Source organism: Nonomuraea sp. NPDC023979 (assembly GCF_040639085.1).
Classification (GTDB): domain Bacteria; phylum Actinomycetota; class Actinomycetes; order Streptosporangiales; family Streptosporangiaceae; genus Nonomuraea; species Nonomuraea ceibae.
Window position 1 is genome coordinate 1 of the sequence record NZ_JBEZZG010000031.1, and the last position, 54788, is coordinate 54788.

Below are 54788 nucleotides of genomic sequence, written 5' to 3' on the forward strand. Positions count from 1 at the left end.
AGGCGGCGGCGCTCCTCCTCGCGGGTGCTGAGGATCCGTTCGCGTGAGCGTTGCAGGTCGGCGGCCATGCGCACGGCGTGGGCCACGTCGGCGGCGTACGGGGCGAGCGTGGCCAGCACGCGCTCGTTGTGCGCGGCCGGGAAACGCCGCGGACCGGGCGCGCCCACCAGCAGACGGCCGACCTGCTCACCGTGCCAGACCAGCGGCACCCGCCGCGGCGCTGCGCCGACACGGCCGTTCTCGACGTAGCGCGGCTCGCCGTCGGCGACCTCGACGGCCACGCCCTCCACCGCCAGCCCGTCCTTCAGCACCGCCACGACCGACGTGAGCGCCTCGGCGGGATCACCACGCCGGATCGCCTGGGTCAGCCGCTCGGCCAGCAGGGCGGGGTCACCGACCCTGCCGTACAGCATCCGGTCCACCAGCCGCTGCAACCACCGCCGCAACGGCTGGAAGAACGCCCCCGCGAACAGGGCCGAGGCCAGACCGGCGATCTGGTCGTACCCGGAGACCAGCACGGAGGAGACGGCGCCCACGCCGAAGTACACGGCGCTCACCACGACCAGCAGCCCGGCCGCCACGAACGTGCGGCTGACCACGGTGTCGATCCCGTACAACCGGTAACGCATCACCGCGAACGCCATCGCGACCGGGATCAGCGCCGCCCAGGTGATCGACAGCCACATCAGCTCCGGCACGGCCCCGCCCACGACCAGGAACACGATGTAGCCCGCGAAGGCGTACATCGGCCAGCCGATCTGCCGCCTGCCGACCGGGTCGGCCCGCCGCATCCGCAACGCCATCGAGCACGCGGCCAGCGCCATCGAGGTGTAGATGAGCGTCCACCCGGCCACGGTCATCACCTGCAGGTACGGGCCGAGCGCGGGCACCGCCAGCGGGTTGGTGATGACGACCGGGTACGGGTAGTCGGCGAGGGACGGGTCGGGGCGCACGACGGCGCGCAGGATGTTCAGGCTGAGCCCGGCCACGCTGAGGACGATGACCCAGCGCCAGCGCGGCGACAGCAGCCGGCCATCGGGCGAGTAGAGCGGCAGCACGGCGGTGAGCGTCGCCCCGCAGATCCCCCACGGGATCAGCGTCGCGATCCGCAGCCAGCTCGACACCTCGTAGCGGCCGAGGTCGGCGTAGTGGAAGAGCAGCGCGTTGGTGATGTCACTGGCCGCGCCGGCGAGCCCGCCCAGGCACATGACCCACGCCATGCCGAGCTTGGGCCGGTGGAAGATCAGGACGGCGCCGACCACGGGGAACGCCAGGGCGGCGGCCGACTGCGGGGTCGCGGTCTGCGCCGGGGTCCACTCGGGCGGCAGCGACTGCCAGATCGCCAGCGCCGCGAGTTCGAGCAGCGGGGACAGCACCGCCAAGGTGACGGCCGCGGCCCGCGCTGCCACGATGGCGTTCCGAGCCATGCTGGTCCCTGCCTCTCCTGGAGCTGGACGCATTATGCACGGCTTCGTATTGATAAATCGTCATAAAAAGGTTGCTCACCTGCTGAACGACCTCATCGCCCCCCGCCCGTCCGACACCGCGACGCTCTTCTCCGACGCCAGCACCAGCTCGTCGTCCCCGTCACCGTCGTAGTCCCCGGCGGTTAGCGGCGACAGCCCGCGCCCCGCGCCGATCGGCCCCGCGTCCCGCAACCCCCCGGGACCGCCCCGGAACAGGCGCGGCCCCGACGGCGTGTCGGGCCAGAACCCGCCGAAGGCCACGTCGTCGTCGCCGTCGCCGTCGAAGTCGCCCGCCACCGCCCCGCCCTTGGCCCCGCGCAGGCTCTCGACGCGGCCGCCCGCGTAGTAGACGGTCAGGGTCCGGTCCACGCCCGGCGGCTCGGTCTCGAACCCGGGCTCGTTGTTGCGGCCGCCGTCGTCGCCGACCGCGACGTCCTCCCGGCCGTCGCCGTCGAAGTCGCCGAACGCCGACGCCATCCCCGCGTTCAGCCTGCGGACCGGCTCCCCCGGCCCCCGGACGAGCCGGCTCGCGACCTGCTCGCCGTCGTCGCCCTCGTACACGAGCAGCCCGGTACGGCGCCCTGCGCCGATCGGCCCGGCGGCCAGGCGCCAGAACTCCCCGCCTGACGGGGACGGCCGGGTCTCCTCGCGGGCCGGGACGCCCTCGCGCGTGAACGGGCCGTACAGCAGCACCAGGGCCGTGCGCCCCGAGGCCGGGGCCGCCACGTCGGCCACGCCGTCACCGTCGAAGTCGCCGGTCACCGCATGCAGCAGGCTCTTCCTGCCCACGCGCACGGGGACGAGGCCGACGCCCTGCGGGCCGCCCCAGAGGACGTGCGGGGCCATCTCCCCTTCGGGCGGGCCGCCGTGCACCACGACGTCGCCGTAGCCGTCGGCGTCGAGGTCGGCATGGACGCTCTGGCTGATCAGCCACACCCGGAACCGGTCGGCGGGCACGGACACGCGGGTGGCGGGGTCCAGGCCGGTACGGGAGCCGCGGACGACGTCGAGGCGGTCACCCGAGGCGAAGACCAGGTCGGCATAGCCGTCGCCGTCAAGGTCGCCGGGCCGGCCCCGGCCAACCGGCTTTCCCGCCGACGGGCCGGACGAGGTCGCGGGCGAACCGGACGTGGTGGGCGAGCCGGACGTCGCAGGCGGACCGGAGGCCACAGGCGGGCCGGACGTGGCGGGCGGGTTGCGGGTCTCGGGCGGGGGTGCGCAGGCGGCGAGCGTCACCAGCAGCAGCACCGCGCCGACGACTCGCCTCATACCCGCCCATCGTACGGCTCAGGCGCCGTCGAAGGCCTGCGCCACCGCCAGGCTGTCCTCGTACACGTGGTGCCGCGTCACCAGCCCGTCCTCCACCGTGAGGTGGAGCGCGAACCTGGACCGGTAGGCGCGGCCGGTCGGGCGGGCGGTCTGGCGGATCTCCCCCAGCACGACCGCGTGCTCCCCGTCGACGAGCACCCGCTCGACCACCGTGGCGACCTCCTCGGGCACGTGGTGCTCGGCGATCTCCCGGTAGTGCGCCTCGGCGTCGGCGCGGGTGACGCGGTGGCGGATCCACGGGGTCGCGGCGCGTCCGTGCTCGGCCTCCGGCCAGTCGAGCTTCCAGTCGGCGTCGTCGGCGTACAGCTCCGCGATGCGCCGGGGGTCGCCCTCGCCGATCCTGCGCAGCAGCTCCTGGACGACGTCACGTGTGGACATGCGGTGCTTCCTCCCCGTTTGGACGACCTGGAAAGCCTGGCAGGGGCGCGGCCCGGGGCGCCATTACGTCGCAGGTAAGCGCCTTGACAATTTTATTTGTCGGTGAGACGCTCAGGGCATGGAGAACACGGTCACTTCCCAGGACGGCACCACCATCGCCTACACCCGCGTCGGCCACGGGCCGGCGGTCATCCTCGTCGACGGGGCGATGTGCCACCGCGCCTCCGGCCCCAACCCCGCGCTGGCGGCCGAGCTCGCCGGCAGCCACACGGTCTACACCTACGACCGGCGCGGGCGCGGCGGCAGCGGCGACACCGCGCCGTTCGCGGTCGAGCGCGAGATCGACGACCTCGCCGCGCTGATCGAGGCGATCGGCGAGCCCGTCTTCCTGTACGGGATCTCGTCCGGCGCGGCGCTGGCCCTGGCCGCCACCGCCGCCGGGCTCCCGGTCACCAAGGTCGCCGTGTACGAGCCGCCGTTCGTGGTCGACGGCACCCGCGCTCCCATGCCCCACGACTACGAGGAGCGCATCCGCGACTTCATCGCCGCCGGCCGCCCGGCCGACGCCATCCGCTACTTCATGCGCACGGGCGTCGGGCTGCCGGGCATCATGGTGGCCATGATGCGGCTCATGCCCGGCTGGTCCGGCATGAAGGCGATCGCCCACACGCTGGCCTACGACGCGGCGTTCGTGGCGCGCTTCGGGCAGGGCAAGCCGCTTCCCGAGCACGAGTGGGACGCGGTGAAGGTGCCCGCGCTGGTGATCGACGGCGGCAAGAGCCCGGCCTGGATCCGCAACGGCGCCGCCGACCTGGCCCGCGTGCTGCCCGACGCCGCCGCGCGCACCCTCGACGGCCAGACGCACCTGGTCAAGGCGCGGGTGCTGGCCCCAGTCCTGAAGGGCTTCTTCGCATGAGCTTCCGCACCACCGTCGAGCTGGCGGGCAGGACCGCGACCGGGTTCGAGGTGCCCGCCGGCATCGTGGAGGCGCTCGGCTCCGGCAGGCGGCCCGCCGTGACGGTCACGGTCAACGGCTACAGCTACCGCAGCACGGTCGCCGTCATGGGCGGGCGCTACCTGCTGCCGCTCAGCGCCGAGCACCGGCAGGGCGCCGGGGTGGCGGCGGGCGACGAGGTCGAGGTGACGCTGGAGCTCGACACCGCGCCGCGCGAGGTGGCGGTCCCCGGCGACCTGGCCGAGGCGCTCGACCGGGCGCCGGAGGCGAAGGCGTTCTTCGACGGCCTGTCCTACTCCCGGCGGCGCCGGGTGGTCCTCCAGGTCGAGGGCGCCAAGAAGGCCGAGACCCGGCAGCGCCGCGTCGCCGACGCGATCACCAAGCTGGCCGCCGGCGAGGCGTGACCTCCCGGCCGGGCCGTGCCGGTGAGGCGGATCGGCCGTGCCGGTGAGGCCGCCTCGCTCTTGAGAGTGAGAGCCAGGATCGCCCCGGGCGGCGATCCTTTTCGCGGCGGGAAATCCGAGGATGGGGACGTCAACCAGCGACTCCACCAGGAGAAGATCATGCGGATCCGCCCCGCCTACCTCGCCGCGCCACTGCTCTCCACGGGCTACGGAATCCTGCGGCTCATCGACGGGATCGACGGCAGCCGAGGGCCGGGACCGGCCTGGACGGCCGGACATCTGGCGTTCATGGGCGCACTGGTGCTCTTTGTCTACATATTTCGGGAAATGTGGCTGATGCTCGGGCGCAGCCGGGCCGCCACCGCCGTGCTCGTCGCCGGAGCGGCCGGGGCCGGGCTGGCGTTCGTCCAGTTCGCGATCGACGTCGTCGTGGGGTTCATGGCGGCCGACCACGAGGCGATGGGGCCGCTGTTCGACCAGGTGCAGGCGGTGCCGGGGGTGTCGTTGCTGGTCTACCAGGCCGGGCCGGTCCTCTTCTACGTCGCGCAGGTCGTGCTCGTGGCCATGCTCGCGGTCCGGCGCCAGGTGCCGGTCTGGGTTCCGGCACTGGTGCTGGTCCAGGTGCTGCTGCCGTTCGTGTCGCTGGACCTGATCCCGCTGGGCGGGCTGCTCGCGCTGATCGCGTTCCTGCCGCTGGCGGTACGTGACCGGCGAGTCCCCGCACATGCCTGATCTTGCGCGAAACTGGGACATCGTGCCCGAACCTCCGCTCGTCACCGTGCTCCGCCGCCGCTATCGGGCGCTCCCCCAGCCGCTGCTGGACGTGGCCCTCACCGGCGCGATCACGCTCGCCCAGCTCTGGCCGCTGCTGTCGAGCACCAGCTACTTCGGGGTGCCGTGGTCCTGGTGGGGCTACGCGGTGGCGGTCGGCTCGTCGCTGCCGGTGCTGTGGCGCCGCCGCTTCCCGGTGACCGTGCTGGTGACGTCGCTGATCGTGAGCGGGCTGTACGACCTCGCCGACAGCGTGGCCGACCAGCCGATCTGGTACGGCTCCCTGGTCGCCCTCTACACCGTGGCCACGAGCTCGCCCCGCTGGGTCCGCGTCACCGCGCTCTGCCTCATGGCCGGTGGCATGTTCGCGCTGGTCGGCTCGTCGGAGACGGCCCTGCGCAGCACCGTGCTGTACGTGGCCGCGTACGCGATCGGCAGGGCGGCGGCCACGTCGCGCGCGCACGCGGCGGCGCTGGAGGAACGGGCCGCGAGGCTGGAAAGGGAGCGCGAGATGGAGGCCGAACGCGCGGCCGAACGCGAGCGGGCGCGGATCGCCCGCGACATGCACGACATCCTCGCCCACGCGGTCAGCCTCATGGTCGTGCAGGCGGAGGCGGGCCCGGTGGCGGTCAGGACCGACCCGGACCGCGCGGAGGCGGCGTTCGACGCGATCGCGGGGGCGGGCCGCGACGCGATGGTGCAGCTCAGGCGGATGCTCGGCGCGCTCAAGGAGGAGCAGGCGCCGCTCGCCCCCCAGCCCACACTCGACGAGCTGCCCGGCCTGGCGGACCAGGTGGCGGGCACGGGGCTGAAGGTCGCCTTCGAGACCACCGGTGAGCCGCGCCCGCTCCGGTCCGACTCGGCGGTCGCGGCGTACCGGATCACGCAGGAAGCGCTCACCAACATCGTCAAGCACGCCGGCGCGACCCGCGCGGACATCCGGCTCACCTGGGAGGACGACACCCTGATGATCGACATCAGCGACGACGGCCGGGGCTCGGGCCGGGCCCTGCCCTCGGGCGGCAACGGGCTGATCGGCGTCCGCGAGCGCGCCGCCTCCTGCGGCGGCTCGGCGACGGCCGGGCCGCGCACCGACGGTCCCGGCTTCCGCGTCACCGCCCGGCTGCCGGCATGACGGTCCGGGTGGTCGTGGCCGACGACCAGGAGCTGGTCAGGGGCGGGTTCGCGATGATCCTGGCCGCGCAGCCCGACATCGACGTGGTGGCCGAGGCCGGCGACGGCGTCGAGGCGGTGGCGGCGGTGCGCGAGCACGCGCCCGACGTGCTGCTGCTCGACATCCGCATGCCCCGGATGGACGGCATCGAGGCGGCCCGGATCGTGTGCGCCGAGACGGCCTGCCGGGTGCTCATGCTGACGACGTTCGACCTGGACGACTACGTGTTCGACGCGTTGCGGGCGGGGGCCAGCGGGTTCCTGCTCAAGGACGTGCGCCGCGACGACCTGGTGAACGCGGTGCGGGTGGTCGCCGGTGGCGAGTCGCTGCTCGCGCCGGCGGTCACCACGCGGCTGATCCACGAGTTCGCCTCGCGGCCGGCGGCCAGGCCGGGCGCCGCTCCCGGGGCGCTGGACGTGCTGACGGCCAGGGAGCGCGAGACGCTGCAGCTGATCGCGCGCGGCCTGTCCAACGCGGAGATCGCGCGGACGCTGGTGGTCAGCGAGCACACGGTGAAGACGCACGTCAGCAACCTGCTGACCAAGCTCGGGCTGCGTGACCGGGTGCAGGCGGTGATCGCCGCGTACGAGTCGGGGCTGGCCGTGCCGGGAGCGTAACGGACCCGCGGACGGGTAGGCGGGCTCGTATGAGTGAGGGCTTCGAGACGGACATGCTCTGGGACGAGTTCCATCGGGTGGTCAACATGAACTCCGAGGAGCTGCGTTCCTACCTGCTGGCCGACGCCTCGGGCGAGGACGGTTTCAGCGCCGATCCCGACCTGGGCATCGACGAGCTCGGCAGGGGCGTGCTGCACGTGCTGAGCAAGCGGAAGATGGACCTGACCGACGCCGACCGCGACGTGATGCGCCGGGTGGTCGAGCTGGTGGAGACGGTCGGCAACAAGAGCGACGACCAGGCGCGGCACATGCTGATGTCCGCGGGGCACGACCCGCTGCGGGCATAGGCGATGATCCAGCCGCAGGACTGGATCGCGGGCTACCTGCGGGCCTGGGAGTCCAACGATCCGGACGAGATCGCCGCCCTCTTCACCGAGGACGCGGTGTACTACAACGAGCCGTACAGCATGCCGGTGCGCGGCCGGGACGCGATCGTCTCCAACTGGCTGGCCAGGCAGGACAGGCCAGGTGAGACGACGTTCCAGTGGCATCCGGTGTGCGTGACGGCCGAGGTGAGCGTCATCCAAGGCGTCACGACATATCCGGACAAGACGTACAGCAACCTCTGGGTGATCCGGTTCGTTCCCGACGGCAGGTGCCGGGAATTCACCGAATGGTGGATGGAGCGTGACATCAGGTGATGCAATGAGCCGACGACCATCCGAGGAGGCCCGTTGAGAGACAACCTCGACCTCGCCGCGAGCGCCCAGCAGCTCGCCGACGCCGCGCCGGCCGGTTCGCTGGACCGGGCGGCGGCGAAGTCCGTGGCGATCACGCTGGCGACGACCCGCGACATCGCGCAGGCCAGGCAGACCCTGGACGGGGTCACGCCCGACGACGTGCGGCAGGCGGCGCTGGCCCTGTTCGAGCGCATCTCAGCGGACTGATCCCCCGAGCCGCGTCAGCCCGGGCCTGATCGGCGCCGGGCCTTCCGTCATGTCCCGGCCAGGTGCGCGACCAGGCGCCGGACCTGCTCGGCGTAGTGGCCGGCGAACTCCGGCGATTCCGGGTCGAGGCCGGTGGCGGCCCTGACGACCTGCGGGAACGTGATGCCGGCCGCCGCCATCGCGAACAGCGCCACCAGCACCGCCGCCGGGTCGAGGTCGGCGGGCAGCTCCCCCGCCTCCTGCCGCCGGCGCAGTTGCTCGACGTCGCGGCGCAGGTCGTCGGCGAAGCCCGGGTCGGGCGGGGCGTCGTCCGTGAGCCCCTGCCAGGCCATCAGCCTGCCGTAGTCGCGCCGCTCGGCGTTGGCCCGCACGTAGCCCGCCGCGAGCTCGCCCAGCGTGGCGCCCCGGTCGGCGAACGCGCTCTCCTCACGCAGCCAGCTCGCGCTGAGCGCCTGGTAAAGGCCCTCTTTTCCGCCGAAGTAGTAGGAGATGAGCTGCTTGTTCATCCCCGCTCTGGCGGCGATCTCGCCGACCCTCGCCCCGGCGAACCCCTTGGCCGCGAACTCCTCCAGCGCCGCCTGAAGGATGCGGGCCTTGGTCCGCTCGGGGTCGCGCTGCTTCTCCTCGGGTGCTCGCCTCATACCGGCCCACTTTATCATCCATCCGTTTGGTTGACAGTTTCATCCACACGGGTGATAGTTGCGGCATGACGAACGACATCGCGATCATCGGCGGCGGCATCGGCGGGCTCTGCCTGGCGCACGGACTGTGCAAGGCGGGCCTCGACGTGACGGTCTACGAGCGGGACCGCACCCCGGCCGACCGGCTGCAGGGCTACCGGGTGCACATCGACCCCCACGGCGCGCGGGCGCTGCGCGACTGCCTGCCGCCCCACCTGTGGCAGGCGTTCCTGGACACGACCGGGCAGGGCGGCCAGGACTTCGGCTTCCTCACCGAACAGCTCGACCTGCTCGCGCTCATCGAGACCCCGCCCGCCGCCGACCCGGCCGACGACCACCACTCGGTCAGCCGCATCACGCTCAGGCAGGTGCTGCTGTCGGACCTGGACGACGTCGTACGGTTCGGCAGGGCGTACGAGAGGTACGAACGGCTGCCCGACGGACGGGTCAGGCTGTTCTTCGCCGACGGCGCCAGCGAGACGGCCGGGATCGTGGTGGCGGCCGACGGCGGCAACTCGCGGGTGCGCAGGCAGTATCTGCCGCACGCGCGGCGGGTCGACACCGGCATCACCACGGTCGCCGGCAAGTTCCCGCTCACCGAGCGGACGCGGCGGCTGCTGAGTCCCCGGCTGGTCGACGGGCCCAACAACGTGATCCCGCCGTCGGGCCTGGGCCTGTTCTGCGCCCCGCACGACCTGAGCGACGCGCCCGCCACCGGCATCGGGCGCACCGAGCAGGAGGGTGCGCTGATGGACAACGGCAGCAGCTACATCCTGTGGGCGGTCGGCGCGGCCCTCGACCGCTTCCCGGGCGACATTTCAGAAATGTCCGGCCAGCAGCTCCGCGACGCCGTCTCCGCCATGATCACCTCCTGGCACCCCGACCTGCGCCGCCTCGTCGCCGACTCGGACCCCGACACGGTCTCGCTGCTGCCGATCCGCACGTCGGTCCCCGTCGACGCCTGGGAGCCGTCCACCATCACCCTGCTCGGCGACGCCATCCACAGCATGACCCCGATGCGCGGCATCGGCGCCAACACCGCCCTGCGCGACGCCCGCCTCCTGGCCCAGGCACTCGCCGGTGGCGGCGACCCCGTCCAGGCCATCGGACGTTACGAGGCGGAGATGCGCGGGTACGGTTTCACCGCCGTGCGCGACTCGCTGCGCGCGGCCGAGCAGTTCGTCGGCGGCGGCCGGCTGGCCCGCCTCGGCTTCAAGACCTTCCTGCGCACGGTCCAGCGGGTTCCGTCGCTCAAGGCCAAGGTCTTCGCCTGACTGCGGGGAGCGCACTGTAGCGGGTCGGGTACGCTCCGGGTGACGGGCGCCCGGCGCGACAGGCGATCTTCCGCAATGTCGGCGGATAAGCCAGTCTGGGGACAGCTACCGTCGCAACATGAGGAGACCAGTGGCCGATCCCGTCAAGCTAGAGACGCGGGGCAGCGATTTCGCCAGACTCGCCACCAAGATCACCGAAGCCGGGCTTCTGGACCGGCGTCCCGTCTATTACGCGGTCAGGATCAGCCTCGTCATGGGCGCCTATCTGGGCGGCTGGGGGCTGTTCGTCTGGGTCGGCGACTCCTGGCTGCAGCTTCTCGTCGCCGTCCTCATGGCCGTGGTCTTCACCCAGATCGGGTTCGTCGCCCACGACATCGGCCACCGGCAGGTGTTCCGCACCCGGCGGGCCAGTGACATGGCCGGGCTGCTGATCGGCAACCTCGCCATCGGCCTCGGCTGGGGGTGGTGGAACACCAAGCACAACCGCCACCACGCCAACCCCAACCACGAGGACCACGACCCCGACGTCTCCCCCGCGGTCATCGTCTGGTCGGAGGACCAGGTGGCCAGGAGTGTCGGGCTGCCCAAGTTCATCGCCAAGTGGCAGGCCTACTGGTTCTTCCCGCTGCTCACGCTGGAGGCCTGGCACCTGCACGTGGCCAGCGTGAAGGCCGTGTTCAAGCCGACGACCAAGCGCCGGGGCATGGAGGGCGCGCTGCTGCTGGCGCACTTCGCGCTCTACTTCGGCCTCGTCTTCGCCGTGCTGCCGTTCTGGATGGCGGTGGCCTTCCTGGTCGTGCACCAGGGCGTGTTCGGCGTCTACCTGGGCTGCTCGTTCGCGCCCAACCACAAGGGGATGCCGATCCTCACCGCCGAGGACAAGCTCGACTTCCTGCGCAAGCAGGTGCTCACCTCGCGCAACGTCAAGGGCGGGCTGCTCACCGACATCGGGCTGGGCCAGCTCAACTACCAGATCGAGCACCACCTGTTCCCCAACATGCCGGCCCCCAACCTGCGCAAGGCGCAGCCGATCGTCCAGCGCTACTGCGCGGAGATCGGGGTCAGCTATCTGGAGACGGGCCTGTTCAGGTCGTACGGCCAGGCTCTCCAGCACCTGCACGAGGTCGGCGCGGCGCTGAGGTGATCAGCCCTGCTCCAGGCGCCGGCGCAGGGCCTCCCTGCGCTGCTCCAGCTCGGCGATGATCTCGGCCTGCTCGTCCGCCTGGGCGATCTGGGCCGAGATCTCGAACTGGTCGGTGGCGCCCTGGTCGCGGATCTGGTCGCGCTGCTCCTGGTTGTCCCGCTTCAGCTTCGCCAGCTCCTCGTCGAGCCTGGCGAGCTCGTCCTCTGTGCTCATCTTCCGCACCTACCCAGCGACCGGCCCGGGTCACGTCCCGTACAGAATGGGAGACATGCGGAGGAGCACCATCGTCTCGGTGGCCGCGGTGGCGATCACGCTGCTCGGCGTCCTGGCCGCCTGGATCATCCGGGCCGACCAGCAGCCGAACGTGCTCGACGTGGTGCTGCCGCTGATCACGGCGGCCGGGGTGCTGCTGCGCAAGCGCTACCCGGTGCTGACGCTGATCGTGGTGTCGGCCGCCGTGGTGGCCTACTACCCGTTCGCCCGGCTGGACGGGCCGCTCATCTTCGTGCCGTTCCTGATGCTCTACACCGCGGCCGACCACGGGCACCTCACGGCGGCCATCACCACCGGGTCGGCGTCGCTGCTGCTCATGGGGCTCGGCGAGACCGGTGACGTGCGGCACGTCGACGACAGCGCGCTGGCGATGATCGCGGGCTGGGTGGTGGCGGCCATCGCGGCGGGCAGCGTGAGCCGCAACCGCCGCGCCTACCTCGCGGAGGCCGACCGCCGGGTGCGCGAGGCCGAGCACGGGCGTGAGGAGGAGGCCAGGCGGCGGGCCGGCGAGGAGCGGCTGCGCATCGCCAGGGAGCTGCACGACGTGCTCGGGCACAACGTATCGATGATCAACGTGCAGGCGTCGGCTGCGCTGCACGGGCTGAAGAAGCGGCCGGAGGACGCCGAGGCGGCGCTGCGCGCGATCAAGGACACCAGCAAGGAGACGCTGCGCGAGCTGCGCACCACGCTGGGAGTGCTGCGCCAGGTGGACGAGGACGCGCCGACCGCGCCCGCCGACAGCCTGGGCCGCATCGACGCGCTGGTGGCGGCGTCGGGGCTGGAGGTGCGGACCGAGCTGTCGGGGCCGCTGGACGAGGTGCCGGTCGAGGTGGACCTCGCGGCGACGCGGATCATCCGCGAGGCGCTGACGAACGTGTCACGGCACTCCGGGACGAAGGCGGCGACACTCTCCGTCAGCAACACGTCCGGAAATATCCTGATCCGCGTGGAGGATGATGGACCGGGGGCCGTGTTCACCGAGGGCAGCGGCTACGGGCTGCAGGGCATGCGCGAGCGCGCCACGGCCCTGGGCGGCAGGCTCGACGCCGGCCCCCGCCCCGAGGGCGGCTTCCGGGTCGTCGCCGAACTACCCCTGAACGGAGCCACATGATCCGCACGCTGCTGGCCGACGACCAGACCCTGGTACGGGCCGGCTTCCGGTCCATCCTCAGCGACGAGGACGACATCGAGGTCGTCGCCGAGGCCGCCAACGGCACGCAGGCCGTGACCCTGGCCCGCGAGACCCGGCCGGACGTGGTGCTCATGGACATCCGCATGCCCGAGCTCGACGGCCTGGAGGCCACCCGGCAGATCGTCACCGACCCCCGGCTTGACGAGGTCAAGGTCATCATCCTGACCACGTTCGACCTCGACGACTACGTCTACGGCGCGCTGCGCTCCGGGGCCAGCGGCTTCCTGGTCAAGGACACCGAGCCGGCCGAGCTGATCCACGCCGTCCGGGTCGTGGCCAGGGGCGACGCGCTGATCGCGCCGTCGATCACCCGGCGGCTGATCGCCGAGTTCGCCGGCCGCGTCAAGCGCCCCGAGCCCGGCCCCGAGCTCAACTCCCTCACCGAGCGCGAGCGCGAGGTCATGAGCCTGGTCGCGGGCGGCCTGTCGAACGACGAGATCGCCGCCCGGCTCGTGCTGAGCCCCGCGACGGCCAAGACGCACGTCAGCCGCATCATGACCAAGCTCGGCGTGCGCGACCGGGCCCAGCTCGTGGTCCTCGCCTACGAGGCCGGCATGATCACCCCGGGCTGGCTTACAACCTGAGGTGTACGCCGCGGCCCGCCGTGTCACCCCAGGGGTACGGCGGGTGCCCGCCTGAGGTGGACGACCCGGGCGTAACCGTCATCGGATCCTGCTACGCATGGACACCGTTGAACTGGCCCGCCTGCAGTTCGCGCTCACCGCGGGCGCGCACTTCCTGTTCGTGGCGCTGACACTCGGCCTGGCGACGCTCGTGGCCGTCATCCAGACCCGGGCCACCTTCGGCGGCAACCCCGTCCACCAGGGGATGACGCGCTTCTGGGGGCAGCTCTACATCATCAACTACGCGATGGGCATCGTCACCGGGCTCGTCATGGAGTTCCAGCTCGGGCTGTCGTGGAGCGGGCTCACGGAGTTCGCGGGCAACGCGTTCGGCTCGGCGCTGGCCCTGGAGACGATGGTCGCCTTCTTCGTCGAGGCCACGTTCCTGGGCCTGTGGATCTTCGGCTGGAACAAGCTGAACCGGTGGGCGCACCTGGCGCTGATCTGGGTGGTCACGCTCACCGCGTACGCGTCCGCGTTCTGGATCATGGTGTCGAACGGCTTCCTGCAGAACCCGGTCGGCTACCGGCTCGACGGCGGCGTGCTGCACCTGGCGGACTTCGGCGCGATGGTCGCCAACCCGGCGGCGCTGGTGGCGTTCGCGCACATCCTGAGCGGCGCGATGGTCGTCGGCGGGTTCTTCATGGCCGGGGTGAGCGCCTACCACCTGAGCAAGCGGACCTCCGAGCAGGACTTCTTCCGCAAGTCGCTGCGGCTCGGGCTGGGCGTGGCCGCGCCCGCGCTGATGGTCACGGCGACGTTCGGCGGCATGGGGTTCGGCACGATGCAGGTGACCAAGCTCGCCGCCTGGTCGGGCGACCTGGCGGCGGCCCAGGCCGAGATGGTGGCCCGGCACGGGCCGGGCGACTGGCTGCCCCCGGTGGGCTGGGTGCAGGCAGGCGGCACCTGGATGATGGGGCTGTTCGCGCTCATGCTGTTCGTGGCCGCGCCGAGCACGCTGCTCATGCTGTTCAGGCCGGTGGTGCGCGGGCTGCGGGTGTGGCACTGGCTGCTGGTGGCGATGATCCCGGTGCCGTTCGCCACGATGCTGGCCGGGTGGATCTTCCGGGAGATGGGCCGCCAGCCGTGGGCCGTCTACGGGCTGCTGACCACCTCCGAGGCGATGTCGCCGGTGTCGGCCGGGCAGATGCGGTTCTCGGTCATCGCCTTCACCTCGGTGTTCGCCGTACTGGTCCTGATCAACTACTGGCTGCTGGCCAGGGCCGCCAAGGCGGGGCCGGCGGCCGTGGCCCTGGGCGACCGGCCCATCGACGCCCCCCAGCCCGTCCTGACCTTCTGAGGAGCCGACATGGAGATCTTCGTTCTGGCCTTCTTCGCGCTCGGCTACCTGGTGCTGGCCGGGGCCGACATCGGGGTCGGCATGGTGCTGCCGTACCTGGGGCGGACGCCGGGAGAGCGGCGGGAGACGATCGCCGCGATCGCGCCGTTCTTCCTCGGCAACGAGGTGTGGCTGGTGGTGACCGCGGGCGTGCTGGCCGGGCTGTTCCCGGCGCTGGAGGCGGAGCTGCTGCACGAGAACTACCCGCTGGTCGTGGTGCTGCTGCTGGCGTGGGTGATCCGCGACATGGGGCTGTGGCTGCGCGGCCGGGTGCCGGGGCGCGGCTGGCAGGCGGTGTGGGACGGCGCGATCGTCGCCGGGAGCTGGGGGCTGGCGCTGTGCTGGGGGGCGCTGCTCAGCGTCGTGGCGCTGGGCATCCAGGGGCCGCTCCTGGCGCTGCCGGCGCTGGCTCTGGCCGCGCTGTTCGGCACGCACGGGCTGGCGTTCGCCGCGCTGCGGCTGCGCGGGGTGCTGCGCGAGCGGGCGGCGGTGCTGTCGGGCGGCGCGGGCGAGCTGCGCACGTTCGCGCTGACGGCGGTGGCGCTGGCCGCGGTCGGCGTGCTGGCGGGGGTGCGGCTGGAGCCGGTGGCCGGAACGTCCGGGGCGCTGCTGGTGCCGGTGACCCTGGTGATGATCCCGTTGCTGGTCGCGGCCCAGGCGTGGGTGTGGTGGACGTTCCGCCACCGCGTGACCGGCCCGTCGTACCTCTAGAGCCTTCAGAGGTTGCCGCCGCCGGTGGCGTCGAGCGTGGTGCCGGTCATGAAGCTCGCCTCGGGCGACGCGGCGAAGGCCACCACGTCGGCGATCTCCTCCGGGCGGCCGACCCGGCCCACCGCGTGATAGCCCGCCGCGTTCGCCCGGCCCTCCGGGTTGTCGCGCAGGAAGCCCGCGTTCATGTCGGTGTCGATGATGCCGGGGGCGACGTTGTTGACCGTGATCCCGCGCGGGCCGAGCTGCTTGGCCAGCGCCAGCGTGAACGTCTGGACGGCGCCCTTGGTCATCGAGTACGCGATCGCGCCGGGGAAGGCGATGCGCGTGACGCCGGAGGTGACGTTGACGATGCGGCCGCCGTCGGGGATGAGCGGCAGCAGCCGCTGGGTCAGGAAGAACAGGCCCTTGACGTTGACCGCGAAGTGCCGGTCGAACGACTCGGGCGTCTCCTCCTCGATGGGCCGGTGCACGGCGACGCCGGCGTTGTTGACCAGCACGTCCAGCACGCCGCTCTCCAGCTTGACCCGTTCGGCCAGCGCCTCCACCTGGGCCGGGTCGCCCAGGTCGGCCTGGACGGCGAGCGCGCTGCCGCCCTGTTCCTCCACGAGCCGGACGACTTCCTTGGCTGCGGCCTCGTCGGCGGCGTAGTTGACGATGACGCGGAAGCCGTCACGCGCCAGGCGCAGCGCGATGGCACGGCCGATTCCCCTGCTGGAACCGGTGACGAGGGCAGTCTTCATGACGAGCTCTTTCTGTAGTGATCGATACAGAAGAACCATAACATAGCGATCGCTACACAAACGACGCCCCGTACCGAGGCGCTCGTTTTATAGCGATCGCTCTAGAATGGGGGGATGGCGAGACAACGGGCGTTCGACCGGGACACGGCACTGCACAGCGCGGTGCTGGCGTTCTGGCGGCACGGCTACGAGGCCACCTCCGTCGCCGAGCTGACCGCCGCCATGGGCATCAGGCCCCCCAGCCTGTACGCGGCGTTCGGCGACAAGCGGCGGCTGTTCGAGGAGGCGCTGGGCCTCTACCAGGAGACCTACGGGGCGTTCACCGCCCGGGCGCTGGCCGAGGAGCCGACCGGCCGCCAGGCGATCGAACGGGTGCTGCGCGAGGCGGCCACCGAGTTCTCCGCCCCGGAGCACCCGCCCGGCTGCATGGTCGTCTCCGCCGGGGTCAACTGCGGGCCGGAGTCGGCCGAGGTGCAGGAGCTGCTGCGGCGGCAGCGCGAGCGGACGAAGGCGGCGATCCAGGCACGGTTCGACGACGACGCGGCGGCCGGGCGGCTGCCCCCGGGCACCGACACGGCCGCGCTGGCGACCTACTACGCGGCGGTGTTGCAGGGCATGTCCAACCAGGCGCGCGACGGGGCCTCCCCCGCGGCGCTCACCGAGCTGGCCGCGCTCGCCATGCGCGCCTGGCCCGCCACCGCGGCAGCCTGACGTCACGGGGCCCTGACGTCACTGGGCTTGACGTCACTGGGCCTTGACGGAGGCGTCCTCCGGGGAGACCTCGGGGGCCGACACCCGGAGCCAGCGGCAGCCGTACGGGTCCAGCGGAAGCCGCACCCGGCCCGAGCCGGGCACCTTCACCGTGCCGTCGACCAGGAGGTCGGTGAGCACGCAGCGTTCCAGGCCGGTCAGGTCGAGCTCGGCCTCGCACTCCCGGTCGTCCAGGTTGTGCACGGCCACGATGGTCGCCCCGTCGGCGTCGCAGCGGTGGGCCAGCACGGCCGGGTCGCCCGCGTCCAGCACCGTGTGGTCGCCCCAGGCCAGCTCCAGCGACTCCCGGTAGCGCTCGATGAGCAGCTGGATCCAGCGCAGCAGCGAGTCGTTGTCGCGCCTCTGGTCGGCGACGTTCGGCCCGTCGGGCATGGCGCGCACGGGCCGCTCGGCCTGGGTGAAGCCGCCCTCGGCCGACCAGCGCATGGGGGTTCGCACAGCCATCCGGCCCTCCGCCGACAGGTCCTCACCCAGCCCGATCTCCTCGCCGTAGAAGAGCACCGGCGTGCCCGGCAGCGAGAACAGCAGGCTGTAGGCCATCTTGATCCGCCTCTCGTCCCCGCCGAACATGGGCGGCAGCCGCCTGCGCAGGCCCCGGCCGAAGATCTGCATGTCCTTGTCCGGCCCGAACGCGGCGAAGATCTCCTGCCGCTCGTCCTCGGTGAGCTTGTCCAGCGTCAGCTCGTCGTGGTTGCGCAGGAACATCGCCCACTGGCAGTCCTTGGGCGGCTCGGGCCGCTCGCGCAGCGCCGAGGCGAGCGGCCCGGCGTCGCGTCTGGCCAGCGACAGCCAGGCGCGCTGCATGGCGACGAAGTCGAAGCACATCGTGAGCTGGTCCCCCAGCCCGTCGCCGAAGTACTCGAGAAGCTGGTCGTACTCCAGGTTGACCTCGCCGAGCAGGACCGAGCCGCCCTTGCGGCGGGTCATGAACGCGCGCAGCTCGGCCAGGAAGTCGTGCGGGTCGGCGAGCTCCGGCGAGACGTTCTCGATGAGGAACGGCACCGCGTCCACCCGGAACCCCGACAGCCCCAGCTCCATCCAGAAGCCGAGCACCCGGGCGATCTCGTCGCGCACCTCGGGGTTGGCGACGTTGAGGTCGGGCTGGTGGCGGTAGAAGGTATGCAGGTAGTACTGGCCGGTGTGCGGGTCGTGCTCCCAGACGCTGTCCTCCTTGTCGGGGAAGACGACCTCCTTCGGGTTCGGCTCGGGCGTGTCGGACCAGACGTACCAGTCGCGTCTGGGCGAGTCGCGGCCGGACCTGGACTCCACGAACCACGGGTGCTGGTCGGAGGTGTGGTTGACGACGAGGTCGGCGATGACCCGCAGGCCGCGGTCGTGGGCGGTGCGCATGAACTCCACGAAGTCGCCCAGCGTGCCGAGCCTGGGGTCGACGCTGTAGAAGTCGGTGACGTCGTAGCCGTCGTCCTTGTTGGGCGTCGGGTAGAACGGCATCAGCCACAGGCAGGTGATGCCGAGGCCGGCGAGGTAGTCGATCTCCTGCGTGAGCCCGCGGAAGTCGCCGATGCCGTCGCCGTTGCCGTCCTTGAACGTCTCGACGTCGAGGCAGTAGACGACGGCGTTCTTCCACCACAGGTCGCTGGTGTACGTCATTCGCATGGGGGCCCAGCTACCCCCAAATGCGGTTAAAGAAGCGTCCCGCCCGTCACCTCGAACCGGCCGAGCGCTTCGTCGATGGTCGCGAGCGTGTCGGCGTGCAGCGTGATGCCGGCCGCTTCCACGTTCTCCCTGATGTGCGCGGGGGTGCGGCTGCCGGGGATGGCCACGACGTGGTCGTCCTGGTGGAGCAGCCAGGCCAGGGCGAGCTGGGCCGGGGTGATGCCGAGCCGGTCGGCCAGGCCGCGGATCGGCGCGTAGCGGTCGTTGTTGGCGGCCAGGTTCTCGGCGGAGAAGCGCGGCGCGTTGTGCCGGAAGTCGTTCTCGCCGAGCTGCTGGACGGTGCCGGTGAGGAAGCCGTTGCCGAGCGGGCTCCACGCCACGATGCCCACCCCGAGCTCGCCGGCCGTGCGCAGCAGGAGCGGGTCGATCGGCCGCCACATGGACCACTCGTTCTGCACGGCCGCCACCGGGTGCACGGCGTGCGCCCGGCGCAGTTGCGCGGCCGTCACATTGGACAGGCCCAGGTGCCTGACCAGCCCGGCCTTGACCAGCTCGGCCATCGCCCCGACGGTGTCCTCGACGGGCACGCCCGGGTCGGCGTAGTGCAGGTAGTACAGGTCGATCACGTCGGTGTCCAGGTTGCGCAGGCTCGCCTCGGCGTAGCGCCGCACCAGCCGGGGCTCGGCGTTCACGCGCAGCTCGCCGAAGGCGTAGCCGACCGGCTGCGCCCTGCTGTCCTCGCCTTCGGGCACGGCCAGGCCGAACTTGGTGGCCACGACCACCTCGTCCCTGCGGCCCTTGATCGCCCGGCCGACCAGGCGCTCGTTCTGCCCGTCGGGCCCGTAGGCGTCGCTGGTGTCCACATGGGTGGCGCCCGCGTCCAGCGCGGCCCGGATCGCCGCCTCACCCCGTTCCTCGTCGATGTCGCCGTAGATGCCGGGCGACAGCACCATCGCGCCGTAGCCGAGTGCCGGGACCGTCAAACCGCCGAGTTCACGTGTCTTCATGCCGCCGATCCTGCTGCCGGGGGCCGGGTCCCGTCCAAGACCCTTTGCTATAACCATCAGCTATGGACGTGCATTTGCGGGATCTGCGGTACTTCGTAGCGGTCGCCGAGGAGCTGAACGTGACCCGGGCCGCCGAACGGCTGTTCGTCTCGCAGCCCGCGCTGTCCAAGCAGCTCAGGGCGCTCGAACGGCAGCTCGGCTGCCCGCTGTTCGACCGCGTGCCCGGCGGCGTCACGCTCACCCGGCAGGGCGCGGCGCTGCTGCCCGTGGCCGCCGACCTGCTCGACCGGTGGAACACCGGCTACGAGACCGCCAGGGCCGCCGCACCCACCGGCACGCTGGTCATCGGCCTGCAGACCGCCGTCGGCCGGGGCCTGCAGCAGGAGGCGCTGCGCGGCTTCCGCGCCGCCATGCCCGGCTGGGAGGTCGCGCTGCGGCTGGTGAGCTGGGAGGACCCCAGCGGCGGCCTGGCGGACGGCAGCTCCGACGTGGCCTTCCTCTGGCTGCCCGCCCCGCCCGGCCTGGAGACGCACGTGCTCGTCACCGAGCGCCGATGCGTCGTCATGCCCGCCGACCATCCGCTCGCCGGTCTGGACGAGATCCCGTTCGACCGGCTGCGTGACGAGCCGTTCATCGCCCTGCCGGCCGCCGCCGGGCCGATGCGCGACTTCTGGCTGGGCCGCGACGCCTCCCCCGGCGCGGGGCCCGTCGTCGGCGTCACCGCGAGCACCCCCGAGGAGGTCTTCGAGGCCGTCACCGGCGGCCTCGGCGTCGTGCTCGTCGCCGAGGGCAACGCCAAACTGTACAAGCGGCCCGGCCTGCTCCACCGCCCGGTCACCGGCCTGCCGCCCGCCCGGCTGGCCATCGCCTGGCGGGCCGGCAACCGCAGCCCGCAAGTGACCGGGTTCGTGGACGCGCTCCGCCGGATCGCCACTAAGGTCTGACCCATGAGCGACTACGCGATCACCTTCGACCTGATCGACTCCGACGACGACGGCCGCATCTCGGCCGAGGAGCTGGTGCGGCTGATGGAGGTGCTGGGTCAGCCCATCACCCTCGAAGCCGCCCAGGCAGGCGTCCGGCGCCTCGACAAGGACGGCGACGGGCTCATCGACGTCGAGGAGTTCGGCAGCTTCCTCAAGCCTTGACCGTGCGCCGGAGCAGGCAGAACTCGTTGCCCTCCGGGTCCTGCAGCACGATCCACGTCTCCTCGCCGGTCTGGCCCACGTCGGCGTGCCGGGCGCCGATCGCCAGCAGCCTGGCCAGCTCCGCGTCCTGATCGCGGTCGGTGGCGTTGACGTCGATGTGCAGCGGCAGCTTGCCCGTCTTCGGGTCGTCGGAGAGGCTGAGCACGAGCGCCGGCAGGTGCCCCGGCCGCTCCGGCCCGATCCCCACGCTGCCCTCATCGCGGTCGAGCACGACATAGCCCAGCACGTCGCACCAGAACGCCGCCAGGCGCTCGGGGTCACGGCAGTCGAGCACGAGCTCGGTGATGCGGCACGCCATGCGCTGATCATATGCTCACGGACGCTCGTGCGCGGGCGGGCTCAGCGGGGTGCCGGAGTAAGCCTCCGGGGCCTCCTCCAGGTAGTCGGACAGGTTGCCGAGGAAGTCGCGCAGCGGCGGATACTGGTTGTGCAGCTCCAGGTCCTCCCGGGAGCGCCAGACCTCGTAGAGGAAGAACCGGCCGTCCTCCTGCTCGTGCAGGTCGTAGTGCAGGTTGCCGGGCTCGGCGCGGCTGGGCTCGACGAGCGACGTGAGGATGCGCCGGACCTCGTCCATGCGCTCGGGCCGGGGACGAAGGAAGCCGTAGAGGGAAATCTGTGTCATGCCGCCCACGTTAGGATCTCCAACGGTGTGAGGTTCAAGGTGAGGTGGGTCACGTGAAGATCGGCGATCTGGCGCGCGTCACCGGCGTCAACGTACGCCTGCTGCGCTACTACGAGGATCAGGGGCTGCTGGAGTCCGTCAGGACGAGCGGCGGTCACCGCACCTACGCGCCCGACGCCCCGGCCAGGGTGGGGCAGATCCGGGCGCTGCTGGGAGCCGGGCTGCCGACGAAGGTCATCCGGGAGGTCATGCCGTGCTTCCTGGACGACGGCGTGGGCCTCCAGGCGTGCGTGCTCGATCACGTACGGAGTCATCTGACGGACCTCGACCAGCGGATCGACGAGCTGCAGGAGGCGCGCGGGGCGCTCAGCGAGCTGCTGGACCGGTCGCTGGCGGCGGCTCACTAGCGAACCAGTCGAGCGACTGACCGTGCGGACCGGCGAACGCCAGCGGCCTGCCGTCGAGGGCGAGCACGAACACCGCGCGGCCGGCGGGCGGCTCGGGAGTGCCCGGGAGCGGCAGCACGCCGGGGGCCTCGTTGGAGATCCAGTGGCCGGGCAGGGCGCGCACGGTCCCGGCGAACGCCGCCCGCGCCTCCGGCGGCAGGTAGGCGAGCACCGCGCTGTGGAAGACGACCGGGGTGGCCCCGGCGGGCGCCTGGGCGATCAGGCCGGCGAGCGCCTCGTTGAGGTCGCCGCGCACGAGGCGGGGCGGGTCCGCGCCGGCCACGCGGACGGCGGCCCGCAGGCGGCGCAGGCGTTCGTGCCGCTCGGGCCAGATCAGCGACTCCAGCCAGCGCACGTCGCCGGGGTCGCGCACGTCGAGCGGGTTGAGGTCGAGTCCGGCCCGCCAGGCGACGGCGGGCACCTCCCGCGGGAGCGGGGCCCGGCCGCCGGTGCGGCAGTCGAGGACGACCTCGGCGGAGCCGAGCACCGGGCGGTCGTCGTAGCGGTAGGCGTACCGGTCCGGGTAGAGGCACAGGCCGGCCGACGCGCCCACCTCGATCAGGGCCAGCGGCTGGGGCAGGGCGGCGAGGACCGGCAGGAGGGTGGCGCACCGGCCCGGCTCGTTCGTCTGGGTGCTGCGGGCGCGCATGGTGGCGCTGACCAGGTCCCAGTGGGCGGTCGTCCAGGCGCGGAAGGTCGCGTAGTCGTCGTGCGGGCCGCCGTGGTGGCGTACGGCTCCCAGCAGCAGGTTCGGCTGCCGTTTGGCCTCGGGGAGCCGGTCGATCAGGGCGAGCAGGCCGTCGTCGTCGGCGATCCTGCTCGCCAGGAGCTCGTAGGCGGGCGAGTGGCCGCGGGCTTCCAGGGCGAAGCCTCGGTAGCGCCCGGCGGTGTCCATGTCCGCCGGGTGGCTCAGAGGCCGCTGTGGAGGTACACCTGGCCGAAGACCTGCGCGAGGTTCTTCAGGTCCGTCGCCGCGTCCACCTCGGGAGCGGCCGGGTTGTACAGCGTGGCCAGGCGGGGCCGCACCGAGGTGAGCTTCTTGAGCTCGTCCCAGGTGGCGTTCGCCGCCCACTTCTCGCCGTAGGCCCGGTTGACCTGGCCCTGGTCGTTCTGCCAGCGGGTCCAGAGGGTGACGGTCTCGGCGGCGTCGGCCTGGAGCGGGGCGGCGACGCGGTCGGTGATCGACTGGGTGGCCTGCTCGGCGGTGAGCTGCGGGCCGCCGGGGGCGGCGAAGCCGGCGTCCTCGGCGGCGATCTGGCCGTAGGCGTCCCAGGCGCGGGCGCGGACCTGGATCCACTGGTTGCGCTGGGCGTCGGCGGCGGAGATCTGCCAGGTGGCGTACTCGGTGGCCAGGTGGCCGCCGTCGAGGGCGAGCTGGTCGACGAGGCCCTTGGCGAGCCAGCCGCCGACGCGCTCGGGGTCGAGGAGCGGGTGCTTCTTGGTCAGCTCGGCCTTGCAGGCGTCGTCGGCGCCGCAGCCGAGGACCGGCACGACGGTGTGGACGGCGAGCTTCTTGCCGGGGGCGGAGTTGCGCAGGGCGGTGGACGCCTCGGTCAGGAAGGCGTCGATCTCGTCGGCGCTCTCGAAGGTGCTGTTGGCTCCGAGCTGGGAGCTGAACCGGACGCCGACGACGCCGGGCTGCACGGCGAGCGCGGCGACCTGCTTGGCGGCCTCGGCGAGCTTGCCGGCCTTGTAGTCGTCGGCCAGCTCGGCGTCGATCCAGATGCGCATGCCGGTTGCGGCGGCGGTCTTGACGCTCTGGCCGGTGGGGCTCTCGGCGGCCTGCTTGGCCTGGGCGGGCGTGACGTTGTCGGGGTCGACGTAGCAGGGCTCGGCGCCCTCGCACTCGGGGGTGCCGCCCTCTTCGGCGTCCTCGGGGAGCGGGTCGCCGATCTCGTGCATCTCGCCGTCACCCTCGCCGCCGCCGGGGCAGACGTTGCCCGGCTGGGTGCAGTCGACGGTGCCCTTGTCCATGGGACCGGAGTCCTTCATGTTCTGGCCGTCGTTGCCGGCCCAGAACCTGGCGATGTCGGCCGCCTCCTCGGGCGTGGCGAGCCAGGTGCAGACGACATAGGCGGGGGCGTCCGCGTCCATCAGGTCGTTGCAGCTGCGCGGGTCGTCCTGCGACCAGGCGGGGACGCCGATGCCGAGCAGCGACAGGGTCAGGCCGATGACGAAGATCTGCCTCAGTCTCATGGCGCCTTCCGAGGGGGGTGATCGCCGGGCATATCGCACACTATCGGCCGAATCAGTATCGTTCAATCACATCAACGGGGTTGCTTTACGACTGTCCTCCACGGCGAGTGCGGGGCTCAGCAAGGGGGAAGAGGCGTGCTCGGGGATCTCGCGCTGCTCCGGGACCGCCGGTTCGCGTTGCTGCTGTCCGCCCGGACGCTCTCGGTGCTGGGCAGCACGTTCGCGCCCGTCGCCCTGGCGTTCGGGGTGCTGCGCCTGCCCGGCGCGACCGCCACCACGCTGTCGGTGGTGCTCACCGCGCAGTCGCTGCCGACCGTGCTGTTACTGCTGTTCGGCGGGGTGATCGCGGACCGGCTGCCGCGCAACCGGGTGATGATGGCCGGCGAGTGGGTGAACGCCGCCGGGTTCGCCGCGCTGGCGGCCATGATGCTGACCGGCTGGACGCCGATGCCCCTCATGGCGGCGGCAGCGGCGGTGACCGGCATGGGGATCGCGGTGATCTTCCCCGCGCTGACCGGCATCATCCCCGAGGTGGTGCCGCCGGAGCGGCTGCAGGCCGGCAACGCGCTGCTGGGCCTGGGCGCGAACGTCTCCCGCGTGGGCGGCGCGGTCCTCGGCGGCGGCACGGTGGTGCTGGTCGGCGGCGGCTGGGCGCTGGCGGTCAGCTCCGGGCTGTACGCGCTGGCGGGCGTGCTCGTCGCGGGCCTGCGGATGACCCGGTCGGAACGTGCCAAGCCCGGCGACTCCGTGCTGGCCGATCTGCAGGAAGGATGGCGCGAGTTCAGGTCCCGGCAGTGGATCTGGGTGGTGGTGGCGCAGTTCTCCGTGCTGGTGATGGCGATCCAGGCCGGTCACGGGGTGCTCGGGCCGCTGCTGGCCGAGCAGAGTCTCGGCGGGGCGGCGGCCTGGTCGGCGTTCCTGGCCGGGGAGGGCGTGGGCACGATCGCCGGGGTGGTGGTGTCGCTGCGGCTGCGCCCGCGCCGCCCGATCCTGGTCGGCACCCTGTGCTGCCTGCCGGTGGCGCTGCCGTACTTCCTGCTCGGCGGGCAGGCCCCGCTGTGGGCCAGCGTGGCGGGCGCGTTCCTGCTGGGCGTCTGCTTCGACGTGTTCGGGGTGCTGTGGCAGACGACGATGCAGCGGGAGATCCCGCCCGAGTCGCTGTCGCGGGTGAGCTCGTACGACGCGCTGGGCTCGCTGATGTTCGGCCCGGTCGGGCTCATGCTGGCGGGGCCGGTGGCGGAGCGGGTGGGCGCGCCGGCGGCGCTGGTCGGCTGCGGGGTCCTGGTGCTGCTCTCGACGTGCGCCGCGCTGCTGTCCCCCGGGGTGCGCAACCTGCGCGCGCCGGAGCACGCCTCACGTTGAGCCGCTGGTCCGCAGGCCGCGTGCCGGGACCCGCTCGCGCAGGGCGAAGCGGGGCTCCGGCGCGTGGTCGCCGTCCAGGACGCCCGCCACGTACTCGGCCAGCGCGGGGGCGTGCTTGAAGCCGTGGCCGGAGTCGCCGCCGAGCAGCCACACGCCGGGCGACGTCTCGGCGATGATCCACTCGGCGTCGGGCGTGAGCGCGTACTGGCAGACCTGGCTGAACAGCACCGGCGCCGACACCAGCGACGGGAAGCGGCGGCCCAGGTAGGCGCGGGCGTTCGCGACGCTGGCCTCGTCGACCACGCGCTCGCCGTGTTCGGGCTCGTACGGCCTGCCCTCGGCGTCGGAGGTGGCCTTCATGCCCACGCCGTCGACGTCGCCGTGGCCGTAGGCCGAGGCGCCGTGGTCCACCCAGGCGGGGGTGCCGGGCGTGGTCCAGGCGGTGGGCACGGCGAAGTGCAGCGTGTCCTGCTTGGTCACGGTCATCGGCACCTGGAACAGCTCGGGCAGCCAGGCGCCGCAGGCCCACACGATCCGGTCGGCGGTGAGCACGTCGCCGCCCACGCGGACGCCGTCCGGGGCGGGCACGGCGCGGGCGCGGACCAGGCGGACGCCGGCCGACACGGCGAGGGCGGCGGTGACCTGGGTGGCGCGGCGGGCGCGCAGCACGCCGGCGTGCGGCTCCCAGAGCAGGAAGCTGAGGTCGTCGCCGCGGAACTCGGGGAAGAACCTGGCGCCGTCGGCGGGGTCCAGCACCTCACACGGGATGTCGAGATTTTTCAGGACCTGGGCGCTGGTGTGCTCCCAGCCGTCCGGCGTCCCGGCGAACCACATCAGGCCCGCCTCGTGATAGAGCGGCTCGCCGGCCCGCTCCTCCAGCCGCCGCCAGCCCTCGCGCGCCCGCCAGGCCATCCGGGCGTACCACTCCTCGGAGCCGTGCGAGCAGCGCAGCAGCCTGGTCTCCCCCGCGCTCGCCTGGCGCACGTGCCCGGGGGTGTGCTGCTCGACCAGCGTCACCGCCCAGCCGGTCTCGGCCAGCCGCAAGGCCAGCGACGATCCCCAGATCCCTGCCCCGACCACAATGACCGATTTCATGGGATTCACGGTGACCGGAAAGCCGGTCCCGCCGCAAGGGTCAGACCACGATGAATGTGACCACGACGCCCGCGCAGTTGCCCGCCACGCAGATGCGCACCGGCACCCGCGTCACGCCCGCCGCCGTCGGCACGCCGCTGATGTTCCCGTCGGGGCCGATCGTGACGCCGTGTGGCAGCGCGTCGTGGTTCGTGACGCTGACGGTAGGCAGCACGCCCGACGGCCCGCCCTTGATCTGGATGCGCCCGGTCAGCGGCCGTCCGGCCGAGCCGGGGAAGGTGAGCACGCCCGGGTCCCACGGCACGTTGCGCAGCACGACGAACGTGATCCGCTCCTCGGTGCAGCTCTGGCCGGCGCAGACCTGGACGTGCCCCGCGTACGTGCCCGCCCGGTCGGGCGTGCCGTACAGCCTGCCCGCGGCGTCGACCCCGATGCCGGGCACGAGCTCCGCCGCGGCGCGGAAGGCGACGCCCTTCTCGACGGGCAGGAGCTGACGCGCCACCTCGATGCCCTCGGTGACGTAGAAGGTGTCCTCCACGAGCCGGTCGGACGGGGTCGCCACCGGCAGACCCCGGGCCATGTAGATCGCCTGCGCGCCGTCGGAGGGAAGGGCCGGAAGCAACCCGCACATGGCCAACCCGGCAACCAGGAGTATCCACGTTGACCGCATTTTTACCCCCCGGTGCTTCTGCTCCGTTACGTACCCCTTTCATCGCGTTACGTCACCCTCGGCTCACGCATAGATAATCGTTGTCATGGCCGCCGAATCCGCCCAGACCCTCGAACGCGGGCTGCGCCTGCTGCGCCTGCTCGCCGACGGCAAGGGCGGCCGCACGCCCACCGAGCTGAGCGCCGAGCTGTCGCTGAGCCGGCCCGTGGTCTACCGCCTGCTGACCACGCTGCTCAACGAAGGGTTCGTCCGCCGCGACGCCGAAGGGCGGGTGCACCTGGGGTTCGGCGTGCTCGTGCTGGCGCAGGCCGTGCAGCCGCTGTTGCGCGCGGCGGCGCTGCCCACGCTGCGGCGGCTGGCCGAGCAGGTGGGCGCGACCGCGCACCTGACCGTGGCCGAGGGCGACGACGGGCTCGCGGTCGCCGTGGTCGAGCCGTCGTGGACGGACATGCACGTGGCCTACCGCGAGGGCTCGCGCCATCCGCTGGCCAAAGGCGCGGCCGGGCAGGCGATTCTGGCGGCGCGCGAGGGCCGGGCCGATTATCTCGTCACCGAGGGGCAGTTGCAGGAGGGTGCAAGGGGGATGGCGGCGCCGGTGACGGGGCTGCCCTGGCTGGAGGCTTCCGTCGGGGTGGTGACGTTCGGGCCGCTGCCTCCCTCCACAGGCGCGCTGGTCGTCGAGGCGGCGGCCGGGCTCGCCGACGCGCTGGGTTGACATTGCGGAGGCTATGACGGACGGTTGTTACACATAAAGGACACATGCGTCCGATTAGCGGACAGTTGGTGGAGGAGCGGATGCCGTACTACCGCGTCGTGGGAGAGGTGCCTCGCAAGCGCCACGTCCAGTTCAGGCGGCCCGACGGCGGCCTGTACGCCGAGGAGCTGATGGGCGAGGAAGGCTTCTCGTCCGACTCCTCGCTGCTCTACCACCGCCACCTGCCGACCGCCATCCTCAAGGCCGAGGCCGTCACCCCCGAGATCAGCACGCGGCTCGAGCCCAACCTGCCGCTGTCGCCGCGCCACTTCCGCACCCAGCAGCTCACCAGCGCCGGCGACCTCGTGTCCGGGCGCGTCCTGCTGGCGGGCAACGGCGACGTCCGGTTGTCGTACGCCACCACCGACCGGCCCAGCGAGCTCTACCGCAACTCGATGGGCGACGAATGCGTGTACGTCCAGGCCGGCCGCGCCCGGTTCGAGTCCACGTACGGGGTGATCGAGGCCGGGCCCGGCGACTACGTCGTCATCCCGACCGGCACCATCCACCGCTGGGTGCCCGACGGACCCGTCAACGCGCTGGTCATCGCGGCGTCCGGGCACATCAGGCCGCCCAAGCGCTACCTGTCGCAGCACGGCCAGTTCCTGGAGCACGCCCCCTACTGCGAGCGCGACCTGCGCGCCCCCGCCGAGCCGCTGACCGTCGAGGGCGAGGAGGTGCCGGTGCTCGTCCGCACCCGCGGCGGGCTCACCCGGCTGGTCTACCGCAACCACCCGTTCGACGTGGTCGGCTGGGACGGCTGCCTCTACCCGTACGCGTTCAACATCAACGACTTCGAGCCCGTGGTGAAGAAGACGCACGCGCCGCCGCCGGTCCACCAGACCTTCGAGGGCCCCGGCTTCGTCGTGTGCTCGTTCTGCCCCCGGCCGCTCGACTTCCATCCCGAATCCGTGCCGATCCCCTACAACCACCACAACGTGGACTCCGACGAGTTCATGTTCTACGTGGGCGGCGACTACTCCGCACGCCAGGGATCCGGCATCGACGTCGGCTCGATCTCGCTGCACCCGGCCGGATTCACGCACGGGCCGCAGCCCGGCGCGGTCGAGGCGGTCATCGACGCCGTCGCCAAGGGCGTCACGACCACCAGCGAGATGGCCGTGATGGTCGACACCTTCCGCCCGCTCGATCTCGGGCAGGGCGCACTGTCCTGCGAGGACCCCGGATACGCCTGGACCTGGTCACGATGACGCTTTTCACCGCACTCGTCGACGACGCGGGCCTGTTCCCGCCGACGTCGCTGCACATGTCCGAAGCCCTGGCCCGCAACCGGCGCGGCGTCGAGGAGAACGTCGAGGTGCTCACGCACCGCTTCCTGTGCCCGGCCAGCCGGCTCGACCGGCTGCGCGCCGAGGACTGGCAGCCGCGCCGCATCGGGCTGATCAAGGACACGCCCGAGCTGCCGCCCTTCGACGACCTGCCCGTCGACTTCGTCGAGGCCAGGCTGCCCGCCGAGCGCACTGTCGAGGACGTGGCCCGCGAGCTGGACCTGCCCTCGGGGATACGGCTGTTCGTCGAGGTGCCGCCGGGCAAGTTCGTCCCGGACGTGCCCGCCGGGGTGGGGCTGAAGATCCGCTGCGGCGGCGAGGCGGCCGACGCCTTCCCGCCGGTCGAGCAGGTCGCCGCGTTCATCCGGTTCTGCGTCGAGAACGACATCCCGTTCAAGGCGACCGCCGGGCTGCACCACGCCGTACGGCACTTCGACCCCACGCTCGGCGTGGACCGCTACGGCTTCCTCAACCTGGTGCTGGCCGTGTGCGAGGCGGTCGCGGGCCGCGACCCGGCGCCCGTGCTGCGCTCCACCGACGTGGGCCAGCTCGTGCAGCTCGCGCGCAACGTACCGGAGGAGACCGCGAAGCGGGCCAGGCACCTGCTGGTGAGCTACGGCTCGTGCAGCACCGGCACGCCCGTCGACGACCTGCGGGCCCTGGGACTGATCGAGGAGGAAGCGTGAGCTGGGGAGTGGACAACCTGCCCTACGGGGTGTTCTCACGGCACGGTGAGGCGCCGAGGGTGGGGGTGCGATACGGCGACCGGGTGCTCGACCTGGCGGCCGCGCTGCACGACGAGGTGTTCGCGGCGCCCACGCTCAACCCGTTCATGGCCCGCGGGCGCAGCGCCTGGCACGACACCCGCACGCTCATCCGCAACAAGCTCACCGGCGACCTGGCCATCACCGAGCCGCACCTGGTGCCGCTCGACCAGGTGAAGCTGCACCTGCCGTTCGAGGTGGCCGACTACGTCGACTTCTACTGCTCGATGGAGCACGCGGGCAACCTGGGCCGCATCTTCCGGCCCGGCAGCGAGCCGCTGCTGCCCAACTGGCGACACCTGCCCGTCGGCTACCACGGCAGGGCGGGCACCGTCGTGGTGTCCGGCACCCCGATCAGGCGGCCGCACGGGCAGCTCGGCGCCGGCTCCTACGGGCCGACCGCCAAGCTCGACATCGAGGCCGAGCTGGGGTTCGTGGTCGGCGTGCCGGGGACCGGCGACTTCGAGGACCACGTGTTCGGGGTGACGCTGGTCAACGACTGGACCGCGCGTGACATCCAGGCGTGGGAGTACGTGCCGCTCGGGCCGTTCCTGGGCAAGTCGTTCGCCACGTCGATCTCGCCGTGGGTCACGCCGCTGGAGGCGCTGCCGCGCGTCCCCGGCCGCGAGCAGGACCCGCCGCCGCTCGACTACCTGCGCCGCAAGGGCGACTGGGGACTCGACCTGACCATGGAGATCCGGCTCAACGGCGAGGTCATCTCGCGCCCGCCGTACCGGGACATGTACTGGACGCCGGACCAGATGCTCGCGCATCTGACCTCTGGAGGCGCGCCGCTGCGCACCGGCGACCTGTTCGCCAGCGGCACCGTCTCCGGCGGCCAGGTGGACGAGCGCGGCTCGCTCATCGAGATCACCTGGAACGGCACCGACCCGCTCAAGCTCGCCGGCGGCGACACCAGGACGTTCCTCCAGGACGGCGACACGGTGACGATCAGCGCCAAGGCCGGCGACATCTCCTTGGGGGAGGTAACCGGAACTGTCGGATAAGTGACTCGGCGTGCTTGAGCCATGACTCCCCGCTACCCTTGAGGCTCCCCGGTCCCCGGAAAGCAGGAGTGTCATGCTGCGGCGTGCCGCGACGATCTGCGTGGCCGTGCTGCTCACGGCAGCCGGCTGCGCCTCGGCCGAGCCCCCGCCCCGCCCGCCCGTCGTCCACGTCTCCCCCGCCTTCGACACCAAGCGCGCCCGCCCCGACCAGGGCCTGGTGGTCAGCGCCAAGGGCGGCACACTCAGCCAGGTGCTCGCGTACGTGTCGGGCGTGCCCGTGCGCGGCACGCTCGACCCCACCCGCACCACCTGGCGCTCCTCCTGGACGCTGAAGCCCGGCGCCGAATACACCGTCACCGTCAAGGCCGCGGGCGCCGAAGGCCCCTCGACGGTGACGATGGGCCGCTTCCGCACCCGCCAGGCCGCCCGCTCCTTCGGCCTGGCCGCCACCACCCCGCAGCCCGGCGAGACCGTCGGCATCGGCATGCCGGTCATCCTCGACTTCGACACGCCCATCCGCGACAAGGCGGCCGTCGAGCGCGCCCTGGAGGTCCGGGCCGAGCCGCCCGCCGAAGGCGCCTGGCGGTGGATCGACGACACCCGGGCCGTCTACCGGCCCCGGCGGTTCTGGCGGCCCCGCCAGCAGGTCACGGTCACCGCCCACCTGGCCGGCATCCGCCTGGCCCCCGGCGTCTACGGCGTCAGCGACCAGACCTTCGCCTTCACCGTGGGCCGCGCGCAGACCAGCGCCATCGACACCCGCACTCACCAAATGACCGTCCGGCGCGACGGGCGGGTGGTGCAGCGCATGGCCATCAGCGCCGGCATGGCCACCACCCGCGAATACACCACGACCAGCGGCGTCCACCTGACGATGGACAAGGGCAACCCGGTCCGCATGATCTCCCCCGGCCGCTCCGAAGGCGACCCTGATTACTACGACGTCATGATCGACCATGCCGTCCGCATCTCCGACAGCGGCGAGTACGTGCACGCCAAGGACAACGTGTGGGCCCAGGGCCGCGCCAACGTCAGCCACGGCTGCGTCAACGCCCGCCCCGACCAGGCCGCCTGGTTCTACGACACCTCACTGCGCGGCGACCCCGTGACGATCACCGGCACCGATCGCCGGCTCGAATGGGACAACGGATGGGGCTTCTGGCAACTGTCGTGGGAGCAGTGGCTGCGCGGAAGCGCCCTGCGTTCGGCCCCGCCCCTGCCGTAGCGCCGCTTCCGGCATTACGGTGGAACAGGGGGGGAACTGGTGCCTGCGCAGGCCCGTTGTCCCTATAGGAGGCCGGAGCATGGATGAATGGATCATCTGGATTATCCTCGCAGTCGTCCTCGGGGTGGCCGAGATCTTCACGCTCACCGCGGCCCTCGGCCTGCTCGGCGTCGCCTCCCTCCTGACCGCGGCGGGCGCCGCGCTGGGCCTGCCCGTCCCGCTCCAACTGCTGCTGTTCGCCCTCTCGTCCGCGGCCGGCCTGGTCGTGATCCGGCCCATCGCCGCACGTCACATCCGCCAGCCGCAACTGCGCCGCTTCGGCGTCGAAGCCCTCGTCGGCAAGCCCGCCTACGTCCTGTCCGAGGTCACCGGGCGAGACGGCCGCATCCGCATCGGCGGCGAGGAATGGTCGGCTCGCGCCTACGACGAGACCCTCGTGATCCCCACCGGCGCCACCGTCGACGTCATCGAGATCGACGGTGCCACCGCCCTCGTATATCCCCGGGAGTGAGCCATGGATCCGCTGTTGCTCGTCGGCATCTTCGTCATACTCTTCGCGGTGTTCACCGTGCTCAAGGCCGTGCGGATCATCCCGCAGGCGCGGGCGCGCAACGTCGAACGCCTCGGCCGCTACCACCGCACGCTCAAGCCCGGGCTCAACTTCGTCATCCCGTACGTGGACCGCGTCTATCCGATGATCGACCTGCGCGAGCAGGTGGTGTCGTTCCGCCCCCAGCCGGTCATCACCGAGGACAACCTGGTCGTCGAGATCGACACCGTCCTCTACTTCCAGGTCACCGACCCGCGCGCCGCCGCCTACGAGATCGCCAACTACATCCAGGCCGTCGAGCAGCTCACGGTCACCACCCTGCGTAACGTCGTCGGCTCCATGGACCTGGAGAAGACGCTGACCTCCCGCGACACCATCAACAGCCAGTTGCGCGGCGTCCTCGACGAGGCCACCGGCAAGTGGGGCATCCGGGTCAACCGGGTCGAGATCAAGGCCATCGACCCGCCCAAGACCATCAAGGACGCGATGGAGAAGCAGATGCGCGCGGAGCGGGACAAGCGCGCCGCCATCCTCAACGCCGAGGGCCAGCGCCAGTCGCAGATCCTCACCGCCGAGGGTGACAAGCAGAGCAGCATCCTGCGCGCCGAGGGCCAGCGCGCCGCCGCGATCCTCGAAGCCGAGGGCCAGTCGCGCGCCATCGACCAGGTCTTCCAGGCCGTCCACCGCAACGACCCCGACCCCAAGCTGCTCGCCTACCAGTATCTGCAGGTGCTGCCGCAGCTCGCGCAGGGTGAGGGCAACACGTTCTGGGTCATCCCCAGCGAGGTCACCTCGGCCCTCCAGGGCGTCTCCAAGGCCTTCACCGAGGCGCTCCCCCGCTCGGCCGCCACGCGCGAGGAGGCCCCGGAGACGTCGGCCATGGACGAGGAGATCGCCAAGGCGTCCGAAGCCGCCGCCGAGGCCGTCGCCGACGCCCAGGACGCCGAGAACCCCAACGGCCCCCGCCAGCTCACCCAGGCCGCCCAGGAGCCGTCGCCCTTCCCGGGCGTCGACCGCGACGCCGCCCCCGCCGACCTGGACGAGCGCCACCGCGAATCCGGCCGCTGACCCGCCCGCCGCGGGCCTTTCGTCAGCGCTGGCCGCCGTCGAAGTAGGCGGCCAGCTCCGGGTCCAGGGGCGGCACGTCGTACGGGGCGCCGCCGTCGCGCAGGGACAGGGTGGCCATGTAGCCGGCGGCGACGCTCATGCGGGCCGCCACCGGGGAGGTGTCGGTGACGCCGCCCTCGCGCACGAACCGGCGGAACTCCGCGACGATGTCCAGGTCGGCGCCGCCGTGGCTGCCCTGCGCCTGCGGGACCCGGTAGGCGATGTCGCAGTCGTCGCGGTAGCCGGTGGGCCCGGTGTTCCACACCTTGACGGTGTCGCCGGGGCCGTCGCCGAAGTTCTCCAGGCGGCCTTCGGTGCCGATGACGGTGTAGTTGCGCCAGTAGTCGGGCGTGAAGTGGCACTGCTGGTAGGCGGCGACGACGCCGTTGTCGAGGCGCATGTTCATGACCGAGACGTCCTCGACGTCGACGACGTGGTGGAGGTCGCGGCGGCTGGTGGGCGGCCAGTCGAACTCGCGCAGCCAGCCGTCGGGGCGCGGCGTGCCGGGGGCGCGGCGCGGCAGGTCGCCGTAGAGGGCGAGGTCGCCGAGGGCGTTGACCCGGGTGGTGTAGCCGCCGGCCAGCCAGTGCAGGACGTCGAGGTCGTGGGCGGCCTTCTGCAGCAGCAGGCCGGTGGTGCGGGACCGGTCGGCGTGCCAGTCCTTGAAGTAGTAGTCGCCGCCGTAGGAGACGAAGTGGCGCACCCAGACGGTCTTCGGCTCGCCGATGTCGCCGCGGGCGATGATGTCGCGCATCAGCCGGACGACGCCCATGTGCCGCATGTTGTGGCCCACGTACAGGCGGGTGCCGGTGTCGCGGGCGGCGCGTAGGACGGCGTCGCAGCCCTCGACGGTGATGGCCAGCGGTTTCTCCAGGTAGACGGCCTTGCCCGCCTCCAGGCAGGCGATCGCGATCTCCTCGTGGGTGTCGTCGGGCGTCATCACGATGATCGCGTCGAGGTCGTCGCGGCGGAGCAGGTCGCGGTGGTCCGTGGTGGTCACCGGGTCGCCGAAGCGGGCGGCCTGCTCCTTGAGCGTCGCCGGGTCGGTGTCGCAGACCGCGGCCACCACCGAGCCCCGGCCGGGCTGGTGGGCGGCCACGGCGAGGCTCACGCGCAGGCCGAGGCCGATGACGCCGAATCGCAGGTCTTCCACGGATGCCCCTCTGGTCTTTTTATGCCTGTAAGTCGGCATTTTTGCACATCAATGCGCATCAGGGTTGATGATCTCCTGCTCAGACCGCGTACGCCCTTCAGCGTGAAGCAGAGCTTGGGGGGCAGTTAAGAATCCCTCGATGGACACGCGGGAGGGGAAGCGGCACAGTGCGTTAGGTTCGGATCGAGGGGGATGCACGCGATGAAAGCGCTGGTCAAGGAGAGGGCGGAGCCGGGGCTCTGGCTGGTCGACGTCCCGGAGCCCGAGGTGGGGCCGGGCGAGGTGAAGATCAGGGTCCTGCGGACCGGCATATGCGGCACAGACCTGCATATTCGGAAATTTGACGATTGGGCGCAGCAAACGCTGAAGCTTCCGCTCATCGTGGGACATGAGTTCTCCGGGCACGTGGTCGAGGTGGCGCCCGGCGTCGAGGACATCGCGGTCGGCGACCTCGTCAGCGGCGAGGGCCACATCGTCTGCGGCAAGTGCCGCAACTGCATGGCCGGCCGCCGCCACCTGTGCCGCAACACCATCGGCCTCGGCGTCAACCGCGACGGCGCGTTCGCCGAATACGTGACGCTGCCCGCCACGAACGTGTGGGTGCACCGCACCCCCGTCCACCCCGACGTGGCCGCCATCTTCGACCCGTTCGGCAACGCCGTGCACACCGCGCTCTCCTTCCCCCTCGTCGGCGAGGACGTGCTGATCACCGGGGCCGGCCCGATCGGGCTCATGGCCGCCGCCGTCGCCACCCACGTCGGCGCCCGCCACGTGGCCATCACCGACGTCAGCGACGAGCGGCTCAACCTGGCCGGCAAGCTCGGCGTCAACCTGGCGCTGAACGTCTCCCGCGACACCATCGCCGACGGCATGCGCCGCCTCGACATGCGCGAGGGCTTCGACGTCGGCCTGGAGATGTCCGGCAACCCGGCGGCGATGCGCGACATGATCGCGCACATGACCCACGGCGGCCGGATCGCCATGCTCGGCCTGCCCGCCGAGGAGTTCGCGATCGACTGGGCGACAGTCGTCACCTCGATGCTCACCATCAAGGGCGTCTACGGCCGCGAGATGTTCGAGACCTGGTACAACATGTCGGTCCTGCTGGAGAAGGGGCTCGACCTCACCCCGGTGATCACCGACCGCTTCCCGTACGACGAGTTCGACGCCGCCTTCGACACCGCCGCCAGTGGCCGCACGGGCAAAGTCATCCTGGATTGGAGCGCTTGATGTTCACGAACGTACGCGAGCAGCTGCGTGCGACGCTTGACGAGATCACCGAGGCCGGGCTGCTCAAGCCCGAGCGGGTGATCAGCACCCCGCAGAGCTCGGCGGTGAGCGTGGCCGGCCAGGAGGTGCTCAACTTCTGCGCCAACAACTACCTGGGCCTGGCCGACCACCCCGAGGTCGTCGAGGCCGCCAAGCAGGCGCTGGACCGGTGGGGGTTCGGCATGGCCTCGGTGCGGTTCATCTGCGGCACCCAGGAGGTGCACAAGGAGCTCGAAGCCCGGCTGTCCGACTTCCTCGGCCAGGAGGACACCGTCCTCTACAGCTCGTGCTTCGACGCCAACGGCGGCGTGTTCGAGACGCTGCTCGACGCGCAGGACGCGGTGATCTCCGACGCGCTCAACCACGCCAGCATCATCGACGGCATCCGGCTGTCGAAGGCCCGCCGCTACCGCTACGCCAACCGCGACATGGCCGAGCTGGAGTCCCGGCTGAAGGAGTCGGCCGACGCGCGGCGCAGGCTGATCGTCACCGACGGCGTCTTCTCCATGGACGGCTACCTGGCGCCGCTCGCCGACATCTGCGACCTGGCCGAGCGCTACGACGCCATGGTCATGGTCGACGACTCGCACGCCGTCGGCTTCGTCGGCCCCACCGGGCGCGGCACGCCCGAGCTGCACGGGGTGAGCGACCGGGTCGACATCATCACCGGCACGCTCGGCAAGGCGCTCGGCGGCGCCAGCGGCGGCTACGTCGCCGCCCGGCAGGAGATCTGCGACCTGCTCAGGCAGCGTTCGCGCCCGTACCTGTTCTCCAACTCGCTCGCCCCGGTGATCGCCGCGGCGTCGCTGCGCATCCTGGACCTGCTGGAGACCTCCAGCGACGCCCGCGAGCGGCTGCGCGCCAACACCGAGCGGTTCCGCAGCCGGATGGCGGCCGAGGGGTTCGACATCCTGCCGGGCGACCACCCGATCGTCCCCGTGATGATCGGCGACGCCGCCGAGGCCTCCGCCATGGCCGAGCGGCTGCTGGCACTGGGCGTCTACGTGATCGGCTTCTCCTACCCGGTGGTGCCGCACGGCCAGGCCAGGATCCGCGTCCAGCTCTCGGCCGCCCACTCCGCCGCCGACGTGGACCGGGCGGTGACCGCGTTCGTACGGGCGCGCGCCTGACCCGTATCCTCGCAGCGTGATAGACACGCGGCGGCTGCGCACGCTGCGCGCGGTGGCCGACCACGGCACGGTCACCGCCGCGGCGGCCACCCTCCACCTGACGCCGTCGGCCGTCTCCCAGCAGCTCGTCGCCCTGGAGCACGAGGTGGGGCACCGGCTGTTCGTGCGCGACGGGCGCGGCGTCCGGCTCAACGCCGTCGGCAAGATCATGCTGGCCCACGCGAACGAAGTGCTGGCCCAGCTCGAACGGGCCGAGGCCGAGGTCGCCGCCTACGCCACGGGCGCAGCGGGCGAGGTCACCGCGGCCTGCTTCGCCACCGCGATCAGCGCCGTGCTCTCCCCCGCGATCGTCGCGCTGCGCGCTACCACGCCCGGCATCCAGGTGCGGGTACGCGACGCCGAGGGCCACCAGAGCCTGGCGATGCTCCTCGACGGCGAGGCCGACGTGGCGATCGCCGTCGAGTACCGGGGCGGCCCCGACGCGGCCGACCGCCGCCTGTTCCGCGTCCCGCTGTACGCCGAGCCGTTCGACCTGGTGCTGCCGGAGGGCCACCCGCTGTCCGGCTCCGCCGTGGACCTCGCCGCCGCCTCCGGGGAGACGTGGATCGGCCCCTACCCCGGCAACCCCGTGCACGACGTGATCGCGTTCGCCTGCGAGCAGGCGGGCTTCTCGCCCCGGTTCGCGCACTGCTCGGACGACTTCCGCGCCGTGGTGGCGCTGGTCGGGGCCGGGGCGGGAATCGCCCTGGTGCCCCGGCTGGCGCTGCGCGACATGACGCTGCCCGGCGTCACGGTGCACCACACGCCGGGCCCGCTCGCGGCCGGCATGGAGCGCCGCGTGTTCGCCGCCGTCCGGCGCGGGGCCGAGTCGCACCCGCTGCTGCGCCCGCTGCTGGACAGCCTCCAGCAGATCTCCGGCTCTCTCGGGATCGGATGAGACACCGGCGCCGCCCTATTCGGCGCGAGCCCTCTCCACGGCCTCGGTGAAGCGAGCGTGACGGGCCAGCTCCTCCTCCACCGGCCCCAGCACGTACGCCTGACCCACCTCGCCGATCGCGGCCCGCAACGCCCGCGCGGCCTTACGGGCACGACGGCGCCCGCCCAGCCACGCGGCCAGCCTCGACAGCAGCGCCACCAGCACGCCCGCCAGCGCCCCGCCCACCAGCAGCGCCGTCGGCCACGGCACCTCCCACACCGTCGGCATCGGCGGCTCCGGCAACCGCAGGTAGTCCATCCCGAACAGCGCCGCCAGCCAGCCCGCGCCCGCCACCATGCCCGCGAACACCAGCCACTGCAGCACGTTCACCGCCCGCCACCAGCGCGGCCGCCGCGTCACCCCCAGCGACGTGCGCCCCACCGCCCGGTCCACCGCGTCGGCCAGCTCCGCCGACCGCGACCGGGCCGCCCGCCGCACCGCCGCCGCCCACGCCGCCGGCAGCCCCCGCGCGGCCTGCTCGCCGACATCCCGGATCGCCGTCTCCACCTGCGCCCGCTGCACCGCCGACGCCGCCGGCACCGACGTGCGGCTCACCGGCTCGACCCCCTGCCCCGTACGGGCCGCCGCGCGGTCCGCACGGTCGCCTCGGCCGCGCCCGGACGGGGCCGCCACCCCGATCCGCAGCCTGCGCAGCGGGTCCGGCCGGAACCTGCGCACCCACCGCGTCACCGGCCACCCGGTCGCCACGACCGCCCGATGCCGGTGCCCCTTCGCCACGGCCGCCACCACCAGCGGCACCCCGGCCGCCTTCGACAACGCCGCCGTCAACGCCCCCGCCAACCCCCCGACGCCCTGCTCCCCGGGCACGGTTGTCTCCCCCTGCTGAGGTCCCCCCTGAGCGAGCGCGGCCCGCCCCAACGCCAGAACCCCCGTCCCCTCCGCACCGAACGACCCCCCTGCGGACGCGGCGACCCGCCCCTGCGGGGAAGCGCCCGCGCCCTCCGCGCTGGGAGGCGGTGCCTCGGGGGTGGTGGTCTGTTCGGGCGGGGCGGCGCTCTTCTCGGGGTGGGGTGGGAGGGTGGAGGCGGTGGTGAGGAGGGTGGCGGCGTCGCGGACGTCGGCGGCGAGCCGGTCGGACCAGGCCTTGCGGCGGGCCACCCGGTCGGCCAGCAGCGCGCGGAGGTCGGCGACCCCGGCCCCCGTACGGGCCGAGACGCCGAGGACGGGCACGCCGGTGAGCCCGTCGTCGTCGAGGAGGCGGCGCAGGTCGCGCAGGCACCGCTCGACGGCCTCGGGCGGCAGCCGGTCGATCTGGTTGAGCACGACGACCATGACGTCCCGGTGCCCGGCGAGCGGCCGCAGGTAGCGTTCGTGCACGGCGGCGTCGGCGTACTTCTGCGGGTCGAGCACCCACACGAGCAGATCGACGAGCTCGACCAGCCGGTCGACCTCCAGCCGGTGGGTGAGCCGGATGGAGTCGTGGTCGGGCAGGTCGAGCAGGACGAGCCCGCCGAGCCCGCCACCGGACGCGGAGTGCCGGTGCGGCACCTCCAGCCAGTCGAGCAGCGGCCCGGCGCCTTCGCCGTCCCAGAGCGCGGCCTGGGCGGTGGCGGTGGTGGGCCGGGTGACGCCGACGCCGGCGAGTTCGGCCCCGGCCAGCGCGTTGTAGAGGGACGACTTGCCGCTGCCGGTGGCTCCGGCGAGCGCGGCCACGGTGTGGGCGACGGAGAGCCGCCGCCGGGTCCCGGCTCGTTCGGCGACTTCGCGGGCGGCCTGGACGGCGTCGTCGGCCAGCCGTTCTTCGCCGAGTGAGGCGGCTTCGAGGAGAGCGTCGAGCCGGGTTTCCAGGGTGGGCCGGTCCTTGCGGCGCAGCAGTTTCACGCCTGGTCACCGCCCGGCAGTTCGGCCCGGTGGCGGCGGACGGTGGCGGCGGCGTCGCGCAGGGCGGCGGCGGTGCCGGGCGGGGGTTCGACGGTGGCGAGCAGGTCCAGGTAGCGATCGGCTTCGTGGTCGAGGAGTTCGCGGACGCGTTCGCGCAGGTCGTCGCGGGCGCGGGCGGTGAGGGTGCGGACGGCCTGGTCGCCGAAGATCGCTTCGAGGAGTTTCTGGGACAGCACGCTGGTGCCGCCCGCGATGCCGACCTCGATGCCGGTCAGCCCGCCGGTGGAGGCGAACACGGCCAGCATCAGCAGCAGCCCCGCGCCGTTCACCCCGAACGACGCCATCCGTGCTGTGGTGCGCCGTTCGGCGCCTTCCTCCCGTACGAGGTCGAGGACGTACTCCTGCCAGCCGCGCACGGCAGTCTCGGCCTGCTCGCCGAGCGCGGCGGAGGCGCGGCCGAGGCGGGCGGACTCGACGGGGCCGGCGCGTTCGAGGAGGCCGGGCCCGCCGGGCGCGGCGGCCCAGCCGTCGAGGGCGCGTTCGGCGGCGCTGTCGGCGACGCCCTTGATCAGGGTCTCGACGCCGCTCTCCAGGGCGTCGCGGAGCTCGACCTCGGGGGCGCGCCCGGTGAAGAAGCCGACGATGCGGTCGCGCAGCCAGCCGACGCGGCTCTCCAGGGAGCGCATCAGGTCGCCGGTGCCGATGAAGTCCTGCCAGCGGGCCAGCACCTCGCCGCGCAGCAGCGACCCGTCGCGCATGCCCTCGTCGAAGTCGGCGAGCCCGCCCGCGTAGGCGGCGGTCACGATGGAGCGCAGCGCGTCGAAGCCGGCTTCCTGCCGTTCGACGGCGGTGGCCAGCGACGGCACGCGGGTGGCGAGGCTGTCGAGCGCGCCGGACAGCGTCTGGCGTACGACGCGGGAGCGTTCGGCGGCGTCGGCGGCGAGCCCGGCGAGCCAGCCGGCGATGGGCGCGACGGCGTCGGCGGGCAGCCGGGCCTTCTCGGTGGGCAGCGCGGCCTCGGGGACGGTGAACAGGCGGCTGCCGGCCAGGCCGTTCTCCTCCAGGAGGCGTTCGAGGTCGCGGGCGACGGGGCCGGCGGCCTCGGGCGGCACGCGGTCGAGCACGACGGCGAGGGCGGTGCTGCGTTCGCGGGCGGAGCGCAGGAAGCTCCACGGCACCTCGTCGGCGTAGCGGGCGGCGGTGGTGACGAACAGCCACAGGTCGGCGGCGGCCAGGAGTTGCGCGGCCAGCTCGCGGTTGGCGGTCACGACGGAGTCGATGTCGGGCGCGTCGAGCAGCGCCAGCCCGGCCCCCAGCGCGTCGGCGGTGACCACGCGCAGCGCGCCGGGCCCGACGCCGGTGGCGCGGGACAGGCCGGGCAGCACGTTCTGCGCCATGAACCAGTCGCGGTCGGCCGGGCTCACCACGAGCGTCGGCACGAGCGTGGTGGGCCGCAGCACTCCGGGCTCGGTCACGTCGACGCCGACCAGCGAGTTGACCAGCGTGGACTTGCCCGCGCCGGTGGAGCCGCCGACGACGGCGAGCAGGGGCGCGTCGATCGCCCGCAGCCGGGGCAGCAGGTAGTCGTCGAGCTGCCCGGTCAGCTCGCGCAGCGCGCGCCGATCGGTGGCGGCGTCGCCGATCTCGAGCGGGAACAGCTCCCGGTCGAGCGGCTGCCGCAGCTCCTCCAGCGCGCCGAGCAGGTCCATACGGACCACGCTAGCCCGCGGGTGGCTCTCTCAGCACGTAACCGACGCTGCGCAGCGTGTGAATGAGCCTCGGCTCCACGTCGTCGACCTTGCGCCGCAGGTAGGACACGTACGATTCGACCACGCCGGCGTCGCCGCCGAAGTCGTAGTTCCACACGTGGTCGAGGATCTGCGCCTTGGACAGCACCCGCCCGGCGTTGGCCATGAAATAGTGCAGCAGCTTGAACTCCGTCGGCGACAGCCGCACCTGACGGCCGCCGCGCCACACCTCGCGCGCGTCCTCGTCCAGCTCCAGGTCGGCCACCTTCAGGCGGGTGGCGGGCGCGCCCTCGCCCCGGGTGCGGCGCAGCACGGCGCGGATGCGGGCCTGGACCTCCTCCAGGCTGAACGGCTTGGTGACGTAGTCGTCGCCGACGCGCAGCCCGGCGATCTTGTCCTCGGTGGCGTCGCGGGCGGTGAGGAAGAGCACGGGCGCGTCGATCCGCCTGGCCACCTCGAACCCGTCCAGGTCGGGCAGCATGACGTCGAGCACCACCAGGTCGGGTGCGGCCCGCTGGGCCACCTCGACGGCCTCGTTGCCGTCGGCAGCGGTGAGCACCTCGAACCCGGAGAAACGCAGGCTGGCCGAGAGCAGGTCCCTGATGCTGGGCTCGTCGTCCACCACCATGATCAGCGCTTCGCTCTTGCTCACCCTTCCAGGGTGACCCAGCGACCTGAGGGAATGCTGAATGCTCACTCCAAGGCGAGTGGGAGTTCGACGCGGAAGGTCGATCCCTCGCCCGGTGTGCTGCGGACGACGACGGTGCCGCCGTGGGCGTGCGCCAGCGCCTGGACGATGGCCAGGCCGAGGCCGCTGCCCCGGTCCTCGCCGGACCGGCGTCTGGACCTGGCCGAGTCGGCCCGGTAGAAGCGTTCGAAGACCCGCTCGACCTGTTCGGGGGTGAGGCCGGGGCCCTGGTCGGCCACCTCCAGGAAGACCGTGCCGTCGCCCGCCCCGACCCGGATGGTGATGGGCGTGCCCGGGTCGGTGTGGATGAGCGCGTTGGACATCAGGTTGCCGACGACCTGGCGCAGCCGTACCTCGTCACCGGAGACGATGAGCGCGGCGCCGCCCACGACGTCCAGCCCGATCTCGCGGTCGGGGGCCAGGATGCGGGCGTCCTGGACGGCGTCGGCGGCCAGCGCCAGCATGTCGACGGGCCGCATCTTCAGCGGCCTCGACTGGTCCACCTGGGCGAGCAGCAGCAGGTCGTCCACGAGCAGGCTCATGCGCCCGGCCGCGTGCTCGACCCGTTTCATCAGCTCGGCGGGGTCGGCGCCGGGGTTCTGGCGGGCGTACTCGGCGAAGCCCCGGATGGAGGTCAGCGGGGTGCGCAGCTCGTGGGAGGCGTCGGCGACGAACTGGCGCATCCGGTCCTCCGACCGGCGCGCCGCCGCCTCGCCCTCCGACCGCGCGGTGAACGCGCTTTCGAGCTGTGCCAGCATCCCGTTGAGCGCGGCGGCCAGGCGGCCCACCTCGGTACGGGGGTCGCCGTCGGGCACCCGGCGGCCGAGCTCCCCGGCGGCGATGGTGCCCGCGGTGCGCTCGATTTCGGCCAGGGGTCGCATGCTGCGCCGCACGGTCGCCACGCCGACGATCGCGAGCAGGATGACGATGCCGCCGCCGCCCAGCAGCTCGATGAGGACGAGCCGCCGGGTGATCTCATTGACCTCGCCCAGGTCGGTGGCGACGACGAACGTGCCCTGCGGCGTCGTGCTCTGCCGCACCCGCCACTCGCCGTCGCCACCGGCGGCCGGGGCGGTGTAGATGTCGCGTCCGCGTGACGGGTCGAGCACCGGCTTGGGCTTGACGTCGACGTCGCGCTCGCTCTGCGTGGGCGTGAGCACCCCGGCGGCGTCCTTGACCAGGACGATCGTGTCGGACTCGATGAGCAGCGGCTTCTCGGTGTTCTGCTTGCCCGCCGCGCGCCGCTGCGCGTCGTTGACCAGCCGCTTGTGCACCCGTACGGAGACGAGGTTGACCTGGCTGTCGACCCGGTCGAGCAGGTAGCCGTGCAGGACCGACACGCTGACCACCCCGATGAACGTCATGCCGAGCCCCAGCAGGGCCAGCATGACGGCCATCAGCTTGATCCTGAGCGGCATCTACGGGCCCGAGGGCAGGCGCAGGACGTAACCGACGCCGCGCAGGGTGTGGATCAGCCGGGGGCTGCGGTTGTCGATCTTGCGGCGCAGCACCGACACGTACGACTCGACGATGCCGACCTCGCCGCGGAAGTCGTAGTCCCACACGTGGTCGAGGATCTGCGGCTTGGACAGCACCCGTCCGGCGTTCGTCATGAAGTAGCGCAGCAGCTTGAACTCGGTGGGCGACAGCGCGACCGCGTGGCCGCCGCGCCACACCTCGTGGCTCTCCTCGTCCAGCTCGATGTCGGCGAACGTCAGCCGGGGCGGCGGCGGCTGCGCCTCGCCGCTGGTGCGGCGGAGCACCGCGTGGATGCGGGCGACGACCTCCTCCAGGCTGAACGGCTTGGTCACGTAGTCGTCGCCGCCGATGGTCAGGCCGCGGATCTTGTCCTCGGTCTCGTCCCTGGCCGTGAGGAACACCACGGGCGTGTGGACGCCGCCGCCGCGCATGCGCCGGACGATCTCGAAGCCGTCCAGGTCGGGCAGCATGACGTCGAGCACGACCAGGTCGGGCCGCTGCCGCTGCACCGCCGCGACCGCGTCGTGGCCGCTCTTGGCGGTGCACACGTCGAATCCGGCGAACCGCAGGCTGGCGGCGAGGAGTTCGAGGATGTTCGGGTCGTCCTCGACGATCAGCAGGCGCGCTTCCATCATCGGCCGCCCGCCGGGTGCCGGCCCACCGGGCCTGACGTGCGGGAGCCGCGCGGGGACGCTCCGGATTGCCGGGGCGGACGAGCCGCGAACCTCAACCTGTCCTCCTGTCTGCACCTGTCGGCCTGGAAGGGGCCGGTGTCCTCTTCGTCCTCGAAGGGGATGATGTCCCCCTCAAGGATGCCCTCATCGGACAGGTGCTGGGACAATTCCGGCGATGTGCCGGGCGATGGCCAGGCTCGACGTGGCCGCGGGCGACGGGGCGTTGCGCACGAGCACCACGTCGCCGTGCACGTCCACGGCGAAGTCGTCGACCAGGCTGCCGTCGCGGGCGACGGCCTGCGCGCGCACGCCGCCCTCGGTCCGGTGCAGGTCGGCGGAGGTGAGCTCGGGCACGTAGCGGCGGGCGGCGCGGACGAAGGCGGCCTTGGCGAGCGAGCCGTAGACCTCCTTGACGCCGGTGCGCCAGTGGTGGCGGGCCATGCGGAGGGTGCCGGGCCAGCGCAGAATTTGCCCGACATTACGGAAATTCCGCCACCTGTAGCCCTCGTACGCCCCGGCCAGCACCGCGTTCGGCCCCACCAGCACCTCCCCGTCGATGTGCCGGGTCAGATGCACCCCCAGGAACGGATACCGCGGGTCGGGCACCGGATAGATCAGCCCCCGCACCAGCTCCCTGGCCGACTCCCCGAGCGCGTAGTACTCGCCCCGGAACGGCACGATCCGCACGTCACCCGGCTGCCCCGCCATCCGCGCCACCGCGTCGGTGCCCAGCCCCGCGCACACCACCAGCCGGTCGAAGACGAACCTGCGCCTCCCGGCCAGCACCTCCACACCCGAGGCGCCCTGCCTGATCCCCCTGACCGGATGCCCGAGCCGTACCGAACCGCCCAGCTCGGCCACGTCCACCGCGAGCCGGCGCGCGACGGCCGGGAAGTCGGCGATCGCCGTGTGCGGCGAGTGCACCGCGCCCACGCCCACCGCGTGCGGCTCGACCTCGCGCAGCGCCAGCGCGTCGAGCTCGGCGATCCCCGGCACGCCGTTGGCCCTGGCCCGCTCGGCCAGCGCCGCCAGCCTCGGCCGCTCCGCCCGGGTGCTCGCCACGACGAGCTTGCCCACCTCCCGGTACGGCAGCGCGTGCTCGGCGCAGTAGTCCTTGAGCATGGCCACGCCCTCGCGGCACAGCCTGGCCTTGAGCGAGCCCGGCGGGTAGTAGAGGCCGGCGTGCACGACGCCGCTGTTGTGGCCGGTCTGGTGGGCGCCGACGCGGCCCTCCTTCTCCAGCACGGTCACCTCGGCGCCCCGCGCGCCCGCGAGCTCGCGGGCCACCGCCAGGCCGACGATCCCGGCCCCCACGACTCCGATCTTCTCCGTCACGAGGCCAGTGTGCCTGCGTGGCAGCCGTTCGTCCGCTCTCGGGGGCAATGTATCCGAAACGGTAGGTGCTACTCGGCTCGACAATCGAACACGAGTACGATGGCGGCATGTACGTCCCGCCCGACTGGCCCGCGGAGGTCCGGCCGCCCAGCGTCCCCGACTGGGAGACCTCGGCCGTGGCGTGGCTGCTCGACGCCGTCCCGCCCGACTACCGCGCCTACGAGGTGCTCCGGCGCCACCCGGTCGCGCTGGCCCGCATGGCCGTCCACCACGTCCGCTCGGCCATCGAGGCGGCCCGCGCCGGCTATCGGGGCGCCGCCGTCGACCTCAAGGGCCACCTGCCGCCCCACGCCATCGAGGCCGTGCTCGACGCCTACCGCGAGGAGGGGCCCCGGCTGGTCCGGCTTTCGCGTTCGGTCGAGGCCGTCGAGCGGGCGCTGCGGGGCGACATGTTCACCGCCACCATGCGCGACACCTCGCGCTGAGCGGCGGCGTCAGCGGGTGCGGCGGGCCAGGAAGGTGATGAAGCCGATCGCGACCGCCGCCGCCGCGAGCCAGATGAGCACGTCGCGCACGGTCAGCCTCGGAGAGGCCGCCGGGGCGTCTGCCGCGGCCCGGGTGCCCTCGGCCTCCGGCCGCCCGGCGGAGGGCGACGGCGGTTCGGCGGTGGGCGAGGGCGCGCCGGCCGCCGGGATCGGCACCTTGTAGACGGGGCTGTTCTCGCCCTCCGACCCGGTCAGCAGCGCCTTGCCGTCACGCGTGTAGGCGATGGACTCGGCCTGCTCCAGGTCGGGCATCGACACCCGGGTCAACACCTCGCCCGAGGGCTTGTAGACGGTCGCCGAGAAGTAGGTACGGATCACGTACGAGGAGCCGTCGGGGGCGTAGGCGGCGTCGGTGGCCATGATGGGCGCGGCGGCGACCTTGCGCAGGATGTTGACCCGCCCGGTGCGCAGCTTCTTCGGCGCCTCGTAGACGGACCCGCTGAACTCCTTGGAGACGACGTAGAGCCGCCCGGTCACCGGGTTGACCATGATGCCCTCGGCGTTGCGCCCACCGCCCTCGTAGCGGAACCGGTAGCGGGTGGCGGGCAGGGTGGCGTCGGCCAGCGTGGCCGGCTCGGCGACCTTGTAGATCGAGACGTCGGGCCAGGCGCCGTCGAGGTTGTCGCCGATGTCGGCGAACCAGAGCACGCCGCGCCCGGTCTGCGGGTCGCGGGTGGCCGCCATGGCCTCCCAGTCGCGTGCCTCGGCGCCGCGCAGGCGGAAGGTGGCCCGGGTGCGGCCGTCGGGGCCGACGGCGTAGAACTCGGGCTGGGCGGCGCTGTCGTTGTGCGTGTAGTAGACGTCGTCGCGGGTGGGCGACAGGGCCAGCCCGCTGGACTCGGTGATCCGCGGGTCCTTGAACGTGAACAGCTTCTCCCCGTCGCGCGGCACGGGAGAGACGGCGGACACGTCGGACGCGGCGGCGGGGGCCGCGCAGGCGGCGAGCGCCGTCACCGCCACGGCGCAGGCTCGGATCAGGACCACGTCGCCATCATGCCGCAGCCCGGGCGGTGCCCACGCGAGCGCTGTGCCGGTGGAACCCCGCGCCCTGCAACGCCAGGAGAAGCGCGTTCCCGGCGGCCATCGCGACCCACAGCCCGGTGACGCCCCAGGTGGCGGCCACCGGCACCGCCGCCAGCGCGAGCAGCCCGTAGCCGGCGGCGAAGTAGATCAGGCTGGCCCCGGACCGCTTGAGCGCGGTCAGCCCGAAGCCCTGCACGGCCTGGGCGGCGTCGGCCATCGAGGAGACGAGCATCAGCGGCATCAGCCCGAGCACCCGCGCCCGTACGCCGGGGTCGTCGCTGAACAGGCCGAGCAGCGGATCGCCGAGCGCCAGCAGCGCGAGCGCGGCCAGGGTGGTGCCGGCGACGGCGAGCAGCGCGGCGGTGCGGTTGGCGCGGCGCGCGGCGGCGGGCGTGGCGGCGCGGGCCACGTCCGGCACCGACGCCTGCGCCACGGCCAGCGAGGCCAGCATGGTGAAGCCGGTGAGCGTCGTCAGCACGGCGTGCGCGGCGGTGTCGCGGGTGCTGGTGGTGCTCGCGGCGAACGTGACGACGCCGAGCGCGCCGAACTTGATCAGCACCGTGGCCGCCAGCGGGACGCTCACCCGGGCCAGCCTGGCGATCTCGCGCGGGCGCGGCCGTCCCCTGCCGATGCGGCGGCCGAGCGCGCGGCGCAGGCAGAGGTCGGCGACGGTGACGGAGGCGACGCCCGACAGCAGCCAGGCGACGCCGACGCCGGTGAGCCCGAGCCGGGGCACCAGCGTGAGGGCGAGGACGACCATCACCGACGTGCCCGCGAGGCCGGCCCAGAGCACCGGCCGGCTGCGCCCGATGGCGACGAGCACCGACGTGGCGCCGCCCCCGGCCGCGAACACCAGCAGGTAGAGGGCCAGCAGCCAGGGCAGCGCGCCGAGCTCGGCCACCACCTCGCCGGGCACCCCGCTCACGCCCGCCAGCGCCGGGACGCCGAGCACGGCCAGCGCCCCGGCCGCCCCGACGAGCAGGCTGAGCCAGCGGGCGTCACGCAGGATCGGCAGCACGGTGTCGGGGTCGTCTCGGTGCGGCGCGACGAACGGCGCCAGCCCGCGCAGCGCCCCCGCGACGGCGGTGGAGGCCGGGGTGAGCACGGCGGTCATGACGGCGAAGGCGGCCAGCGTGACGGTCGCGTGGCGGCCGAGCACAGCGGTGACCACGAGCGTCCCCACCAGCCCGGTCACCATGGACAGGAACAGCGGCGCGGCGGCCTTGAACAGGCCGGTCACCGAACTCACGCGATCACCCTATGGCCTGGAGTCCACTCCAGGTATTTAGGGTTGAATCCATGGACTACGTGAACCTCGGTCGCAGTGGCCTCAAGGTCAGCCCGCTCTGCCTCGGCACGATGAACTTCGGGCCCGAGACCTCGGAGGACGACTCCTTCGCGATCATGGACAAGGCGCACGAACTGGGCATCAACTTCTTCGACACGGCCAACGTCTACGGCTGGGTCAAGGGCGAGGGCATCACCGAGCAGATCGTCGGCCGGTGGTTCGCGCAGGGCGGCGGACGCCGGGAGAAGACGGTCATCGCGACCAAGCTCTACGGCGACATGGGCGACTGGCCCAACGAGCGGGGGCTGTCGGCGCTGAACATCCGCCGGGCCTGCGACGCCTCGCTGCGGCGCATGCAGACCGACTACATCGACGTCTACCAGGCCCACCACATCGACCGGAACACCCCGTTCGAGGAGTTCTGGGAGGCCATGGAGATCCTGCGCCAGCAGGGCAAGATCCTGTACGTGGGCTCGTCCAACTTCGCCGGCTGGCACATCGCCAAGGCGCAGGAGACGGCGGCGCGGCGCGGCTCGTTCGGCCTGACCAGCGAGCAGAGCCACTACAACCTGCTGACCAGGGCGGTCGAGCTGGAGGTGCTGCCCGCCTGCCTCGACTACGGGATCGGCGTGATCCCGTGGAGCCCGCTGGGCGGCGGCCTGCTCGGCGGCGTGCTGCGCAAGCTGGACAAGGGTCGCTCGGCGAGCGAGCACATGGCCAAGGAGCTCGACAAGCACCGCGACAAGATCGTGGCGTACGAGAAGCTCTGTGACGAGCTGGGCGAGGACCCGGCGTACGTGGCGCTGGCCTGGCTGCTCGCGCAGCCTGCGGTCACCGCGCCGATCATCGGCCCGCGCACGCTGGCGCAGCTCGAAGGCACCATGCGCACGCTGGAGATCACGCTGGACGAGCAGACGCTGGCCCGCCTGGACGAGATCTTCCCCGGTCACCGCACGGCTCCCGAGGACTACGCCTGGTAGGTCAGGTCACCAGTGCGCCGACGATCACGATCAGCATCAGAAGGCCCAGCACGACGGGCAGCAGCCAGGAACGGGGACGGTCCACGCCCTGGAGCCTAGCCGCGCGGCGCGGGTGCCAGGTCCCATTCGTCGAGTGACTCGTACCTCACCTGCGCGCCGAGCTCGCTCTTGACGAGCCGTACGGTCTCCGCCCGCCAGGGCGAGCCGCTGAACCCGGACAGCGACTCGGCCAGCGGGCGGAGGTCCGTCTCGGCCTTGGCGCGGGCGAGCGTGAGATGCGGGTGGAACCGCTTCTCGTCGGTCTGCGAGGCGCCGGCCCGGCGGGCGCCCGCCTTGACCGAGTCGGCCAGCCGGTTCATCAGGTCGCCGGACAGGCCGGCCCAGAAGACCCGGGCCCGGCGCAGCGACGAGAACGCCCCGAAGCCGGTGAAGGCCAGGCGGGCGGCGGGATGGCGGGCGACGGCGCGGGCCAGCCGGGTGCGCAGGTCGGGCAGCGCCCGCTCGGGCACGTCACCGAAGAACGCCAGCGTGACGTGCCACGTGGCCCGGTCGGGCCAGCGCAGCTCCGGCACCTGCCCGACGTGCGGCGCGATCGCCCGCTCCAGCTCGTCGAGCACCTCGGCGGGCGGCACCACGGCCGCGAACAGTCTCATGCCCTCCGATTGTGCCCCCGCCGCCCGTCCCGCGCGGTCAGGCGGTGACCGTCGCGCGGCGGGCCAGCCGGTTGCGGATCAGGCGCGTCGCCAGCACCGCCAGCCCGGTGCCGACCAGCACGAGCGCGCCGGACAGCATGACGCCCGCCCGCGGCCCGGCCAGGTCCGACAGCCACCCGATCAGCGGCGCCCCCAGCGGCGCGCCTCCGGTGAAGACCAGCATGTAGATGCCCATCACCCGGCCCCGCATCTCGGGCGAGGTGGCGAGCTGGACGCTGGCGTTGGCCGCCGTGTTGATGGTGATCAGCGCGATGCCGGTGGGCACCAGCAGCGCCAGGTAGGCCGGGTAGACCGGGGCCAGCCCGGTCGCGATCTGGAACAGCCCGAACCCGATCGCCCCGGCGAACAGCACCTTGCGTGACAACCTGACCCTGCGCGCGGCCAGCAGCGCCCCGCCGAGCGCCCCGACGGCGAACATGCTGGACGCCAGCCCGAACGAGGACGCCCCCGCGTCGAACACCTCGCGCGCCATGAGCGCTATCGACATGGAGAACGACTGCGAGAACATCGACACGAACGCGATCAGCAGGATCGGCATCAGCAGTTCCTCGCGCCGGATCACGTACTTCAGCCCCTCGCGGAGCTGCCCCTTGGCCCGGGGCACCGGGTCGGCCAGGTTCAGCTCCGACTTGCGCATGAAGGCCAGGCTGGAGATGACCGCGGCGAACGTGAGCGCGTTGATCAGGAAGATCGGGCCGGTACCGCCGAGCAGGTAGATGAGCACGCCGGCCAGCGCCGGGCCGAGCACGCGGGCCAGGTTGAAGCTGGAGCTGTTGAGCGCGATCGCGTTGGGCAGGTCGCGCCTGCCGACCATCTCGACGACGAACGCCTGTCGCGCCGGCACCTCGACACAGGCGATGAGGCCGAGCGCGAACGCCATCACGTACACGTGCCACACCTGCGCGGTGCCCGTCATCGTGAGCACACCGAGCGCGAGGGCGAGCACGGCCATCATGGACTGGGCGGTGATGAGGATGGGCCGCTTGGGGTAGCGGTCGGCGAGCACGCCGCCGAACATCCCGAACAGCAGCATCGGCAGGAACTGCAGGGCGGTGGCGGTGCCGAGCGCGGACGCACTGCCCCCGGTCAGTTCGAGGATCAGCCAGTCCTGGGCGGTGCGCTGCAGCCAGCCGCCCACGTTGGACACAGCGCCGCCGACCGCGAACATGCGGTAGTTGCGAATCTTGAGCGACCGGAACATCCCGGTCTTGGGTTGTTCAGGCTCTATATCCTGCTGAGCTTCTCCAGGATCGGCGCCGCCTGCCTGAGGATCGACCGCTCCTCGGGCGTGAGCTCCTTCAACTGCCTGGTCAGCCACGCCTCCTTGCGGCGGCGTTCCTCCTTCAGCAGCGTCTGGCCGGCCTCGGTCACGGTCACGGTCACCTGGCGCCGGTCGGTCGGATGCGGGGTGCGGTGCAGCAGGCCGCGTTCCTCGAGCGCGGCGATCACGCGCGTCATCGAGGGCGGTTGCACCTTCTCGAGCTCGGCCAATTCGCCGGGGGTTATCGCGGAATGCCGTTCCACGGCGGCGAGGGTCGCGAACTGCGTGGGCGTCAGCGGGTGCGCCGCTCCCTGTCGTCGGAGTCGCCTGTTCAGCCTTGCGAGGGAGACGCGCAAAGCCGTAGCCAGTCCTGCGTCGCTGCGCAGGTTGATCTTGGGCTGCTGGGGTCTGGTTAGCACGAGTCATTACCTTTGCTAACTATACAGGAAGACAAGATATTTCTCCCAAACGGTGCGTGTCTCACTCCTTGATACCCCGGGGCCGCCCCGCCGAGCATGGCGGCCCCTTCCTTCGTCAGAGCCCGAGCAGAACCTTGATCGGCCCGAGCGCGAAGTACACCACGAACAGCCCGGCGACCGCCCACATCAGCGGGTGCAGCTCCTTCGCCTTGCCCCGCACGACCTTGATCAGCACGTAGCTGATGAAGCCGGCGCCGATGCCGTTGGAGATCGAGTACGTGAACGGCATGATGACGATGGTCAGGAACGCCGGGATGGCGATCTCGTACTCGGTCCAGTCGATCTCGCGGATCGCGGTCATCATCAGGAAGCCCACGATGACCAGGGCCGGCGCGGCGGCCTCGTACGGGATGACCGTGACGAGCGGCGCAAAGAAGATCGCGACCAGGAACAGCAGGCCGGTGACGACGCTGGCCAGGCCGGTGCGCGCGCCCTCGCCGACGCCCGCGGCCGACTCGATGTAGGTGGTGTTGGACGACACCGAGCCGGCGCCGCCCGCGACCGCGCCGAGCGAGTCGACGAGCAGGATCTCGCGGGTGCGCGGCAGCGTGCCGTCCTCCTGGACCAGCCCGGCCTGGCGGCCGACGCCGACCATCGTGCCCATCGTGTCGAAGAAGTCCGTGATGAGCAGCGTGAACACCAGCAGGACGACCAGCAGCACCGAGACCCGGCTGAACGCGCCGAACGGGTCGAACTCGGTGAAGAGCGTGAACACGTTGTGCAGCCCGAAGACCTGCTCGGGCACGGACGGCACGTTGAGCTGCCAGCCGCCGGGGTTGTCGGGGCCGAACGCGCCGGACTCGGTGATCAGCTCGACCACGATGGCCAGCACGGTGGTGCCCACGATGCCGATCAGGATCGCGCCGCGCACCTTCCGCGCCACCAGCACCGCCGTGGTCAGCAACCCGACGATGAACACGAAGATCGGCCACGACGTCAGGCTGCCGGCGATGCCCATCTCCAGCGGCGTCCCGGCGGCGCGGCGCACGAAGCCCGCGTCGACGAAGCCGATCAGCGCGATGAACAGGCCGATGCCCACGCTGATGGCGGTCTTGAGCTGGCCCGGGATGGCCTTGAACACCGCCACCCGCAACCCGGTCAGCACCAGGAGGCCGATGATGATCCCTTCGAGGAACACCAGGCCCATGGCCTCTTCCCAGGTCATCTGGGTGGCGATGTTGAAGGTGACGAAGGCGTTGAGCCCGAGCCCGGCGGCCATGGCGAACGGCACCTTGCCGATGACGCCCATGAGGATGGTCAGCACGCCGGCCACGAACGCGGTGCCCGCGGCGACGAGCGCCGTGTTGGGCGTCGTGCCGTCCCCGATGACCTGGCCCTCGACGTCGGTGCCGTTGGCGATGATGATCGGGTTCAGCACGACGATGTACGCCATGGTGAAGAACGTGGCCAAGCCGCCACGGATCTCCCGGGACATGGTCGAACCACGTGCGGTGATTGCGAAGTATCGATCGATTGCGTTACGAGTGTCACTCACGCGCGAAGAGTGACAGTCAACGGGTTTTGTGACAAATGCCGGTAATCGTATCGAGACCCGATTGGAAGCTAGGCTGGATCCCGTGACGCAGCAGTGGCACCCCGACCCCGAGCCGATCGAGACCAACGACACCGCGGCGATCGCCGCCGGCACCGGCCTGTGGGCGCTCGCCCTGGTCGCTCTGCTGATCTTCCGCCCCGCCCCCGAGAACACCTGGTGGATCTGGACCTGCGCCACCGGCGTCGGCTTCGGCCTGCTCGGCATGTGGATGGTCCGCAAACGCTGACATCTGTCACATCCGGCAGGTCCCGGATGTCATCGGCAACTGCTGTTACACGGCACTACCTGGGCAAAAGTGGCCGTACCATGCTGGATGCCATGAAGAAGTCCATGATTGCCCTGCTCCTGTGCGCCACCGCCGCCACCGCCTGCGGCACCGGCACCGAGCCGGCCGCCAAGAAGGAGGCCGGCCGCGACACCGGCACCGTCGCGTGGAGCCCGTGCACCGACCTGACCGGCGCCGACGGCAAGCCCATGGCCCCCGATCCCGCCGTCGAATGCGGCAAGGTCCCGGTGCCGCTCGACTACACCAAGCCCAGCGGCGACACGATCGACCTGGCGCTGATCCGCGTCAAGGCCACCGGCGACAAGCTCGGCTCCCTCGTCTTCAACTTCGGCGGCCCCGGCGGGTCCGGCGTCGACACGCTCGCCCTCGCCCGCCAGGCGTTCGCCGGCCTCGGCTCCTCCTACGACCTGGTCAGCTTCGACCCCCGCGGCGTCGACCGCAGCTCCGGCGTCAAGTGCGGCGGCCAGATCGACAAGCTCCTCCAGATGACCGGCGACGGCTCCGACCAGCTCGCCAAGGAGTTCGCCGCCGCCTGCGAGAAGGACTCCGCCAAGGTGCTGCCGCACGTCGGCACCGTCAACGCCGCCCAGGACCTCGACCGCCTCCGCGTCGCGCTCGGCGACGACAAGCTCAACTACTTCGGCCTCTCGTACGGGA

General features: G+C 72.1%; 60 protein-coding genes (1 of these 60 running past the window's edge). 33 read left to right on the forward strand and 27 right to left on the reverse strand.

Annotation, left to right across the window (positions count from 1 at the left end; all coding sequences use genetic code 11):
- From AB0G11_RS37570 to AB0G11_RS37580, 3 genes are all read right to left on the reverse strand, one after another.
- Positions 1-1427, reverse strand: a 1427-nt coding sequence (locus tag AB0G11_RS37570; RefSeq protein ID WP_357591407.1) for a sensor histidine kinase, incomplete at its 3' end; no start/stop codon positions are given.
- A 75-nt stretch (positions 1428-1502) separates the two neighbouring features.
- Positions 1503-2735 carry a VCBS repeat-containing protein gene (locus tag AB0G11_RS37575; RefSeq protein WP_357591409.1) on the reverse strand — a complete coding sequence of 411 codons (1233 nt, stop codon included), beginning with the start codon at positions 2733-2735 and terminating at the stop codon, positions 1503-1505.
- Between the two features lie 18 nt (positions 2736-2753).
- Positions 2754-3173 (reverse strand): nuclear transport factor 2 family protein, encoded by a 420-nt coding sequence (locus AB0G11_RS37580; RefSeq protein WP_219506419.1) that lies wholly within the window; start codon positions 3171-3173, stop codon positions 2754-2756.
- 118 nt (positions 3174-3291) lie between these two features.
- On the opposite strand from AB0G11_RS37580, the gene AB0G11_RS37585 reads away from it, so the two are divergent.
- From AB0G11_RS37585 to AB0G11_RS37620, 8 genes are all read left to right on the forward strand, one after another.
- Complete coding sequence (locus tag AB0G11_RS37585; protein WP_357591411.1) at positions 3292-4089, forward strand: alpha/beta fold hydrolase; 798 nt, start codon at positions 3292-3294, stop codon at positions 4087-4089.
- Positions 4086-4532: a YdeI/OmpD-associated family protein gene (locus AB0G11_RS37590; RefSeq protein ID WP_219506407.1), complete on the forward strand. Its 447-nt coding sequence runs from the start codon at positions 4086-4088 to the stop codon at positions 4530-4532. Before AB0G11_RS37585 ends, AB0G11_RS37590 begins: the two co-directional genes overlap by 4 nt.
- 159 nt (positions 4533-4691) lie before the next feature.
- Positions 4692-5264: a hypothetical protein gene (locus AB0G11_RS37595; RefSeq protein WP_357591413.1), complete on the forward strand. Its 573-nt coding sequence runs from the start codon at positions 4692-4694 to the stop codon at positions 5262-5264.
- Between the two features lie 22 nt (positions 5265-5286).
- The gene (locus AB0G11_RS37600) at positions 5287-6438 is read left to right on the forward strand and encodes a histidine kinase (RefSeq protein WP_357591415.1); all 1152 of its coding nucleotides are present in this window, start codon (positions 5287-5289) and stop codon (positions 6436-6438) included.
- Positions 6435-7094 (forward strand): response regulator transcription factor, encoded by a 660-nt coding sequence (locus AB0G11_RS37605; RefSeq protein WP_357591417.1) that lies wholly within the window; start codon positions 6435-6437, stop codon positions 7092-7094. The genes AB0G11_RS37600 and AB0G11_RS37605 overlap by 4 nt, the downstream gene beginning before the upstream one ends.
- A gap of 29 nt (positions 7095-7123) precedes the next feature.
- Complete coding sequence (locus AB0G11_RS37610) at positions 7124-7441, forward strand: DUF3140 domain-containing protein (protein ID WP_219506400.1); 318 nt, start codon at positions 7124-7126, stop codon at positions 7439-7441.
- A gap of 3 nt (positions 7442-7444) precedes the next feature.
- Positions 7445-7795 carry a nuclear transport factor 2 family protein gene (locus tag AB0G11_RS37615; protein ID WP_357591419.1) on the forward strand — a complete coding sequence of 117 codons (351 nt, stop codon included), beginning with the start codon at positions 7445-7447 and terminating at the stop codon, positions 7793-7795.
- A gap of 33 nt (positions 7796-7828) precedes the next feature.
- Positions 7829-8041 (forward strand): hypothetical protein, encoded by a 213-nt coding sequence (locus AB0G11_RS37620; protein WP_219506397.1) that lies wholly within the window; start codon positions 7829-7831, stop codon positions 8039-8041.
- Between the two features lie 47 nt (positions 8042-8088).
- Here the strand turns inward: AB0G11_RS37620 and AB0G11_RS37625 are convergent, their stop codons facing one another.
- Positions 8089-8682, reverse strand: coding sequence for a TetR family transcriptional regulator (locus AB0G11_RS37625; protein WP_357591421.1), 594 nt, complete (start codon positions 8680-8682; stop codon positions 8089-8091).
- Positions 8683-8747: 65 nt separating this feature from the next.
- Here AB0G11_RS37625 and AB0G11_RS37630 point away from each other — a divergent pair, with 65 nt between their 5' ends.
- Both AB0G11_RS37630 and AB0G11_RS37635 read left to right on the forward strand, forming a co-directional pair.
- Positions 8748-9995 (forward strand): FAD-dependent oxidoreductase, encoded by a 1248-nt coding sequence (locus AB0G11_RS37630; protein ID WP_357591423.1) that lies wholly within the window; start codon positions 8748-8750, stop codon positions 9993-9995.
- A 118-nt stretch (positions 9996-10113) separates the two neighbouring features.
- Positions 10114-11139 carry an acyl-CoA desaturase gene (locus tag AB0G11_RS37635; protein WP_219506384.1) on the forward strand — a complete coding sequence of 342 codons (1026 nt, stop codon included), beginning with the start codon at positions 10114-10116 and terminating at the stop codon, positions 11137-11139.
- Here AB0G11_RS37635 and AB0G11_RS37640 read toward each other — a convergent pair whose 3' ends face one another.
- Positions 11140-11352 (reverse strand): hypothetical protein, encoded by a 213-nt coding sequence (locus AB0G11_RS37640; RefSeq protein WP_219506382.1) that lies wholly within the window; start codon positions 11350-11352, stop codon positions 11140-11142.
- Between the two features lie 55 nt (positions 11353-11407).
- On the opposite strand from AB0G11_RS37640, the gene AB0G11_RS37645 reads away from it, so the two are divergent.
- The 4 genes from AB0G11_RS37645 to AB0G11_RS37660 all read left to right on the forward strand — a co-directional run bounded on the left by AB0G11_RS37645 (position 11408) and on the right by AB0G11_RS37660 (position 15277).
- Positions 11408-12523: a sensor histidine kinase gene (locus AB0G11_RS37645; RefSeq protein WP_219506380.1), complete on the forward strand. Its 1116-nt coding sequence runs from the start codon at positions 11408-11410 to the stop codon at positions 12521-12523.
- Positions 12520-13188, forward strand: coding sequence for a response regulator transcription factor (locus AB0G11_RS37650; protein WP_219506378.1), 669 nt, complete (start codon positions 12520-12522; stop codon positions 13186-13188). The genes AB0G11_RS37645 and AB0G11_RS37650 overlap by 4 nt, the downstream gene beginning before the upstream one ends.
- A gap of 97 nt (positions 13189-13285) precedes the next feature.
- Positions 13286-14527, forward strand: a complete 1242-nt coding sequence (locus AB0G11_RS37655) for a cytochrome ubiquinol oxidase subunit I (protein WP_219506376.1) — start codon at positions 13286-13288, stop codon at positions 14525-14527.
- A 9-nt stretch (positions 14528-14536) separates the two neighbouring features.
- On the forward strand, positions 14537-15277 hold the full coding sequence (locus tag AB0G11_RS37660) for a cytochrome d ubiquinol oxidase subunit II (RefSeq protein ID WP_219506374.1): 741 nt from the start codon (positions 14537-14539) through the stop codon (positions 15275-15277).
- A 5-nt stretch (positions 15278-15282) separates the two neighbouring features.
- On the opposite strand, the gene AB0G11_RS37665 is transcribed toward AB0G11_RS37660, so the two are convergent.
- A complete protein-coding gene (locus tag AB0G11_RS37665; RefSeq protein ID WP_357591425.1) occupies positions 15283-16017 on the reverse strand; it encodes an SDR family oxidoreductase in 735 nt (244 codons plus the stop codon).
- Positions 16018-16131: 114 nt separating this feature from the next.
- Between AB0G11_RS37665 and AB0G11_RS37670 the strand changes: the two genes are divergently transcribed.
- Entirely contained in the window at positions 16132-16728 is a 597-nt protein-coding gene (locus AB0G11_RS37670) for a TetR/AcrR family transcriptional regulator (protein ID WP_357591427.1), read from the forward strand.
- A 33-nt stretch (positions 16729-16761) separates the two neighbouring features.
- Here AB0G11_RS37670 and AB0G11_RS37675 read toward each other — a convergent pair whose 3' ends face one another.
- Positions 16762-18405 (reverse strand): alpha-amylase family protein, encoded by a 1644-nt coding sequence (locus AB0G11_RS37675; protein WP_357591429.1) that lies wholly within the window; start codon positions 18403-18405, stop codon positions 16762-16764.
- A gap of 26 nt (positions 18406-18431) precedes the next feature.
- Complete coding sequence (locus AB0G11_RS37680) at positions 18432-19412, reverse strand: aldo/keto reductase (protein WP_246645090.1); 981 nt, start codon at positions 19410-19412, stop codon at positions 18432-18434.
- A 62-nt stretch (positions 19413-19474) separates the two neighbouring features.
- Here AB0G11_RS37680 and AB0G11_RS37685 point away from each other — a divergent pair, with 62 nt between their 5' ends.
- Both AB0G11_RS37685 and AB0G11_RS37690 read left to right on the forward strand, forming a co-directional pair.
- Positions 19475-20356, forward strand: coding sequence for a LysR family transcriptional regulator (locus AB0G11_RS37685; RefSeq protein WP_219506367.1), 882 nt, complete (start codon positions 19475-19477; stop codon positions 20354-20356).
- Positions 20357-20359: 3 nt separating this feature from the next.
- Positions 20360-20560, forward strand: a complete 201-nt coding sequence (locus AB0G11_RS37690; protein WP_219506365.1) for an EF-hand domain-containing protein — start codon at positions 20360-20362, stop codon at positions 20558-20560.
- Here the strand turns inward: AB0G11_RS37690 and AB0G11_RS37695 are convergent.
- Positions 20550-20918: a VOC family protein gene (locus AB0G11_RS37695; protein ID WP_219506364.1), complete on the reverse strand. Its 369-nt coding sequence runs from the start codon at positions 20916-20918 to the stop codon at positions 20550-20552. The genes AB0G11_RS37690 and AB0G11_RS37695 overlap by 11 nt on opposite strands.
- A 15-nt stretch (positions 20919-20933) precedes the next feature.
- On the reverse strand, positions 20934-21242 hold the full coding sequence (locus AB0G11_RS37700) for a putative quinol monooxygenase (RefSeq protein ID WP_357591431.1): 309 nt from the start codon (positions 21240-21242) through the stop codon (positions 20934-20936).
- A gap of 53 nt (positions 21243-21295) precedes the next feature.
- Here AB0G11_RS37700 and AB0G11_RS37705 point away from each other — a divergent pair, with 53 nt between their 5' ends.
- Entirely contained in the window at positions 21296-21649 is a 354-nt protein-coding gene (locus AB0G11_RS37705) for a MerR family transcriptional regulator (RefSeq protein WP_219506362.1), read from the forward strand.
- Here the strand turns inward: AB0G11_RS37705 and AB0G11_RS37710 are convergent.
- On the reverse strand, positions 21609-22583 hold the full coding sequence (locus tag AB0G11_RS37710) for a DUF2332 domain-containing protein (protein ID WP_357591433.1): 975 nt from the start codon (positions 22581-22583) through the stop codon (positions 21609-21611). The two genes, AB0G11_RS37705 and AB0G11_RS37710, sit on opposite strands and share 41 nt — an antisense overlap.
- A 14-nt stretch (positions 22584-22597) precedes the next feature.
- Positions 22598-23884 carry a hypothetical protein gene (locus AB0G11_RS37715; protein WP_357591435.1) on the reverse strand — a complete coding sequence of 429 codons (1287 nt, stop codon included), beginning with the start codon at positions 23882-23884 and terminating at the stop codon, positions 22598-22600.
- 135 nt (positions 23885-24019) lie between these two features.
- Between AB0G11_RS37715 and AB0G11_RS37720 the strand changes: the two genes are divergently transcribed.
- Entirely contained in the window at positions 24020-25246 is a 1227-nt protein-coding gene (locus AB0G11_RS37720; RefSeq protein ID WP_357591437.1) for an MFS transporter, read from the forward strand.
- Here the strand turns inward: AB0G11_RS37720 and AB0G11_RS37725 are convergent.
- Positions 25238-26341, reverse strand: coding sequence for an FAD-dependent oxidoreductase (locus AB0G11_RS37725; protein ID WP_219506358.1), 1104 nt, complete (start codon positions 26339-26341; stop codon positions 25238-25240). The two genes, AB0G11_RS37720 and AB0G11_RS37725, sit on opposite strands and share 9 nt — an antisense overlap.
- A 40-nt stretch (positions 26342-26381) precedes the next feature.
- Positions 26382-26972, reverse strand: coding sequence for a hypothetical protein (locus AB0G11_RS37730; RefSeq protein WP_357591439.1), 591 nt, complete (start codon positions 26970-26972; stop codon positions 26382-26384).
- A gap of 124 nt (positions 26973-27096) precedes the next feature.
- Between AB0G11_RS37730 and AB0G11_RS37735 the strand changes: the two genes are divergently transcribed.
- From AB0G11_RS37735 to AB0G11_RS37765, 7 genes are all read left to right on the forward strand, one after another.
- Positions 27097-27726 (forward strand): helix-turn-helix domain-containing protein, encoded by a 630-nt coding sequence (locus AB0G11_RS37735; protein WP_219506353.1) that lies wholly within the window; start codon positions 27097-27099, stop codon positions 27724-27726.
- Positions 27727-27806: 80 nt separating this feature from the next.
- Positions 27807-28976 (forward strand): homogentisate 1,2-dioxygenase domain-containing protein, encoded by a 1170-nt coding sequence (locus tag AB0G11_RS37740; RefSeq protein WP_219506432.1) that lies wholly within the window; start codon positions 27807-27809, stop codon positions 28974-28976.
- Positions 28973-29740: a hypothetical protein gene (locus tag AB0G11_RS37745; protein WP_219506351.1), complete on the forward strand. Its 768-nt coding sequence runs from the start codon at positions 28973-28975 to the stop codon at positions 29738-29740. The genes AB0G11_RS37740 and AB0G11_RS37745 overlap by 4 nt, the downstream gene beginning before the upstream one ends.
- Positions 29737-30825, forward strand: coding sequence for a fumarylacetoacetate hydrolase family protein (locus AB0G11_RS37750; protein WP_357591441.1), 1089 nt, complete (start codon positions 29737-29739; stop codon positions 30823-30825). Before AB0G11_RS37745 ends, AB0G11_RS37750 begins: the two co-directional genes overlap by 4 nt.
- A 73-nt stretch (positions 30826-30898) precedes the next feature.
- Positions 30899-32050, forward strand: coding sequence for an Ig-like domain-containing protein (locus AB0G11_RS37755; RefSeq protein WP_357591442.1), 1152 nt, complete (start codon positions 30899-30901; stop codon positions 32048-32050).
- Between the two features lie 79 nt (positions 32051-32129).
- Positions 32130-32561, forward strand: a complete 432-nt coding sequence (locus AB0G11_RS37760; protein ID WP_219506337.1) for an NfeD family protein — start codon at positions 32130-32132, stop codon at positions 32559-32561.
- 3 nt (positions 32562-32564) lie between these two features.
- Entirely contained in the window at positions 32565-33668 is a 1104-nt protein-coding gene (locus AB0G11_RS37765) for an SPFH domain-containing protein (protein ID WP_246645089.1), read from the forward strand.
- A 22-nt stretch (positions 33669-33690) separates the two neighbouring features.
- On the opposite strand, the gene AB0G11_RS37770 is transcribed toward AB0G11_RS37765, so the two are convergent.
- Entirely contained in the window at positions 33691-34860 is a 1170-nt protein-coding gene (locus AB0G11_RS37770) for a Gfo/Idh/MocA family oxidoreductase (RefSeq protein WP_357591444.1), read from the reverse strand.
- 201 nt (positions 34861-35061) lie between these two features.
- Between AB0G11_RS37770 and tdh the strand changes: the two genes are divergently transcribed.
- The 3 genes from tdh to AB0G11_RS37785 are packed head-to-tail and all read left to right on the forward strand — an operon-like array spanning position 35062 to position 38196.
- Positions 35062-36090: an L-threonine 3-dehydrogenase gene (gene tdh / locus AB0G11_RS37775; RefSeq protein ID WP_219506333.1), complete on the forward strand. Its 1029-nt coding sequence runs from the start codon at positions 35062-35064 to the stop codon at positions 36088-36090.
- Complete coding sequence (locus AB0G11_RS37780; protein WP_219506331.1) at positions 36090-37259, forward strand: glycine C-acetyltransferase; 1170 nt, start codon at positions 36090-36092, stop codon at positions 37257-37259. Before tdh ends, AB0G11_RS37780 begins: the two co-directional genes overlap by 1 nt.
- Before the next feature lie 16 nt (positions 37260-37275).
- Positions 37276-38196, forward strand: a complete 921-nt coding sequence (locus tag AB0G11_RS37785) for a LysR family transcriptional regulator (protein ID WP_357591446.1) — start codon at positions 37276-37278, stop codon at positions 38194-38196.
- A 15-nt stretch (positions 38197-38211) separates the two neighbouring features.
- Here the strand turns inward: AB0G11_RS37785 and AB0G11_RS37790 are convergent, their stop codons facing one another.
- From AB0G11_RS37790 to lhgO, 6 genes are all read right to left on the reverse strand, one after another.
- On the reverse strand, positions 38212-40077 hold the full coding sequence (locus AB0G11_RS37790) for a GTPase (RefSeq protein WP_357591448.1): 1866 nt from the start codon (positions 40075-40077) through the stop codon (positions 38212-38214).
- On the reverse strand, positions 40074-41786 hold the full coding sequence (locus AB0G11_RS37795) for an ABC transporter (RefSeq protein WP_357591450.1): 1713 nt from the start codon (positions 41784-41786) through the stop codon (positions 40074-40076). The genes AB0G11_RS37790 and AB0G11_RS37795 overlap by 4 nt, the downstream gene beginning before the upstream one ends.
- 10 nt (positions 41787-41796) lie before the next feature.
- On the reverse strand, positions 41797-42453 hold the full coding sequence (locus tag AB0G11_RS37800) for a response regulator transcription factor (protein WP_246645101.1): 657 nt from the start codon (positions 42451-42453) through the stop codon (positions 41797-41799).
- 65 nt (positions 42454-42518) lie between these two features.
- Complete coding sequence (locus AB0G11_RS37805) at positions 42519-43910, reverse strand: HAMP domain-containing sensor histidine kinase (protein WP_246645088.1); 1392 nt, start codon at positions 43908-43910, stop codon at positions 42519-42521.
- A 21-nt stretch (positions 43911-43931) separates the two neighbouring features.
- Entirely contained in the window at positions 43932-44627 is a 696-nt protein-coding gene (locus AB0G11_RS37810) for a response regulator transcription factor (protein WP_357591452.1), read from the reverse strand.
- A gap of 183 nt (positions 44628-44810) precedes the next feature.
- Positions 44811-46001, reverse strand: coding sequence for an L-2-hydroxyglutarate oxidase (gene lhgO, locus AB0G11_RS37815; RefSeq protein ID WP_357591454.1), 1191 nt, complete (start codon positions 45999-46001; stop codon positions 44811-44813).
- Positions 46002-46108: 107 nt separating this feature from the next.
- Between lhgO and AB0G11_RS37820 the strand changes: the two genes are divergently transcribed.
- Positions 46109-46486, forward strand: a complete 378-nt coding sequence (locus AB0G11_RS37820) for a hypothetical protein (RefSeq protein ID WP_219506305.1) — start codon at positions 46109-46111, stop codon at positions 46484-46486.
- A gap of 9 nt (positions 46487-46495) precedes the next feature.
- Here AB0G11_RS37820 and AB0G11_RS37825 read toward each other — a convergent pair whose 3' ends face one another.
- Both AB0G11_RS37825 and AB0G11_RS37830 read right to left on the reverse strand, forming a co-directional pair.
- Positions 46496-47530 carry a hypothetical protein gene (locus tag AB0G11_RS37825; RefSeq protein WP_357591456.1) on the reverse strand — a complete coding sequence of 345 codons (1035 nt, stop codon included), beginning with the start codon at positions 47528-47530 and terminating at the stop codon, positions 46496-46498.
- A gap of 7 nt (positions 47531-47537) precedes the next feature.
- Positions 47538-48818 carry a polysaccharide biosynthesis C-terminal domain-containing protein gene (locus AB0G11_RS37830; RefSeq protein ID WP_357591458.1) on the reverse strand — a complete coding sequence of 427 codons (1281 nt, stop codon included), beginning with the start codon at positions 48816-48818 and terminating at the stop codon, positions 47538-47540.
- 50 nt (positions 48819-48868) lie between these two features.
- On the opposite strand from AB0G11_RS37830, the gene AB0G11_RS37835 reads away from it, so the two are divergent.
- The gene (locus AB0G11_RS37835) at positions 48869-49837 is read left to right on the forward strand and encodes an aldo/keto reductase (protein ID WP_219506302.1); all 969 of its coding nucleotides are present in this window, start codon (positions 48869-48871) and stop codon (positions 49835-49837) included.
- Between the two features lie 95 nt (positions 49838-49932).
- On the opposite strand, the gene thpR is transcribed toward AB0G11_RS37835, so the two are convergent.
- From thpR to AB0G11_RS37855, 4 genes are all read right to left on the reverse strand, one after another.
- Entirely contained in the window at positions 49933-50490 is a 558-nt protein-coding gene (gene thpR, locus AB0G11_RS37840) for an RNA 2',3'-cyclic phosphodiesterase (RefSeq protein WP_357591460.1), read from the reverse strand.
- Between the two features lie 37 nt (positions 50491-50527).
- Positions 50528-51751, reverse strand: coding sequence for an MFS transporter (locus AB0G11_RS37845; protein ID WP_219506297.1), 1224 nt, complete (start codon positions 51749-51751; stop codon positions 50528-50530).
- Between the two features lie 23 nt (positions 51752-51774).
- Positions 51775-52167 (reverse strand): MarR family transcriptional regulator, encoded by a 393-nt coding sequence (locus tag AB0G11_RS37850; protein ID WP_357591515.1) that lies wholly within the window; start codon positions 52165-52167, stop codon positions 51775-51777.
- Between the two features lie 178 nt (positions 52168-52345).
- Positions 52346-53725: an NCS2 family permease gene (locus AB0G11_RS37855; protein ID WP_357591462.1), complete on the reverse strand. Its 1380-nt coding sequence runs from the start codon at positions 53723-53725 to the stop codon at positions 52346-52348.
- A 142-nt stretch (positions 53726-53867) separates the two neighbouring features.
- Between AB0G11_RS37855 and AB0G11_RS37860 the strand changes: the two genes are divergently transcribed.
- Together AB0G11_RS37860 and AB0G11_RS37865 are read left to right on the forward strand one after the other, a co-directional pair.
- A complete protein-coding gene (locus AB0G11_RS37860) occupies positions 53868-54071 on the forward strand; it encodes a DUF2530 domain-containing protein (protein ID WP_219506294.1) in 204 nt (67 codons plus the stop codon).
- Between the two features lie 92 nt (positions 54072-54163).
- On the forward strand, positions 54164-54788 hold the 5' portion of the coding sequence (locus AB0G11_RS37865) for an alpha/beta hydrolase (RefSeq protein ID WP_357591464.1). 842 nt of this gene lie beyond the right edge of the window; only the first 625 of its 1467 coding nucleotides appear in the window; its start codon is at positions 54164-54166; its stop codon lies off the right edge, out of view.

Bases quoted from the DNA above. Each gene is read 5' to 3' on its own strand.
- AB0G11_RS37670 (WP_357591427.1), top strand. From the start codon at position 16,132: ATGGCGAGACAACGGGCGTTCGACCGGGACACGGCACTGCACAGCGCG.
- AB0G11_RS37605 (WP_357591417.1), top strand. From the start codon at position 6,435: ATGACGGTCCGGGTGGTCGTGGCCGACGACCAGGAGCTGGTCAGGGGC.
- AB0G11_RS37585 (WP_357591411.1), top strand. From the start codon at position 3,292: ATGGAGAACACGGTCACTTCCCAGGACGGCACCACCATCGCCTACACC.
- AB0G11_RS37590 (WP_219506407.1), top strand. From the start codon at position 4,086: ATGAGCTTCCGCACCACCGTCGAGCTGGCGGGCAGGACCGCGACCGGG.
- AB0G11_RS37665 (WP_357591425.1), bottom strand. From the start codon at position 16,017: ATGAAGACTGCCCTCGTCACCGGTTCCAGCAGGGGAATCGGCCGTGCC.
- AB0G11_RS37855 (WP_357591462.1), bottom strand. From the start codon at position 53,725: ATGTCCCGGGAGATCCGTGGCGGCTTGGCCACGTTCTTCACCATGGCG.
- AB0G11_RS37745 (WP_219506351.1), top strand. From the start codon at position 28,973: ATGACGCTTTTCACCGCACTCGTCGACGACGCGGGCCTGTTCCCGCCG.
- AB0G11_RS37795 (WP_357591450.1), bottom strand. From the start codon at position 41,786: ATGGACCTGCTCGGCGCGCTGGAGGAGCTGCGGCAGCCGCTCGACCGG.
- AB0G11_RS37695 (WP_219506364.1), bottom strand. From the start codon at position 20,918: ATGGCGTGCCGCATCACCGAGCTCGTGCTCGACTGCCGTGACCCCGAG.
- AB0G11_RS37650 (WP_219506378.1), top strand. From the start codon at position 12,520: ATGATCCGCACGCTGCTGGCCGACGACCAGACCCTGGTACGGGCCGGC.
- AB0G11_RS37575 (WP_357591409.1), bottom strand. From the start codon at position 2,735: ATGAGGCGAGTCGTCGGCGCGGTGCTGCTGCTGGTGACGCTCGCCGCC.
- AB0G11_RS37760 (WP_219506337.1), top strand. From the start codon at position 32,130: ATGGATGAATGGATCATCTGGATTATCCTCGCAGTCGTCCTCGGGGTG.
- AB0G11_RS37610 (WP_219506400.1), top strand. From the start codon at position 7,124: ATGAGTGAGGGCTTCGAGACGGACATGCTCTGGGACGAGTTCCATCGG.
- AB0G11_RS37635 (WP_219506384.1), top strand. From the start codon at position 10,114: ATGAGGAGACCAGTGGCCGATCCCGTCAAGCTAGAGACGCGGGGCAGC.
- AB0G11_RS37765 (WP_246645089.1), top strand. From the start codon at position 32,565: ATGGATCCGCTGTTGCTCGTCGGCATCTTCGTCATACTCTTCGCGGTG.
- AB0G11_RS37740 (WP_219506432.1), top strand. From the start codon at position 27,807: ATGCCGTACTACCGCGTCGTGGGAGAGGTGCCTCGCAAGCGCCACGTC.
- AB0G11_RS37800 (WP_246645101.1), bottom strand. From the start codon at position 42,453: ATGGTGGTGGACGACGAGCCCAGCATCAGGGACCTGCTCTCGGCCAGC.
- AB0G11_RS37835 (WP_219506302.1), top strand. From the start codon at position 48,869: ATGGACTACGTGAACCTCGGTCGCAGTGGCCTCAAGGTCAGCCCGCTC.
- AB0G11_RS37710 (WP_357591433.1), bottom strand. From the start codon at position 22,583: ATGGACACCGCCGGGCGCTACCGAGGCTTCGCCCTGGAAGCCCGCGGC.
- AB0G11_RS37625 (WP_357591421.1), bottom strand. From the start codon at position 8,682: ATGAGGCGAGCACCCGAGGAGAAGCAGCGCGACCCCGAGCGGACCAAG.
- AB0G11_RS37615 (WP_357591419.1), top strand. From the start codon at position 7,445: ATGATCCAGCCGCAGGACTGGATCGCGGGCTACCTGCGGGCCTGGGAG.
- AB0G11_RS37735 (WP_219506353.1), top strand. From the start codon at position 27,097: ATGGCCGCCGAATCCGCCCAGACCCTCGAACGCGGGCTGCGCCTGCTG.
- AB0G11_RS37630 (WP_357591423.1), top strand. From the start codon at position 8,748: ATGACGAACGACATCGCGATCATCGGCGGCGGCATCGGCGGGCTCTGC.
- AB0G11_RS37780 (WP_219506331.1), top strand. From the start codon at position 36,090: ATGTTCACGAACGTACGCGAGCAGCTGCGTGCGACGCTTGACGAGATC.
- AB0G11_RS37675 (WP_357591429.1), bottom strand. From the start codon at position 18,405: ATGCGAATGACGTACACCAGCGACCTGTGGTGGAAGAACGCCGTCGTC.
- AB0G11_RS37845 (WP_219506297.1), bottom strand. From the start codon at position 51,751: ATGTTCCGGTCGCTCAAGATTCGCAACTACCGCATGTTCGCGGTCGGC.
- AB0G11_RS37810 (WP_357591452.1), bottom strand. From the start codon at position 44,627: ATGATGGAAGCGCGCCTGCTGATCGTCGAGGACGACCCGAACATCCTC.
- AB0G11_RS37715 (WP_357591435.1), bottom strand. From the start codon at position 23,884: ATGAGACTGAGGCAGATCTTCGTCATCGGCCTGACCCTGTCGCTGCTC.
- AB0G11_RS37725 (WP_219506358.1), bottom strand. From the start codon at position 26,341: ATGAAATCGGTCATTGTGGTCGGGGCAGGGATCTGGGGATCGTCGCTG.
- AB0G11_RS37820 (WP_219506305.1), top strand. From the start codon at position 46,109: ATGTACGTCCCGCCCGACTGGCCCGCGGAGGTCCGGCCGCCCAGCGTC.
- AB0G11_RS37685 (WP_219506367.1), top strand. From the start codon at position 19,475: ATGGACGTGCATTTGCGGGATCTGCGGTACTTCGTAGCGGTCGCCGAG.
- AB0G11_RS37640 (WP_219506382.1), bottom strand. From the start codon at position 11,352: ATGAGCACAGAGGACGAGCTCGCCAGGCTCGACGAGGAGCTGGCGAAG.
- AB0G11_RS37660 (WP_219506374.1), top strand. From the start codon at position 14,537: ATGGAGATCTTCGTTCTGGCCTTCTTCGCGCTCGGCTACCTGGTGCTG.
- thpR (WP_357591460.1), bottom strand. From the start codon at position 50,490: ATGAGACTGTTCGCGGCCGTGGTGCCGCCCGCCGAGGTGCTCGACGAG.
- AB0G11_RS37595 (WP_357591413.1), top strand. From the start codon at position 4,692: ATGCGGATCCGCCCCGCCTACCTCGCCGCGCCACTGCTCTCCACGGGC.
- AB0G11_RS37580 (WP_219506419.1), bottom strand. From the start codon at position 3,173: ATGTCCACACGTGACGTCGTCCAGGAGCTGCTGCGCAGGATCGGCGAG.
- AB0G11_RS37755 (WP_357591442.1), top strand. From the start codon at position 30,899: ATGCTGCGGCGTGCCGCGACGATCTGCGTGGCCGTGCTGCTCACGGCA.
- AB0G11_RS37655 (WP_219506376.1), top strand. From the start codon at position 13,286: ATGGACACCGTTGAACTGGCCCGCCTGCAGTTCGCGCTCACCGCGGGC.
- AB0G11_RS37690 (WP_219506365.1), top strand. From the start codon at position 20,360: ATGAGCGACTACGCGATCACCTTCGACCTGATCGACTCCGACGACGAC.
- tdh (WP_219506333.1), top strand. From the start codon at position 35,062: ATGAAAGCGCTGGTCAAGGAGAGGGCGGAGCCGGGGCTCTGGCTGGTC.
- AB0G11_RS37680 (WP_246645090.1), bottom strand. From the start codon at position 19,412: ATGAAGACACGTGAACTCGGCGGTTTGACGGTCCCGGCACTCGGCTAC.
- AB0G11_RS37730 (WP_357591439.1), bottom strand. From the start codon at position 26,972: ATGTGCGGGTTGCTTCCGGCCCTTCCCTCCGACGGCGCGCAGGCGATC.
- AB0G11_RS37805 (WP_246645088.1), bottom strand. From the start codon at position 43,910: ATGGCCGTCATGCTGGCCCTGCTGGGGCTCGGCATGACGTTCATCGGG.
- AB0G11_RS37700 (WP_357591431.1), bottom strand. From the start codon at position 21,242: ATGACACAGATTTCCCTCTACGGCTTCCTTCGTCCCCGGCCCGAGCGC.
- AB0G11_RS37645 (WP_219506380.1), top strand. From the start codon at position 11,408: ATGCGGAGGAGCACCATCGTCTCGGTGGCCGCGGTGGCGATCACGCTG.